The sequence below is a fragment of the Gottfriedia sp. NPDC056225 genome (assembly GCF_042267765.1).
Taxonomy (GTDB): domain Bacteria; phylum Bacillota; class Bacilli; order Bacillales; family Bacillaceae_G; genus Gottfriedia.
Map to the genome: position 1 here is coordinate 1 of NZ_JBHJTJ010000022.1, position 57,671 is coordinate 57,671.

The 57,671-nt window shown below is 34.5% G+C and carries 51 protein-coding genes, 3 tRNA genes, 1 pseudogene, 1 riboswitch and 1 other annotated feature (1 of these 57 running past the window's edge); of the genes and pseudogenes, 9 read left to right on the forward strand and 46 right to left on the reverse strand.

All coding sequences use genetic code 11. From position 1 onward, the window contains the following. The 3 genes from ACFCYN_RS14805 to ACFCYN_RS14815 all read right to left on the reverse strand — a co-directional run. A partial coding sequence (locus tag ACFCYN_RS14805; protein ID WP_375950095.1) for a hypothetical protein occupies nucleotides 1-654 on the reverse strand: 654 nt, incomplete at its 3' end. 24 nt (nucleotides 655-678) lie between these two features. Continuing rightward, entirely contained in the window at nucleotides 679-1,980 is a 1,302-nt protein-coding gene (locus tag ACFCYN_RS14810; protein WP_375950097.1) for a bifunctional folylpolyglutamate synthase/dihydrofolate synthase, read from the reverse strand. Between the two features lie 94 nt (nucleotides 1,981-2,074). After that, nucleotides 2,075-4,717, reverse strand: coding sequence for a valine--tRNA ligase (locus tag ACFCYN_RS14815; protein WP_375950098.1), 2,643 nt, complete (start codon nucleotides 4,715-4,717; stop codon nucleotides 2,075-2,077). 54 nt (nucleotides 4,718-4,771) lie between these two features. Beyond that, nucleotides 4,772-5,008, reverse strand: a binding site (T-box leader). Nucleotides 5,009-5,236: 228 nt separating this feature from the next. On the opposite strand from ACFCYN_RS14815, the gene ACFCYN_RS14820 reads away from it, so the two are divergent. After that, the gene (locus tag ACFCYN_RS14820) at nucleotides 5,237-6,001 is read left to right on the forward strand and encodes a sporulation protein (protein WP_375950100.1); all 765 of its coding nucleotides are present in this window, start codon (nucleotides 5,237-5,239) and stop codon (nucleotides 5,999-6,001) included. A gap of 94 nt (nucleotides 6,002-6,095) precedes the next feature. On the opposite strand, the gene ysxE is transcribed toward ACFCYN_RS14820, so the two are convergent. The 8 genes from ysxE to hemA all read right to left on the reverse strand — a co-directional run bounded on the left by ysxE (nucleotide 6,096) and on the right by hemA (nucleotide 15,527). Further along, nucleotides 6,096-7,127: a spore coat protein YsxE gene (ysxE, locus tag ACFCYN_RS14825; protein WP_375950102.1), complete on the reverse strand. Its 1,032-nt coding sequence runs from the start codon at nucleotides 7,125-7,127 to the stop codon at nucleotides 6,096-6,098. Between the two features lie 85 nt (nucleotides 7,128-7,212). Beyond that, nucleotides 7,213-9,039, reverse strand: a complete 1,827-nt coding sequence (locus ACFCYN_RS14830; protein ID WP_375950104.1) for a LysM peptidoglycan-binding domain-containing protein — start codon at nucleotides 9,037-9,039, stop codon at nucleotides 7,213-7,215. A 284-nt stretch (nucleotides 9,040-9,323) separates the two neighbouring features. Continuing rightward, a complete protein-coding gene (hemL, locus tag ACFCYN_RS14835) occupies nucleotides 9,324-10,610 on the reverse strand; it encodes a glutamate-1-semialdehyde 2,1-aminomutase (protein WP_375950105.1) in 1,287 nt (428 codons plus the stop codon). Between the two features lie 6 nt (nucleotides 10,611-10,616). Beyond that, complete coding sequence (hemB, locus tag ACFCYN_RS14840) at nucleotides 10,617-11,603, reverse strand: porphobilinogen synthase (RefSeq protein ID WP_098171362.1); 987 nt, start codon at nucleotides 11,601-11,603, stop codon at nucleotides 10,617-10,619. Between the two features lie 36 nt (nucleotides 11,604-11,639). Beyond that, a complete protein-coding gene (locus ACFCYN_RS14845; RefSeq protein WP_375950108.1) occupies nucleotides 11,640-12,401 on the reverse strand; it encodes a uroporphyrinogen-III synthase in 762 nt (253 codons plus the stop codon). After that, complete coding sequence (gene hemC / locus ACFCYN_RS14850; protein ID WP_375950109.1) at nucleotides 12,394-13,326, reverse strand: hydroxymethylbilane synthase; 933 nt, start codon at nucleotides 13,324-13,326, stop codon at nucleotides 12,394-12,396. Before hemC ends, ACFCYN_RS14845 begins: the two co-directional genes overlap by 8 nt. A gap of 13 nt (nucleotides 13,327-13,339) precedes the next feature. Continuing rightward, nucleotides 13,340-14,164, reverse strand: a complete 825-nt coding sequence (ccsA, locus tag ACFCYN_RS14855) for a cytochrome c biogenesis protein CcsA (protein ID WP_172447351.1) — start codon at nucleotides 14,162-14,164, stop codon at nucleotides 13,340-13,342. A gap of 10 nt (nucleotides 14,165-14,174) precedes the next feature. Beyond that, complete coding sequence (hemA, locus tag ACFCYN_RS14860; RefSeq protein ID WP_172447350.1) at nucleotides 14,175-15,527, reverse strand: glutamyl-tRNA reductase; 1,353 nt, start codon at nucleotides 15,525-15,527, stop codon at nucleotides 14,175-14,177. Between the two features lie 217 nt (nucleotides 15,528-15,744). Between hemA and ACFCYN_RS14865 the strand changes: the two genes are divergently transcribed. Next, nucleotides 15,745-16,227: a LiaF transmembrane domain-containing protein gene (locus ACFCYN_RS14865; protein ID WP_172447349.1), complete on the forward strand. Its 483-nt coding sequence runs from the start codon at nucleotides 15,745-15,747 to the stop codon at nucleotides 16,225-16,227. A 194-nt stretch (nucleotides 16,228-16,421) separates the two neighbouring features. On the opposite strand, the gene yihA is transcribed toward ACFCYN_RS14865, so the two are convergent. From yihA to ACFCYN_RS14905, 8 genes and pseudogenes are all read right to left on the reverse strand, one after another. Further along, complete coding sequence (yihA, locus tag ACFCYN_RS14870; protein ID WP_172447348.1) at nucleotides 16,422-17,006, reverse strand: ribosome biogenesis GTP-binding protein YihA/YsxC; 585 nt, start codon at nucleotides 17,004-17,006, stop codon at nucleotides 16,422-16,424. Beyond that, nucleotides 17,003-19,327 (reverse strand): endopeptidase La, encoded by a 2,325-nt coding sequence (lon, locus tag ACFCYN_RS14875; protein ID WP_375950112.1) that lies wholly within the window; start codon nucleotides 19,325-19,327, stop codon nucleotides 17,003-17,005. Before lon ends, yihA begins: the two co-directional genes overlap by 4 nt. A 382-nt stretch (nucleotides 19,328-19,709) precedes the next feature. Next, nucleotides 19,710-21,314: pseudogene (lonB, locus tag ACFCYN_RS14880) on the reverse strand (ATP-dependent protease LonB); the annotation flags it as partial. Nucleotides 21,315-21,526: 212 nt separating this feature from the next. Then, nucleotides 21,527-22,804: an ATP-dependent protease ATP-binding subunit ClpX gene (gene clpX / locus ACFCYN_RS14885; RefSeq protein WP_172447346.1), complete on the reverse strand. Its 1,278-nt coding sequence runs from the start codon at nucleotides 22,802-22,804 to the stop codon at nucleotides 21,527-21,529. A gap of 354 nt (nucleotides 22,805-23,158) precedes the next feature. Further along, nucleotides 23,159-24,439: a trigger factor gene (tig, locus tag ACFCYN_RS14890; RefSeq protein WP_172447345.1), complete on the reverse strand. Its 1,281-nt coding sequence runs from the start codon at nucleotides 24,437-24,439 to the stop codon at nucleotides 23,159-23,161. Nucleotides 24,440-24,722: 283 nt separating this feature from the next. Beyond that, nucleotides 24,723-25,709: a DUF3196 family protein gene (locus tag ACFCYN_RS14895; protein ID WP_375950115.1), complete on the reverse strand. Its 987-nt coding sequence runs from the start codon at nucleotides 25,707-25,709 to the stop codon at nucleotides 24,723-24,725. 160 nt (nucleotides 25,710-25,869) lie between these two features. Beyond that, nucleotides 25,870-26,427: a DUF4240 domain-containing protein gene (locus ACFCYN_RS14900; RefSeq protein ID WP_375950117.1), complete on the reverse strand. Its 558-nt coding sequence runs from the start codon at nucleotides 26,425-26,427 to the stop codon at nucleotides 25,870-25,872. 229 nt (nucleotides 26,428-26,656) lie between these two features. Continuing rightward, nucleotides 26,657-26,730: transfer RNA gene (locus ACFCYN_RS14905), tRNA-Arg, on the reverse strand. A 424-nt stretch (nucleotides 26,731-27,154) separates the two neighbouring features. Between ACFCYN_RS14905 and ACFCYN_RS14910 the strand changes: the two genes are divergently transcribed. After that, nucleotides 27,155-27,883 (forward strand): M48 family metallopeptidase, encoded by a 729-nt coding sequence (locus ACFCYN_RS14910; RefSeq protein WP_375950118.1) that lies wholly within the window; start codon nucleotides 27,155-27,157, stop codon nucleotides 27,881-27,883. Between the two features lie 9 nt (nucleotides 27,884-27,892). Here the strand turns inward: ACFCYN_RS14910 and ACFCYN_RS14915 are convergent, their stop codons facing one another. The 4 genes from ACFCYN_RS14915 to ACFCYN_RS14930 all read right to left on the reverse strand — a co-directional run bounded on the left by ACFCYN_RS14915 (nucleotide 27,893) and on the right by ACFCYN_RS14930 (nucleotide 34,482). Further along, nucleotides 27,893-30,841 (reverse strand): type I restriction endonuclease subunit R, encoded by a 2,949-nt coding sequence (locus tag ACFCYN_RS14915; protein ID WP_375950120.1) that lies wholly within the window; start codon nucleotides 30,839-30,841, stop codon nucleotides 27,893-27,895. Then, nucleotides 30,838-32,076: a restriction endonuclease subunit S gene (locus ACFCYN_RS14920; protein WP_375950122.1), complete on the reverse strand. Its 1,239-nt coding sequence runs from the start codon at nucleotides 32,074-32,076 to the stop codon at nucleotides 30,838-30,840. The genes ACFCYN_RS14915 and ACFCYN_RS14920 overlap by 4 nt, the downstream gene beginning before the upstream one ends. Then, nucleotides 32,066-33,547, reverse strand: coding sequence for a type I restriction-modification system subunit M (locus tag ACFCYN_RS14925; RefSeq protein WP_375950123.1), 1,482 nt, complete (start codon nucleotides 33,545-33,547; stop codon nucleotides 32,066-32,068). Before ACFCYN_RS14925 ends, ACFCYN_RS14920 begins: the two co-directional genes overlap by 11 nt. A 566-nt stretch (nucleotides 33,548-34,113) precedes the next feature. Then, the gene (locus ACFCYN_RS14930; RefSeq protein ID WP_375950125.1) at nucleotides 34,114-34,482 is read right to left on the reverse strand and encodes a MarR family transcriptional regulator; all 369 of its coding nucleotides are present in this window, start codon (nucleotides 34,480-34,482) and stop codon (nucleotides 34,114-34,116) included. A 273-nt stretch (nucleotides 34,483-34,755) separates the two neighbouring features. On the opposite strand from ACFCYN_RS14930, the gene ACFCYN_RS14935 reads away from it, so the two are divergent. Further along, nucleotides 34,756-34,971, forward strand: a complete 216-nt coding sequence (locus ACFCYN_RS14935; RefSeq protein ID WP_375950127.1) for a hypothetical protein — start codon at nucleotides 34,756-34,758, stop codon at nucleotides 34,969-34,971. A gap of 116 nt (nucleotides 34,972-35,087) precedes the next feature. Here the strand turns inward: ACFCYN_RS14935 and ACFCYN_RS14940 are convergent, their stop codons facing one another. The 5 genes from ACFCYN_RS14940 to ACFCYN_RS14960 form a co-directional block, all read right to left on the reverse strand. Beyond that, nucleotides 35,088-35,537, reverse strand: a complete 450-nt coding sequence (locus ACFCYN_RS14940; protein ID WP_375950129.1) for a hypothetical protein — start codon at nucleotides 35,535-35,537, stop codon at nucleotides 35,088-35,090. 534 nt (nucleotides 35,538-36,071) lie between these two features. Beyond that, entirely contained in the window at nucleotides 36,072-36,623 is a 552-nt protein-coding gene (locus ACFCYN_RS14945) for a DUF1643 domain-containing protein (RefSeq protein WP_375950130.1), read from the reverse strand. Nucleotides 36,624-37,294: 671 nt separating this feature from the next. Beyond that, the gene (locus ACFCYN_RS14950) at nucleotides 37,295-38,140 is read right to left on the reverse strand and encodes an Abi-alpha family protein (RefSeq protein ID WP_375950131.1); all 846 of its coding nucleotides are present in this window, start codon (nucleotides 38,138-38,140) and stop codon (nucleotides 37,295-37,297) included. Nucleotides 38,141-38,289: 149 nt separating this feature from the next. Beyond that, a complete protein-coding gene (locus ACFCYN_RS14955; protein ID WP_375950133.1) occupies nucleotides 38,290-38,961 on the reverse strand; it encodes a recombinase family protein in 672 nt (223 codons plus the stop codon). A 20-nt stretch (nucleotides 38,962-38,981) separates the two neighbouring features. After that, entirely contained in the window at nucleotides 38,982-39,695 is a 714-nt protein-coding gene (locus tag ACFCYN_RS14960) for a hypothetical protein (protein ID WP_375950135.1), read from the reverse strand. A 736-nt stretch (nucleotides 39,696-40,431) separates the two neighbouring features. Between ACFCYN_RS14960 and ACFCYN_RS14965 the strand changes: the two genes are divergently transcribed. Both ACFCYN_RS14965 and ACFCYN_RS14970 read left to right on the forward strand, forming a co-directional pair. Then, complete coding sequence (locus ACFCYN_RS14965) at nucleotides 40,432-40,623, forward strand: hypothetical protein (RefSeq protein WP_375950137.1); 192 nt, start codon at nucleotides 40,432-40,434, stop codon at nucleotides 40,621-40,623. 620 nt (nucleotides 40,624-41,243) lie between these two features. Further along, nucleotides 41,244-41,840 carry a recombinase family protein gene (locus ACFCYN_RS14970; RefSeq protein ID WP_375950139.1) on the forward strand — a complete coding sequence of 199 codons (597 nt, stop codon included), beginning with the start codon at nucleotides 41,244-41,246 and terminating at the stop codon, nucleotides 41,838-41,840. A 197-nt stretch (nucleotides 41,841-42,037) separates the two neighbouring features. On the opposite strand, the gene ACFCYN_RS14975 is transcribed toward ACFCYN_RS14970, so the two are convergent. From ACFCYN_RS14975 to ACFCYN_RS15030, 12 genes are all read right to left on the reverse strand, one after another. Next, nucleotides 42,038-42,745 carry a hypothetical protein gene (locus tag ACFCYN_RS14975; protein WP_375950141.1) on the reverse strand — a complete coding sequence of 236 codons (708 nt, stop codon included), beginning with the start codon at nucleotides 42,743-42,745 and terminating at the stop codon, nucleotides 42,038-42,040. Nucleotides 42,746-43,023: 278 nt separating this feature from the next. Further along, nucleotides 43,024-43,719 carry an HNH endonuclease signature motif containing protein gene (locus tag ACFCYN_RS14980; protein ID WP_375950143.1) on the reverse strand — a complete coding sequence of 232 codons (696 nt, stop codon included), beginning with the start codon at nucleotides 43,717-43,719 and terminating at the stop codon, nucleotides 43,024-43,026. A 663-nt stretch (nucleotides 43,720-44,382) separates the two neighbouring features. Then, nucleotides 44,383-44,568 carry a YolD-like family protein gene (locus tag ACFCYN_RS14985; RefSeq protein ID WP_375950145.1) on the reverse strand — a complete coding sequence of 62 codons (186 nt, stop codon included), beginning with the start codon at nucleotides 44,566-44,568 and terminating at the stop codon, nucleotides 44,383-44,385. Further along, complete coding sequence (locus tag ACFCYN_RS14990; RefSeq protein WP_375950146.1) at nucleotides 44,544-44,699, reverse strand: hypothetical protein; 156 nt, start codon at nucleotides 44,697-44,699, stop codon at nucleotides 44,544-44,546. Before ACFCYN_RS14990 ends, ACFCYN_RS14985 begins: the two co-directional genes overlap by 25 nt. A 104-nt stretch (nucleotides 44,700-44,803) precedes the next feature. After that, nucleotides 44,804-45,805: a hypothetical protein gene (locus ACFCYN_RS14995; RefSeq protein WP_375950148.1), complete on the reverse strand. Its 1,002-nt coding sequence runs from the start codon at nucleotides 45,803-45,805 to the stop codon at nucleotides 44,804-44,806. Between the two features lie 392 nt (nucleotides 45,806-46,197). After that, the gene (locus ACFCYN_RS15000) at nucleotides 46,198-47,175 is read right to left on the reverse strand and encodes a tyrosine-type recombinase/integrase (RefSeq protein ID WP_375950150.1); all 978 of its coding nucleotides are present in this window, start codon (nucleotides 47,173-47,175) and stop codon (nucleotides 46,198-46,200) included. A 156-nt stretch (nucleotides 47,176-47,331) separates the two neighbouring features. Then, nucleotides 47,332-47,405, reverse strand: a tRNA-Arg gene (locus tag ACFCYN_RS15005). A gap of 3 nt (nucleotides 47,406-47,408) precedes the next feature. Continuing rightward, nucleotides 47,409-47,482 (reverse strand) — tRNA-Gly (locus ACFCYN_RS15010). A 223-nt stretch (nucleotides 47,483-47,705) separates the two neighbouring features. Further along, on the reverse strand, nucleotides 47,706-48,209 hold the full coding sequence (locus ACFCYN_RS15015; RefSeq protein WP_375950152.1) for a YfcE family phosphodiesterase: 504 nt from the start codon (nucleotides 48,207-48,209) through the stop codon (nucleotides 47,706-47,708). Beyond that, the gene (locus tag ACFCYN_RS15020) at nucleotides 48,209-48,829 is read right to left on the reverse strand and encodes an XTP/dITP diphosphatase (RefSeq protein WP_172447341.1); all 621 of its coding nucleotides are present in this window, start codon (nucleotides 48,827-48,829) and stop codon (nucleotides 48,209-48,211) included. Before ACFCYN_RS15020 ends, ACFCYN_RS15015 begins: the two co-directional genes overlap by 1 nt. Before the next feature lie 21 nt (nucleotides 48,830-48,850). Continuing rightward, a complete protein-coding gene (gene rph, locus ACFCYN_RS15025; protein ID WP_172447340.1) occupies nucleotides 48,851-49,594 on the reverse strand; it encodes a ribonuclease PH in 744 nt (247 codons plus the stop codon). Nucleotides 49,595-49,842: 248 nt separating this feature from the next. Beyond that, complete coding sequence (locus ACFCYN_RS15030) at nucleotides 49,843-50,886, reverse strand: GerMN domain-containing protein (RefSeq protein WP_375950155.1); 1,044 nt, start codon at nucleotides 50,884-50,886, stop codon at nucleotides 49,843-49,845. Between the two features lie 200 nt (nucleotides 50,887-51,086). Between ACFCYN_RS15030 and ACFCYN_RS15035 the strand changes: the two genes are divergently transcribed. Beyond that, on the forward strand, nucleotides 51,087-51,311 hold the full coding sequence (locus ACFCYN_RS15035; protein ID WP_056472461.1) for a helix-turn-helix domain-containing protein: 225 nt from the start codon (nucleotides 51,087-51,089) through the stop codon (nucleotides 51,309-51,311). A 560-nt stretch (nucleotides 51,312-51,871) separates the two neighbouring features. Here the strand turns inward: ACFCYN_RS15035 and ACFCYN_RS15040 are convergent. The 5 genes from ACFCYN_RS15040 to ACFCYN_RS15060 are packed head-to-tail and all read right to left on the reverse strand — an operon-like array spanning nucleotide 51,872 to nucleotide 55,440. Further along, nucleotides 51,872-52,645 carry a TatD family hydrolase gene (locus tag ACFCYN_RS15040; protein ID WP_375950157.1) on the reverse strand — a complete coding sequence of 258 codons (774 nt, stop codon included), beginning with the start codon at nucleotides 52,643-52,645 and terminating at the stop codon, nucleotides 51,872-51,874. A 4-nt stretch (nucleotides 52,646-52,649) separates the two neighbouring features. Next, complete coding sequence (locus ACFCYN_RS15045; RefSeq protein ID WP_375950158.1) at nucleotides 52,650-53,384, reverse strand: ABC transporter ATP-binding protein; 735 nt, start codon at nucleotides 53,382-53,384, stop codon at nucleotides 52,650-52,652. Continuing rightward, on the reverse strand, nucleotides 53,381-54,148 hold the full coding sequence (locus tag ACFCYN_RS15050) for an ABC transporter permease (protein ID WP_375950160.1): 768 nt from the start codon (nucleotides 54,146-54,148) through the stop codon (nucleotides 53,381-53,383). The genes ACFCYN_RS15045 and ACFCYN_RS15050 overlap by 4 nt, the downstream gene beginning before the upstream one ends. Continuing rightward, nucleotides 54,148-54,423 carry a thiamine-binding protein gene (locus tag ACFCYN_RS15055; RefSeq protein ID WP_375950192.1) on the reverse strand — a complete coding sequence of 92 codons (276 nt, stop codon included), beginning with the start codon at nucleotides 54,421-54,423 and terminating at the stop codon, nucleotides 54,148-54,150. Before ACFCYN_RS15055 ends, ACFCYN_RS15050 begins: the two co-directional genes overlap by 1 nt. A gap of 27 nt (nucleotides 54,424-54,450) precedes the next feature. Then, nucleotides 54,451-55,440: an ABC transporter substrate-binding protein gene (locus tag ACFCYN_RS15060; protein WP_375950162.1), complete on the reverse strand. Its 990-nt coding sequence runs from the start codon at nucleotides 55,438-55,440 to the stop codon at nucleotides 54,451-54,453. 88 nt (nucleotides 55,441-55,528) lie between these two features. Next, nucleotides 55,529-55,638: riboswitch (TPP riboswitch) on the reverse strand. A 228-nt stretch (nucleotides 55,639-55,866) separates the two neighbouring features. Here ACFCYN_RS15060 and racE point away from each other — a divergent pair. Then, nucleotides 55,867-56,658 (forward strand): glutamate racemase, encoded by a 792-nt coding sequence (racE, locus tag ACFCYN_RS15065; protein ID WP_172447336.1) that lies wholly within the window; start codon nucleotides 55,867-55,869, stop codon nucleotides 56,656-56,658. Nucleotides 56,659-56,757: 99 nt separating this feature from the next. On the opposite strand, the gene ACFCYN_RS15070 is transcribed toward racE, so the two are convergent. After that, on the reverse strand, nucleotides 56,758-57,201 hold the full coding sequence (locus ACFCYN_RS15070; protein ID WP_172447335.1) for an RrF2 family transcriptional regulator: 444 nt from the start codon (nucleotides 57,199-57,201) through the stop codon (nucleotides 56,758-56,760). Nucleotides 57,202-57,386: 185 nt separating this feature from the next. Between ACFCYN_RS15070 and hmpA the strand changes: the two genes are divergently transcribed. Further along, nucleotides 57,387-57,671: the start of an NO-inducible flavohemoprotein gene (gene hmpA, locus ACFCYN_RS15075; protein ID WP_375950164.1), read on the forward strand. 960 nt of this gene lie beyond the right edge of the window; only the first 285 of its 1,245 coding nucleotides appear in the window; it begins with the start codon at nucleotides 57,387-57,389; its stop codon lies off the right edge, out of view.

Genomic DNA, 57,671 nt, shown 5'->3' on the forward strand with positions numbered 1-57,671 from the left:
TAAGATTATATAGTAAATAGAAATATAAAATAGAGTGATATATCCCCTAGTTTCAAGCATTAAGTATAGACTAATTCCAATTGGGAACATTAATAGATTTATAAATAAATCCCACTTAAATTCTCTATTAAATAATTTAGTGTCTATTTTATATAAATTAATTGTTACAAAATAAATAACGATTTGATTAATCCAAAATGATGCAATCGTGTATATGAAAACTGGAAAAATACAACTTACAATTTCATTCGTACCGGTAGGAGTAATTTTTCCTCCTGCTAAATTATAAAATAATGCACTTCCAATTGAACATAGTGCAAACATCATCGAATTTAGTGGCATACGATAAAGAGTTTTTTTAGTAATACTCAATCTAATATATAAAAAGGCATAAGCTAACTGACTTATTAATAGCTCTGCAAATAATCCATACGATAAAAAAACTAAAATCGAGATTCCGAAAATAAATGAGAAAGTAGCATCATTTATTTTTATCGGCATATTTGAAACAATTAAAAATAGAGCTATTATAATCAAAAAATTAGAACGATCGATGTGTTTAAGAGGGCTAACCATATAAGCATAAAAAAAAATGATAGGCATAATTACAATCCATGTAATCCATATAAACCTATTACTTTGCTTACTAAGCATGAATGATGGCCCTCCTTTACTAATCTAGACGTATTTTTTTATTAAATAACTTCTTACGACTGAGATAAAATATAACGATCCTGTTATTAGTAATATTTCGTTTCCTCGAGTTTTCTTTACATTCTCGTCTATTGCGGTCTGTAAATTGCATTCGTAATTTATATTTAAACTATTAGCATTAGCGATTAATTCGTCTCTATTCATCGCTCTAGGAAAATCAAAAGTTGTCATTACAATATTATTTGTCATTTCTCGTAATTCTTTTACCATTTCCTCAACATTTTTATCTTTTAAAGCTGAAAATAAAATTTTTATTTCCTTATCTTTAAAATGCTCATTCATCGTTTCCACTAAGCTTTTTATTCCTTCAACATTATGAGCACCATCAATATAAATAACAGGACTAGAAACTATTTTTTCAAATCTTCCGGCTTTTTGAGCTATTTTTAATCCATGTTTGATAGTACGTTCACTAATTTTCATTCCATAATGTTTTTGTAATAACTGAATCGCTGTAATAGCACATGAAGCATTCCTAATTTGGTGTTGACCAAGCATTGATAACTCGATATTTTCAATTGCATTGCTAAACCCTTCGTAACAAAATTGTTCATTTTGTTGATCCTTTATTGAGGAAGCAAAGAAATGTTTTCCATATTCGAAATAATCAGCTTCACTTGTTATCGCTTTATCACGGATAATTTTTAACGCTTCTTCTTTTAACTCTGCAGTAACAATCGGAATCCCTTTTTTAATAATTCCGGCTTTATGCTTGGTAATTTCTTCTATTGTTTCACCGAGAATTTGTTGATGATCGTGACCGATACTTGTAATGATACTAATTAAAGGGGTTACTACATTTGTACAATCCTCTAATCCACCTAAGCCTGCCTCAACAATAAAGATATCGTTTTCTTTTACCTTACCAAAAAAGTAAAATGCCATTGTAGTAATAATCTCAAATTCAGTTGGAGCACCACATGGCAATTGTTCAACTTCCTCAACTACAGGAATCATGCAATTTACTAAATGAATAAACTCATTTTCACTAATCATTTCTCCACAGAACATAATTTGTTCACGATAATCTAATATATATGGTGATGTAAAAGCTCCTACAGTATACCCTGCTTCTAATAATATACTTTGCAAAAATGTGATTGTGGAACCTTTCCCGTTTGTACCTGCTACATGAATTGCTTTTACGTTAAGATGCGGATTACCTAGTCGAACGAGCATTTCTTCCATTCGCTGTAACCCAGGTACAATTCCAAACTTTGTTCTGTTATTCATCCATTTCAGTGCTTCTTCATATGTACTAACCATCTTACCCCCACCTTTATAGTAAAAAACGACGAATCATTAAACTCAATTCGTCGTTTTATCTTTCTAATTTTTATAACAGCCCATTACACTGTTATTATTTGCTTAATTCTGCAATTCGAGCTCTTACAGATTCTTGTTTCTCAAGATAATCTTTTTCTTTACGACGCTCTTCTTCAATTACTGCTGCAGGAGCTTTCGCTACGAATCCTTGGTTACTTAATTTCTTTTGAACTCGTTCAACTTCACTAATCCATTTTTCTAATTCTTTTTCTAAACGTTTTTTCTCTTCATCTAGATTGATTAATCCTTCAAGAGGAAGATAGAGCTCAGCTCCACTAATAACCGCTGACATGCTTTTTTCTGGAGCTGTTAAATTAGTAGAAATTGTTAACTCTTCAGGATTACAGAAGCGTTCAATATAAGAACGATTTGCTTCTAATGCCGCTGCAATTGTTTCATCCTTAGCAGAAATCATTAGTTGAACTTTTTTGCTCATTGGCGTGTTTACTTCTGCACGGATGTTACGAACTGAACGAATTAGTTCAACTAATATTTTCATCGTTTCAGAAGCTTCTTTATTCGTTAATTCCTCTTTAACTGTCGGCCAAGCAGATACTGTAATAGATTCTCCTTGGTGAGGTAGAGATTGCCAAATTTCTTCTGTTACGAATGGCATAAATGGATGTAAAAGCTTCATCGTACTTTCTAACACATGTGCTAGAACTGAACGAGTCATATTTTTTGCATCTTCATTGTCACCGTATAAAGGAATTTTTGCCATTTCAATATACCAGTCACAAACATCATCCCAAATGAAGTTATAAAGTACACGGCCAACTTCACCAAATTCATAGCGATCGATTAAAGATGTCACACTTTCAATTGTTTCATTTAAGCGAGTTAAAATCCATTCATCAGCAACAGACTTTTCTTTCGTTAAATCAATATTTTCATATGTGAAGCCTTCCATATTCATCAATGCAAAACGAGAGGCATTCCAAATTTTGTTTACAAAGTTCCAAGTAGACTCAACTTTTTCAATACTGAAACGTAAATCTTGACCTGGAGAACTTCCTGTTGTTAAGAAATAACGTAATGAGTCTGCCCCGTATTTCTCGATAACATCCATTGGGTCAACACCATTACCAAGAGATTTACTCATCTTACGTCCTTGTTCGTCACGTACTAATCCATGAATTAATACATCGTTAAATGGGCGTTTACCAGTAAATTCAATCCCTTGGAAGATCATGCGTGAAACCCAGAAGAAAATAATATCATAACCTGTTACTAATACATTTGTTGGGAAGTAAGCTTGGAAATCCTTACTTTCTTCGTTTGGCCAACCTAATGTTGAGAATGGCCATAATGCTGAACTGAACCAAGTATCTAATACGTCATTATCTTGATTCCAATTTTCAAGATCAGCTGGTGGCTCTTGGTTTACATAAATTTCACCAGTTTCTTTATGGTACCAAGCTGGAATACGATGCCCCCACCATAATTGACGAGAGATACACCAGTCACGGATATTTTCCATCCAACGTAGGTAAGTTTTTTCAAAACGATCTGGTACAAATTTTACGCTGTCATCAGAGTTTTGTAATGCTACTGCAGCATCTGCTAGTGGTTGCATTTTAACGAACCATTGAGTTGATAAATAAGGCTCAACAACTGCGCCACTACGCTCACTATGACCTACAGAATGCATATGCTCTTCGATTTCAACAAGAACACCCATCTCTTGTAAATCTTTAACGATTTGTTTACGGCATTCAAAACGATCCATACCATTGTATTTTCCAGCTTTTTCATTCATCGTACCATCTTCATTCATTACAAGAATGCGGGGTAGGTCATGGCGGTTACCAACTTCAAAATCATTTGGATCATGTGCAGGCGTAATTTTTACTACCCCAGTACCAAATTCCATATCTACATAATCATCGGCGATAATTGGAATCTCTCTATTTACGATTGGTAGCATTACTGTTTTACCAATCATTGATTTGTAACGTTCATCTTCCGGATGTACAGCAATTGCAGTATCACCAAGCATTGTTTCAGGTCGAGTAGTTGCAATTTGAATTTTTCCTGAACCATCAGTTAATGGATATTGCATGTGATAGAATGCACCTTGAACATCCTTATAAATTACTTCGATATCTGATAACGCTGTTTTTGTCGCAGGATCCCAGTTGATGATGTATTCACCACGATAGATTAATCCTTTGTTATAAAGTTTAACGAATACTTCTTTTACCGCATCTGATAGACCCTCATCTAGTGTGAAGCGTTCGCGTGAGTAATCTAAGCCTAAACCAATTTTTTCCCATTGTGAACGAATGTGTGAAGCATATTCTTCTTTCCACTCCCAAGCTTTTTCTAGGAATTTTTCACGTCCTAAATCATATCTTGATAAGCCTTCTTCACGTAATTTGCCTTCAACTTTTGCTTGAGTAGCAATACCAGCATGGTCCATACCAGGTAAGTATAATACGTCATATCCTTGCATACGTTTTGTACGAGTTAAAATATCTTGTAAAGTTGTATCCCAAGCATGACCTAAGTGTAATTTTCCAGTTACGTTTGGTGGAGGAATTACGATTGTATATTTCGGCTTTTCCGATTCTACTTGTGCTTCAAAGAATTTCCCATCTAACCAAAATTGGTAACGATCTTTTTCAACTAAATTCGGATCATACTTTGTTGGTAATGATTTTTGTGTTGTTTCCATTCGGAATCATCTCCTCTAAAATTATTGAAAAATAAAAAAACTCCACTCATCCTTGAAAAGGACGAATGGAGTTGGATTCGCGGTACCACCTTTTTTTGTCAGTAAAAACTTGTGTTTCTCTGACACACTTAAAAAAGATAACGGATCATCCGGTAACTTCTAATCACAAAAAAGTTTTCGAAGCCACTGCTCAAGGGCGACATTCCAACTCTATTTTCTAGAAACCTCCCACCAAATGGTTTCCTCTCTGAAGAATTAGTTCGTTGTACTCTTCCCTATCATTGCATTTCATTATGAATATATGTAATAGTCTACAAAATTTCCTTAAGCTTAGTCAACAGTATTTCTAATTTCTTTCTAGAATATTCAGTAGTTGTCAATAAAGTACCTCATTTTTTAATACATAAAAAAAATACGAAAAATAATTGTAATGATTATTTAACATTCTGGTATACTAGTACTTATTTAATTATGCGATAATGATATAGTATGTAGATATAACTTTTTAGGGGGATATTCATGGGTTTATTTAAAAATACATTAGCTCGTGTACTCGGAATTGGAGGAACGAGAATAGATACAAAGCTTGAAAAAACAGAATATCAAGCTGGAGAAAGAGTAAAAGGTGAATTACACATAAAAGGTGGAAGAGTAAAGCAAGAACTAGATTCCGTCTTTTTACATGTAATGACTGAATATAAAGTTGAATCCAATGATAAAACAGTTAGTAAGAATGGTACTTTACAAAAATTTATCGTATCAGTTGATCGTATAATAAATGCAAATGAAGAAGTGACTATTCCTTTCTTTTTCACCTTATCTGAAAATACTCCAGTATCACTACACAAATCCCATATTTGGATTAAAACTCATTTAGAAATAGAAAAAGCTGTTGACCAATACGATGCAGATGGCGTTCAAGTTATCCCTTCAATTGGTTTAAAAACAGTAATCCAAGCACTTCAAGAAGAAGGATTTGTATTAAGAGATAGTGAAAACAAAAAGAAATACGGAAAGATCATTCAAGAGTTTGAATTTTATCCGATGAATGGCGAATTTCGTGGTAAATTAGAAGAGATTGAAGTTAATTATTTAAGTTTTGACAAAACAGTAGACTTAATTGTTCAACTTGATCAAAATCAAAAAGTAACTCAAGGCAAGTTTTCAAAGTTATTTGGATCTGATGAAAATAATGTTAGAATTTCTTTCTCAAAAGACCATATTACGGACAAGGATTTTGTACGCAAAAGTTTAGTAAACGCGATTAAACGTCATGTAAAATAAATAGCTTTAAAAAGAGGGTTTCCAAAAAAGTTGCATCACTTTTTTGGGAAACCCTCTTTTTTATCATAATTGGTAAGTTACTTCTTTCCTTGCCTCACAAATCTTCAATTGCCCTCGCTGCTTCTACATCTTCTTGTATTTTGGAAACAAAGTATTCAATATTTATCATATGCCAGTATGCACTTAATAAATCTCTTACATTATCTTTTTCAGTACTTCCATCAGAACGCTTCAAGTAACTATTAATTTTGGTAGAAAACTGAGTTGGATATGCCATATAACTTAAAAACAACAATCTTTCTTCTTCTCTTAAGGAAAAATTCTTTTCATACATTTTAAGCCAATTATTACGATCGGGCTGTTGAATAGGATACGTTTTAAATGAACCTTTATAGTAGTTTGTTAGATCCTGTATTGGTGTTGTTTCTTGTGCATTTTCTAGATTGATAAAAACCCCTTCTCCTCTTTTATTAACAAGATAATGTGAGATGGACAAGTTTCCATGGTTCATTACAACCCTAGTATTTTCAGTATCCTTCATTTTTTTAAACCACTCATCTAATTGACCTCTTGCGAATTGATGTGCACTTAATATTTTATGAAAGTACGTGCAGTAGCTTAGTTCGTAAGGTGACATATACCAATTTCCTTCAGCAGCTTCAATAAAATTTTCTAGCACATCTTTATCCTTGCTCCACCTTTTGGTTAATGTATCATAGTGTACTTGTAATTGATCTTTATCAACTTTTTTTTCCTTTTGTGTACTACCATGCATTTTGCCTAAAGAAGTAAACATTCTTTGAAAATGTAGATTTTCATCTGATCTTGCATCAACACTTTCGATCCAGGGCATGAGGTAGTAATGCTTTGTATTAAATTCAACAATATATTCTCCATTTTGGGTATGATAAATTGGTACAACACTTCGAAAGCCCTTATCTTGTAATGAACGAACATTTTCAATCAAATTATTCCGATAAACTCGATCTACATTTGCTTCTTTTAGCGCAAAGACACCTTGGTTTGTATAAACTTTTACTACTTTTCCAACCGTTTCAAAATAGTTTGGTACTATATGGTACTGTGCTAAAATGACGCTTATTTCATCTTTTGGTTTTGAATACAAGATGCGTCACTCTCACTTTCTAAATGCGTAAAAGCCTTGTATTAGTAGACAAGTATCTAACTAATACAAAGCTCTCACCATATTATTATTGTTTTATAGCAGCTACAGGGATATAAATAATTTGCCCTTCCGATAAGAATTCATCGTTCAAATTATTAACGCGATTTAACTGTTGGGTTTGTAAATTATATTTTTTAGCGACGGATTCGATTGTATCTCCATTTTGAGCTAAATATAATTTTAATTTAGAATAAGATTCTTCTCTTCCTTCACCAGTAAATAAGCTTGAAAGAAGATTATCACTTTTAACACTTCTTACTTCCTTCACTTCTTCTGCTTCAGCCTTTACCTCAACTTTAGGTAACTCTGGTGGTGGCGCAGCCTCTACTTGGGCTTGATAATATTCTGCGTAATAAGGAGGTGTTTGACGAACATCATTTGGATTTACGTAAGAATTTTCTTGATTTGCTTGAGGATATGGATTTTGATAGAATGGCTGCTGATTTTGATTATATGCAAATGGTGCTTGTTGGTATTGCTGGTTAACATATGGTTGATAACTTTGCTCCAACGTCCGTTTGTATTCTTCTTCATATTTTTCTATTTCTTTTTGCGCATTATTTTCATTATTGCTTTGGCTTTGCAAATTACTATAATCATTATTTAAGAAGTTAGGTTGACTATTTAAAGTATTATTTAAATAATTGTGCACATTAAAATCATTGTTTAAAAAGCTAGGTCGTTCATTATAGGCAGTATTTAATTGATTAGATTGCTGGATATTATTTTCACTTTGAACTGTTTGCTCATGATTTTGTTCGTTCATTAGGAAGTCAGGTTTAACATATTCAGTTTGCGGCTCGATTGCTTCTGCTGATATATTAAAGCCTCTAAATACTTCCTCATACTGTTCTTCCTCTTGAACTTCTTCTTGAGCTTGCATTTGAACTTCTTCTTCAAATTCTTCTTGATCTACTTGTTGTTCATTAGACTGAACTTGAATTTCAAAATCAGATTCTTCTTCTGCATAATAGTGTTCAGCATCATTTTCATTCTGTTCAATTCCACCTTCAGCTACTTCTTCGGGGCGGAAAACCTCTAAGTAAGTTGGCTGCCCTGGATATGTGCTGTCTTGTTCTTCTTGCTCCTCTTCCTCTTCAAGAGATTGAATCCAATCACTGCCATATAGATTATCTTGTTCATTCGTTTGTTGCTCAGCCACTGGTTCATTAAAGAACTGGAATTGTTCATTTTGTTCTCTTTCTTCTTGATGTTCATATGCTTCGTTACTTGCACGATAGCCATTGTCGTATGCTGCTTCGTTATTTGAGCGATATTCATTGTCATATGCTGCTTCATTATTTGAGCGATAGTCATTGCCGTATGCTTCGTTACCTGCACGATATTCATTGTCGTATGCATAGTTATTGTACTGTTCATAGGCTCTTTGTTCATGATAAGTATCTACTGCCCTATTATTATCATGTAGACCAGAAATACATAAATCAGCAGCAATTTGAATGCTACCTTTTTCTGCTAATTGATAATCAAAAGTCTCTACAGTAACACATAGATTCTCTAAATCAGTAATTCTTGTTAAAGGAATCGAAATATCTACAGGGAACTGATGATTTAATTCACAGCTTCCATCCTCAAGAACGATTACATTTTCAACTAATCTAGAAGGAGCTAATTCTCTTAATGAATAATAATCACCTTGATTCGCCAAATCAGGAGCGTAATTACCTTCTAAAGTTAAGACACCCTTCACTTGAACATATTCATCAAATTGCTGTATAGTAATGTCTGGATTTAACGAGAGTGATCTTACCTCTTTAACTTCCTGTCCTTTTTGGAACCAGACAGTTTCTTTCAATGAAAAGCGAATATTTGTTTGATTTTCTGAAGACACCTTAATGTCCTCCTCTCATCGTCCAATTTGGTCTATGACATTACATTTTTATGAAAGAAACGAAAAATTTATGAAGAAAAGATTGTTAATTTCTCTTAAGAATGGTTTTAAAATGTGTGGGACTAGAGAAATGAATGGGTTTAAGGAATAAGAAAACTTAAATGTAAAGTTTAAGAAATTTAGAAATAAAGAGTTAAAACAGTATATATTATTACGTTTTGTCACTTTACTTTCCAACTAAAAAAAGAATCGGTGCCCCTATAAAATAGGGACACCAATTCTTTTTATACTAATTGCGAAAATGCGTATTCTGCAGCCGCAATCGTTTTTTGAATATCTTCATCTGTATGTGATGTTGATAGGAATAATCCTTCAAATTGTGAAGGTGGTAAGAATACACCTTGTTCAGCCATTAGTTGATAGTACTTAGCAAACATTTCTAAGTTAGACGTTTTTGCTGCTTCGTAATTTTCAACTTTTTCGTTTGTGAAGAAGAATCCAACCATTGAACCTGCACGATTAATACAATGTGGAATATTGTACTTTTCAGCCGCAGCTTTATAACCAGCTTCTAACAAATCCGCTTTACGATTAAATTCTACATAGTCTTCTTCAGTTAACTGACTTAATGTTTCGTATCCTGCCGTCATTGCTAAAGGATTTCCTGAAAGTGTTCCCGCTTGGTAAATTGGGCCACTTGGGGCAATTTGATTCATGATTTCAGCCTTACCACCATATGCACCTACTGGTAGACCTCCACCAATAACTTTTCCTAGACAAGTTAGATCAGGTGTTACACCAAAATGACCTTGTGCACAATTGTATCCTACACGGAATCCAGTCATAACTTCATCAAAAATTAATAATGTACCATATTGAGTAGTAATTTCTCTTAAGCCTTCTAAGAAGCCTTCAACTGGTGGAACAACACCCATGTTTCCTGCAACAGGTTCAACAATAACTGCAGCTAGGTCATCTCCATATTGTTCAAAAGCATATCTTATACTTTCTAAATCGTTATAAGGTACCGTGATTGTATTAGCTGCAACGCCTTCTGGTACACCAGGGCTATCTGGTAATCCAAGTGTAGCAACACCAGATCCAGCTTTAATTAATAAAGAATCACCATGACCATGGTAGCATCCTTCAAATTTTAAAATTTTGTTTCGACCAGTAAAACCACGTGCAAGACGTAAAGCACTCATTGTAGCTTCTGTTCCTGAGTTTACCATTCGAACAACTTCAATCGAAGGTACTCTTTCAATCACAAGTTTAGCTAATTCTGTTTCTTTTAAAGTTGGTGCTCCAAAGCTAGTACCAGTTTCAGCAGTACGCTTTAAACCTTCTACAACTCGCTCATTTGAGTGACCTAAAATAAGTGGTCCCCATGATAACACATAATCAATATATTCATTACCGTCAATATCATAAATTTTTGAGCCTTTTCCATGGCTCATAAAAATAGGTGACATATTAACACTTTTAAATGCACGTACTGGACTGTTTACTCCACCAGGAAGTACTTGTTTCGCTTCTTCAAAAGCTTCAATAGACTTATTATATGATCTCATAAATTCTTACTTCCCTTCTGATAACCATCTGCAAGCATCTTTAGCATGGTAAGTCATAATCATATCCGCACCAGCGCGCTTCATACTGATTAATTTTTCCATTACAACTTTTTCTTCCTCGATCCAACCATTTATTGCAGCAGCTTTAACCATTGCATATTCTCCGCTAACATTATATGCAACGATTGGTTGGTGATAGTTATTTCGGATGTCACGAATGATGTCCAAATATGAAAGAGCTGGTTTAATAATTAAGAAATCTGCGCCTTCAACTGTATCTGATTCTGCTTCACGGAATGCTTCTAAACGATTTGCAGGATCCATTTGATAAGCTTTACGATCCCCTTGTCCCGGAGCACTTTGAGCTGCTTCACGGAAAGGGCCATAGAATCCAGAAGCGTATTTCACTGCATAAGACATAATAGGAATATTATCAAATCCAGCTTCATCTAATGCATGACGAATTGTAGCTACGAATCCATCCATCATGTTTGAAGGAGCGATAATATCTGCACCAGCTTGTGCTTGACTTACCGCTGTTTTTGCTAATAGTATTAACGATTCATCATTATTAACATACCCATCTTCTAATACTCCACAATGTCCATGGTCTGTATACTCACATAAACATGTATCTGCAATAACAATCATTTCAGGATATTGTTCTTTTGTTTGAGAAATTGCTCTTTGGACGATACCAGTTGCACAGTAAGCTTCTGAACCTACTGCGTCTTTTACATCAGGAATTCCAAAGAAAATAACAGATTTTATACCTAATGATACAATTTCATCCATTTCTTTTCTTAATTCATCTAAAGAAAATTGAAATACACCTGGCATTGAACTTATAGGATTTTTTACGCCTTGTCCTTCAACAACAAAAAGTGGGTAAATAAAATCTTCTTTATGCAAATGATTTTCTCTAACCATTGAGCGTAATGCTGGTGTACTTCTTAAGCGACGGTGACGATCAAACGGAATTGAATAAGTCATTTTTTTCTCCTTCTTTTCTATAGGACGATATTATTTTTAAATATCATCAGCTATTTTTTTTAATAAAGATTCAATTGTATATTTATCAGGAACAATCATATTATTAAACCCTTTTTCCTTAGCTTTTTGTGCAGTGACCTCACCAATACAAGCAATTTTAATATTCTTTAAATCTTCCATACAAATGATATTTTCAATTAAAAAACAAAACTGCTCTACACTAAAAGGATTCAAAAAAGTAATCACATCTAGCTTTTCATTCTTTAGTAACTTAATTAGATCATCTTTTATCGTTACATTGGCAATCGTTTCATAAACAGTTAGTAAGTTAACTAGATTGCCATTTTTTTCAAGTATGTTTGGTACATTATCACTCGCTAAAGAACCTCGTATAAATAAAAATTTTGTTCCTTTTTCTACTATGTAACTTAACTCAGAAGCAAATGTTTTGCCAGTAAATTGACTCGGAAGAAAATTCACTTCAAGTCCTTCTTCATTTAATCGACTTTTAGTTTTCTCTCCAACAGCACCAATTTTTTTTTGATTAATTTTTACTTTCAATTCATATGTAATATATTGCACAAAGTAATTTACAGAATTAACACTAGTAAATAAGATCCAATCTGTTTCATCAATTAACTTTTCTAATTCATTGATTGAAATATTACTTTTAACAATTTTTTGAAGTGGAAGATTAATAGGACATCCACCAAGCTGATGAATCAAATGATTAAATTCATCAGCTTGATGCTCTGCCCTTGTCACTAAAATGTTTATTCCATTTAAGGAATTATTCATCCGCTGCCTCTTTTACAGAATCAATAATATCCTTTGCTCCACGTTCAGTTAATAGTTTTGCAGCTTTTTCACCAATTTCTGTTGGATCAGTACCTTTAACTGTCTCTTTTAAAATGATTGACCCATCTGGTTTTGCTACTAAAGCTGTTAACGAGATTTCATTATGTTCGTTGATTGTTGCAAATCCTGCTATCGGAACTTGGCAACCACCTTCCATTTTATGAAGAAATACACGTTCAGCTTCTACTGTTGTATATGTTAAATCATCATTTAGTCTATTTAATAGTTCACGGATTTCGGCATCATTTTCACGACATTCGATCGAAAGAGAACCTTGACCTACTGCTGGCACACAAACTGTTTCATCGATATACTCTGTAATGCTTTCTTCAGCCCATCCCATTCTTTTTAAGCCAGCCGCTGCTAAAATAATCGCGTCGTATTCATTGTCTTTAAGCTTTTGAATACGCGTATCGATATTTCCACGAATCCATTTAATTTGTATATCCGGACGAACTGCCTTAATTTGAGCACTTCTTCTTAAACTACTTGTCCCAACGATTGCTCCTTCTTCTAGCTCCATTAATCCTTTTCCACTATTTGAAAGTAAAGCATCTCGAGGATCAACTCGCTTAGGAGTACAGCCTATCATTAAACCTTCTGGTAAAATTGCAGGCATATCCTTCATACTATGTACAGCTAAATCAATTTCATTCGTAAGCATTGCATGCTCGATTTCTTTTACGAACAAACCTTTCCCGCCAACTTTTGAAAGAGTTACATCAAGTATTACATCACCTTTTGTAACAATTTCTTTTAACTCAAATTCATAATCAGGTGCAACTTCCTTAAGCTTCTCAACAAACCATTTCGTTTGTGTTAATGCTAGTTTACTTCTTCTTGTACCTACTACTATTTTTCGCATAGTTTACAGCTCCTTACGTACTCCATAAATGAAACGTTGAATATAGATTTGAAACAACATAATTTCCGAACAATACTAAAAAGCAACAGATGTTAAATATGCAAAGAGATTTGCCATAGAAACGGTTGCTTACTTTTAAATACATAAATGTGCTATACATGATTAAAACGAAAACTGAGCCTATTACTTTCATATCATACCAAACAAATGTGTGCAATCGAATACTTGCCCCTAATATAAGGGAAGTTAGCATAAGAGGGACACCAAATAAGTTAAATGTAATAAACATTTTTTCCAACTTACCTAAACTCCCCAATTTCTTTAAATGCGTTGACCATTTCTTCTTTTTTAATAAAACGTATTGAAAAATGTACATTCCTGAAAAAATAAAGGACAGTGTAAAAGCACCGTACGCTAAAAAAGCTAGCCCAATATGGGTATATAATAATTCCGATTTTAAGTGTTCGACTGATGTAGCCGTTTTCCCAGCCTTTGGAATTAAAATTGATAATGAAAATACTAAAAATGAAACAACATTTGTAAAGAAAACTAAATACTCTAGTTTTACTAACCAATTAATAATCATTGATAATGAAATAATGATCCATACATAAATGTATAGCCCTTCTCTAGAAGTGATAAAGGAATATAAACTATAATGGCTAATCGTATAAATCATTAAAATTGTAGAAAACACCCAAACAATTGCAAGCAAATAAAATGCCACTTTACTTGCCATTCTGTTTGAATCTATAAAATCTATAAAAGAAAAAACGATACTCCATGCAAACAATAAGATTAATAAGTGGTAAATAAAACTACTTTCCAAAAGCGCCATTATCTAAACCTCATAAATACCCTAAGCTTTGTTTTAAAGAAATCGTCTCTTTTTCTTGTTTAGTTTGCATGTATTTTTCATCATTAGCTTCTTCTAATATTTCATCTAAATTAAATATTTCTTTAAAAAGTGAAATTTGTGCTTCTGAGTGTTTAGATGTACCCATTTCTTTTGCTTTCATAATTGGATCACGTAAAAGTTGATTCACAATACTCTTCGTGTGCTTTTGGATAATTTTTAAGTCTCGATCAGATAAATGAGGTAATTTTCGTTCAAGACTGCACATAGTATCTGCCTGAATATCCAATGCTTTTTCACGTAAAGCAGAGATAACTGGAACTACACCTAACATTGATAACCAACATTGGAAATTATCAATTTCTTCATTGATTGCCTTTTTAACTTCTACTGCCTCTCGCTCACGTTCGGCTAAATTCTCTGCAACAATCCCTTGAAGATCATCGATATCGTATAAAAACGCACTATCAATATTATGAATTGATGGCTCAATATCTCTTGGTACTGCGATATCTACTAAGAATAATGGTTTACCTTTTCTTGCTTTTTCAATACGGTGTATCATTTTCTCGGTAATCACATATTCTTTTGAGCCAGTTGAACTAATAACGATATCTGCTTCTTTTAAGGAGTTTTCTAGTGATTCTAATCCTTTTCCGATTCCATTAAATTGATCAGCAAGCTTAATCGCATTCTCAACAGTTCGATTAATTACAGTAACTTTCCCTACACCTTGAGAATATAAGTTTTGCAAAGCTAAGTTACTCATTTTCCCTGCGCCAACGATTAGCACGTTACAGCCTTTTAAATTACTAAAAATCTTTTTAGAAAGTTCAACAGCAGCATAACTTACAGAAACTGCATTTTCACCGATACCAGTTTCAGAATGAACTTTTTTTGCAAATGTAATTGCTTGTTTAAATAGCTGATTAAAAATAGTACCAATTACATTATTCTCTTGAGCAAGTAAATAACTATCTTTTACTTGTCCAAGAATTTGAGTTTCACCAATTACCATTGAATCTAAGCCACAAACTACGTTAAATAGATGGCTAATTGCATCATTTCCAGTTCTAATGATTAAATATGGTGATAATTCCTCATCTTTTAATCCAAATCGTTGTAATAGAAAACGTTTCATATAATATTGACCGGTATGAATTTGGTCAACAACTGCATAAATCTCTGTACGATTACAAGTAGAAACAATAATGTTTTCCAAAATGCTCTTTTCATTTTTTAATGAGTCCATTGCATCTTGAAGTTCATTTGGAGAAAACGCTACCCTTTCCCGCACTTCAACCGGGGCAGTCTTATAATTTATCCCTATTGTAATGATGTGCATCCCTAAAGCCCCCCTAAAAAAAACTTGTACAAACGATGTTTTATATCTATATTTACTTAGCAAAATATCATAACTATGTTCCACTTCAATATGCTATCATAAATGTAATAATTTGTAGAATTTTTAATCCGAATTATAATATGAACTATATCCAAAGTTTATTATACAATAATTTTTAAATAAAAGTGATTACAAATAATGTTAAACGGGAGTTGCTATGAAAAAAAATCGATTATTTATTGGAATCCTATTAATTGGCTTTGGCATTTATTATCTTATTTCAAAATGGAAAGTCCCTGCTCTACATTTTTTTACTTATTGGACTACACCGATCGTCATAACAGGTATTGCACTTCTAGTTCAAGCCTTTAAAGGACGTGAATTCCAATATGTATTCCCAGGGGTTGTAGTTCTTGGTTTTGGAATTCATTTTTATGCAATTGAACATTTTCAAAGTTGGCCTAACCATTGGTCCATTCTTACACTCATCATCTCGTTAGGTATGTTATTGCAATCCCAAAAAGGCAAAGGTGACCTATTACCTGGTTTACTATTATTTATTATGTCTTTATTTTTCCTTTTTAATGATAAGCTTTCATCAATGCTTAGTTCAATTCAGTCACAAGTTTCTTATTTTCAACAATACTGGCCAATTTTTATTGCAGTAGTCGGATTATATCTTTTATTCTCTAAAAAATAAGATGCTAAGAGTGTCCTTGTTATACTTCCTTACGTTTTGGAGAAAATTTTTATTTTTTAATTATATTTCCATATTAATTTTATCTATTCTAATTGTTTCATTCGGTTCAATAACTATACATATTACTAAAAAAATTTATCATCTTTTTTACATAATAAAAAAAATGCTGGTGGCAATTTAGCCACCAGCATTTTTTATTTACACGCACGCTCTATTGCAGACCATGCTTTTTCTTTACCAAGACCAATTTCAGATGAGAATAAAATTAATTCATCCCCTTCTTCAATCTGTAACGTTTCACGTACAACTTTCGCATGTTTCTCCCATTTACCCTTAGGGATTTTATCTGCTTTTGTTGCTACAACAATTACTGGAATACCGTAATGCTTTAAGAAATTATACATCATTACATCATCTTGGGTTGGTGAATGACGTAAATCTACTAATAAAATTACAGCTCTTAATTGTTCACGAGTTGTAATATATGTTTCAATCATTTTGCCCCATGCTTCTCGTTCCTTTTTAGAAACTTTAGCATAACCATAACCTGGAACGTCAACGTAAAAAAGCTGTTCATTAATTAAGAAGAAATTTAATGTTTGCGTTTTTCCTGGCTTTGATGATGTACGAGCTAATGCTTTACGATTTAACATTTTATTTATAAACGAAGATTTCCCAACATTTGAACGACCTGCTAAAGCGATTTCGGGAAATTGAGTATCTGGATATTGATTTGGTCGGACTGCACTAATGACAATATCCGCTGTTGTTACTTTCATTTTTTCACTCCTACTATTGCATGTGCCAGCACTTCATCTAAATGGGAAACAGGTATAACTGTTAAACCTTCTTTCACCATTGGCGGCACATCTTCTAAATCTTTTTCATTTTCTTTTGGTATGATTACTGTCGTTAACCCTGCACGATGCGCACTAAGCATTTTTTCTTTTAATCCACCGATTGGTAATACGCGACCACGTAATGTGATTTCTCCCGTCATCCCTACTTCTTTTCGGATTGGTTTATTTGTTAATGCTGAAATCAATGCAGTTGCCATCGTAATACCTGCTGAAGGACCGTCTTTTGGTACAGCACCTTCTGGAACATGGATATGGATATCATATTTCTCATGGAAATTTTGTTCAATATTTAGTTCTTCAGCTTTAGAGCGAATATAACTAAACGCAGCCTGTGCTGACTCTTTCATTACATCCCCTAGCTTACCAGTTAAGGTTAGCTTACCCTTTCCAGGATATAGTGATACTTCAATAGAAAGTGTGTCTCCACCAAATGCAGTATACGCTAAACCTGTAGCTACACCGATTTGATCTTCACTTTCCATTTGACCGTATGAGAATGTTTTCTTACCTAAGAATTCTTCAATATTCTTGTCAGTAAAAATTATTTTTTGTCTTTCATTTGAAACAATCAATTTAGCAGCTTTTCTACATAATGTTGCAAGAACTCGTTCTAAAGACCTTACTCCTGCTTCACGCGTATAATGGCGAATAATTGAGCTCAATGCACTTTCGCGAATTTGAACAGTTGATTTATTTAGGCCATGCTCAGCTAATTTTTTAGGGAATAAGTGCTTTTTAGCAATATTAACTTTTTCAAGCTCAGTATATCCAGATAAAGTAATAATTTCCATTCGATCTCTTAATGGCCCTGGAATAGTTGATAAATCATTTGCAGTTGCCACAAATAAAACTTGAGACAAATCAAATGGCTCTTCAATATAGTGATCACTAAAAGTATTATTTTGTTCTGGGTCAAGTACTTCTAGCATCGCTGAAGATGGATCACCTCTAAAGTCACTAGACATTTTATCAATTTCATCAAGTAGGAATACAGGATTTTTTGTCCCAGCTTTCTTCATCCCTTGAATAATTCGACCGGGCATTGCCCCGATATACGTTCTTCTATGTCCTCTTACTTCTGATTCATCTCTAACGCCACCAAGTGAAACGCGTACAAAATTTCTAGACAATGCGTTTGCAATTGATTTAGCTAAAGAAGTTTTACCAACCCCTGGAGGTCCAGCTAAACATAAAATTGGGCCACGTAATGAATTTGTAAGTTGTTGTACAGCTAAATACTCCAATATTCGCTCTTTAACTTTATCAAGACCTTCGTGCTCGTTATTTAGTATCTTTTCTGAACGATGGATATCTAGTGTGTCCTCTGTTTGTTTAGACCATGGTATAGCTACCATCCATTCTAAATATGTACGAACTACTCCTGCTTCTGCAGCATTTGGAGGTAATTTTTCATATCTAGCTAATTCTTTTAAGACAACTTCTTTTGTTTCTTCAGGCATATTTGCTTCTTCAATTTTCGTTAAAAACTTATCAACTTCTTCTGTTTTACCTTCACGATCACCTAGTTCACGTTGAATAACTTTTAATTGCTCTCTTAAAAAATATTCTTTTTGTGTTTTATCAATATTTTTCTTTACTTGAAGCCCAATTTTCTCTTCAAGCTTTAATAATTCCTTTTCATCCTGAAGGAAATTTAAGATAATATGTATTCTTTCGGTAACGTCAATTGTAGCTAATATTTTTTGTTTTTCTTCTTCTCTTAATGGAATTGAATCAATCATTGCATCCGCAAGATTACCCGGGCGTTCTTGTTTCACAATAGAAGCGATTGTCTCAGGCAAAATTCGCTTAGATAATTTGCTATATTGTTTAAAATGCTGCAATAAAGTTCTCATTAAAGCACGTAACTCTTTAGATTCATCTTCTACATCTGGGTATTCTTCTACCTTCGCAGTTAAGAAATCATTTTGATCAATAATTGTTTTAATCTTTCCTCTGTGTAATCCTTCGACTGTAATTCGAACCGTGCCATTTGGAAGCGTAATTTTTTGCGTTAATTTAGCTAGTGTTCCAAATTGGTACAATTCGTCGATCTTTGGATTTTCAGTATCTGCATCTATTTGAGTAACAACAAAAATTAAATGATCTAACTCATCAGCTTCTTGTATTGCTTTAATCGACTTCATTCTTCCTACATCTAGATGTGCAATAGTGGCAGGAAATACACTAATTCCTCTTAAAGGTAGGAGGGGTACAACTTTTTCTTTTGTAACATTCATTTACGTTACACCTCCAAGTTTTTCATTCTATCTAGTTATTTTACCTTAACACTCATATCATTTACAATGATATGCATTAAAAGAAATGTGGAAAAGAAATAAACAATCAATATCGGCCTAGGAACACAACCTATTAATATGATTTCATAACGATTATCTTCTCTTAACTAAAAAAACGAGTGAAAACCAAATAAAAAGTGCTCGCACCACTTCATTGATAAAAAGAATGCAAAAAGAGTTTGTATTCTTTATTTATTCAAAATGAAATGATTCGAACACTTATTTTTATCTACATAGATTGCGATTGATTCTCTTCAAACAATGTTAATTGCTGGAAGTCATTTTTAGTTTGAGTTGGTATATCAAATTTCCAGTTATCTTTAAAGACCTCATGAAGAACTTTTTCGATGCGATCAACAGCTAAAATTTCTACATCTTTAAATTGATGTAATGAAGCTTGATCGTTCTCTTTAGGAACAATAATTTTTGTAGCTCCTGCTTTAATAGCCGCCTTAACTTTTTCTGGAACGCCACCAACAGGTTTCACATCACCTTGTATACTCATTTCTCCAGTCAAAGCAATCGTATTTAATACTGGAACATTATTAACTGCTGAAAATATGCCGACTACCATCGCAATCCCTGCAGATGGTCCATCAATTAGAGCACCACTTGGAAAATTGATGTGAATTGTATAATCATCGATCGGTACACCAATTTTACGTAAGATTGTTGTAACATTTTCTAAAGAGCCTTTTGCCATACTTTTTCTACGAATTGATTTAGATTGATTACCTAAGCTTTCTTCTTCAACAATTCCAGTTATCGTAATTGAGCCTTTACCAATTTCTTTTGCCTTCATTGCACTTACTTCTATTGGTAATAAAGCACCAATATTTGCTCCATAAACCGCTAAACCGTTTACTAAACCAACTGTTGGAGCTTCCGGAATTTTGTTTACTAATCTAGGTGATAATCTACTTACAGAAACTACCCACTGAATATCATCCTCTATTAATTCTTTTCTTCCAGAAGTTAAAACCATTCCACCTGCTAATTGGATTAGATTAATAGCTTCTCGACCATTTTTAGCATATGTACCAACTAATTCTAGAGCTTTTTCTGAAATACTTATTTCAATTTTTTCTGCTGAGCGTTTAGCAACAGCTTGAATTTCATCCTGTTCTAACTCTCTGAAAAATATTTCTAAACAACGTGAACGTATTGCTGGAGGTATTTCATCAGGTGATCTTGTAGTAGCACCAACTAATCTGAAATCCGCCGGTAAACCATGTTTAAAAATTTCATGAATATGTGCTGGAATCGAAGGATTTTCTTCTTGATAGTAAGCACTTTCAAATTTAACTTTACGGTCTTCAAGAACTTTTAGCATTTTATTCATTTGAATTGGATGAAGCTCCCCAATCTCATCTATAAATAAAATACCTCCATGTGCATCCGTTACAGCACCTTTTTTAGGCTGCGGAACTCCTGCTTGACCCATTGCACCTGCACCTTGATAAATCGGATCATGTACTGAACCAATTAAAGGATCAGCAATCCCTCTTTCATCAAAACGAGCTGTTGTTGCGTCTAATTCTATAAAGACTGCATCTGGTTTAAATGGAGTATTCGGACTCTTTTTAGCTTCCTCTAATACAAGTCTAGCTGCTGCCGTTTTCCCTATACCAGGTGGTCCATAAATGATTACATGTTGAGGATTTGCACTGCATAATGAAGCTTTTAAAGCCTTAATTCCATCCTCTTGGCCAACAATATCATCAAAAGAACTCGGTCTAACTCTTTCTGCTAATGGTACAGTTAAAGATATTGATTTTAACTTACGTAATTGTTCCATTTCTTTTTTTGATTCTCTGTCGATTGAAACTTTTGTTGTCCGTTGACCTTTTAATAAATGAATAAAATACAATGCAACGATTGTACCTAATGCAAGTTGAGCTAATAATATAATTGTTGTAAAACTCATTTTTTACCCCTCCACTGAAGTAGAAATTACTTTTAGTATCGCCCGTGAAATGGAAGGATAAACCATAATTTAAAATTAACTTATCTTTAGTCTAATCTTTTTAAAGACACTACAACGCGAAAGGTTACTCAATACTCTTTAGGAGAGTCAATATTTTTTTACATAACTCCAAAATAAAAAACCAAATGCAAAAGTGCATTTGGCTTTTTCATTTACGCTAATTTATTTTTCTTTTCTTTATTTTTTAAATCTAACTCTGTTCCATCTTCTAATACAAGCTTTGGAGCTGCACCAGATTTAACAGTTTCTGCAGAGATAATACATTTTTGAATATCTTCACGAGAAGGTAATTCAAACATAATATCTAACATAATACCTTCAATAATAGAACGTAGTCCACGAGCCCCAGTTTTACGCTCAATTGCCTTTTTAGCAATTTCAGTAAGAGCGTTTTCCTCAAACTCAAGATCAACTTGGTCTAGTTCTAGTAATTTTTGGTATTGCTTAATTAAAGCATTTTTTGGTTTCGTTAAAATTTCAACCAATGATGCTTCATCAAGTTGCTCTAAATTAGCTAAAACTGGTAAACGACCAATAAATTCAGGGATTAACCCAAAACGTAATAAGTCTTCTGGTAATACGTGGTTTAAGATTTCTTTTGAGCTTAAATCGCTCTTTTCAGAATCGCCACTAAAACCAATTACCTTTTTACCTAAACGACGTTTGATGATCTGTTCAATTCCATCAAATGCTCCACCACAAATAAATAAGATATTTGTTGTGTCAATTTGAATGAATTCTTGATGTGGATGCTTACGACCACCTTGTGGAGGTACGCTTGCAACAGTTCCTTCAAGAATTTTTAAAAGTGCTTGCTGAACACCTTCACCTGACACGTCACGTGTAATTGAAGGATTTTCAGACTTACGTGCAACTTTATCAATTTCATCGATATAAATAATACCTTTTTCAGCTCGTTCAACATCATAATCAGCTGCTTGGATTAATTTAAGGAGAATGTTTTCAACATCTTCCCCAACATATCCCGCTTCTGTTAATGAAGTTGCATCAGCAATCGCAAATGGTACATTTAAAATACGCGCTAAAGTTTGAGCTAATAATGTTTTACCACTACCAGTTGGCCCAATCATCGCAATATTACTTTTTGATAGTTCAACCTCATCGATTTTGCTGTTTGAATTAATACGTTTGTAATGATTGTACACAGCTACAGATAACGCTTTTTTGGCATTGTCCTGGCCGATTACGTATTCATCAAGAATTTCACAAATTTCTTTCGGTTTTGGAACATCTTTAAACTCTACTTCTTCTTCTTTTGCTAATTCTTCTTGAACAATTTCAGTACAAAGCTCAATACACTCGTCACAAATATAAACACCAGGTCCAGCAACTAATTTTCTAACCTGAGACTGTGACTTTCCACAGAACGAACATTTTAGCTGTCCTTTTTCTTCATTAAACTTGAACATATGTTCACTCCCTCTAAAATTTCTAAAACCACTCAATATGTATGTAATCCAAAAAATATGTATCTTGTAGCTATATGATAGCACACAAAATAAACAATGCAATTATTTACTGCTCTAAAATTATTTAAATTTTTAGAATATATATATTCTAATGTAAAGTAGATAATCCTTCTTTTAAAGAATTATTTTTAGTATAGCCACAAAAAATTTTAAAAATCTGTATAACAGATTCTAACATATGTATATGTGTATTTTAAAGGAAACAGTTCATATTACCAAATATTTCATTTTATTTAAAAACAAGGCACGAAAAATTTCGCGCCTTGTTTGAATCATTATATATTTATATAACGCTTATTTTTTTCTGCTATCTACTAATAACTCAACAGCTTTACGGATTTGGATATCATCACGTACTGCGTCAGTTCCACCAAGCATAGTTACTAATTGCTCAGAAGGAATGTTGTACATTGCAGATAAACGAGCTAATTCTTCGTTCATTTCTTCTTCAGTTGCATCAATTTTTTCAGCTTCGATGATTGCATCGATTGTTAAGTCGATTCTTACACGAGCTTCAGCATCTTGACGCATTTGAGTGCGAAGATCTTCTTCTTTAGTACCAGTGAATTGGTAGTAAAGCTCTAAGTTTAATCCTTGTCCAGAAATGCGTTGTTCAAAATCTTTAACCATACGGTCAACTTGGCTTTCGAACATTACTTCTGGGATTTCAACTTCAGCATTTTCAGCCGCTTTTTGAACTAAAGCATCACGTAAGCTACCTTCAGCTTGAGCTTTTTTAGACTCTTCTAAGTCAGCTTTGATTTTAGCTTTAAGAGCTTCTAAAGTTTCAACTTCATCGTTTACGTCTTTAGCAAACTCATCATTTAACTCAGGAAGTTCTTTCGCTTTAATTTCATGAACAGTTACTTTGAAAGTAGCAGATTTTCCTGCTAACTCAGCACTGTGGTATTCTTCTGGGAATGTTACATTAACATCAGTTTCTACACCTGATTTTGCGCCGATTAAAGCTTCTTCAAATCCAGGAATGAAAGAACCAGAACCGATTTCTAGTGGATAGTTTTCACCTTTACCACCTTCGAAAGCTACGCCATCAACGAAACCTTCGAAATCAATTACAGCTGTATTGCCGTTTTCAACAGTACCATCTTCTTTAACTACTAGCTCAGCTTGTTTCTCTTGTAATGCAGTTAATTCAGCTTGAACGTCTTCTTCAGATACAGTTGCATCCATTTCTTCAACTTCTAAGCCTTTGTATTCGCCTAATTTTACTTCAGGTTTTACAGTAACTTTTGCTTTGAAGATTAAAGTTTTACCTTTTTCCATTTGCTCAACGTCAACTTCTGGACGGTCAACTGGCTCAATACCAACTTCTTCAATAGCTTTGCTGTAAGCTTCTGGTAAGATTACATCTAAAGCATCATTGTAAAGTGCTTCAACACCAAATTTTTGTTCGAACATTGGACGTGGTAATTTCCCTTTACGGAATCCAGGTACGTTCATTGTTTTTACAACTTTTTTGAAAGCTGCATCTAAACCTTTATCTACTTCAGAAGCTTCAACTTCTACAGTTAATAGACCAACGTTAGCTTCTAATTTTTCCCATTTAGCAGTCATTGTTAGTTCCCTCCAAAATTATCTAAAAATATATATGTGTTTACGTATTTTCGTACTATACATGCCTGTCCGATTTCCCAAGATCATGCAGGTATAATTAAGTAAATAGTCGCTACAACCATTCTATTATAACACATTACTTTTTTGTTTCAATATTTCCTATTTTGATATTTCAAATCTAAAGCAAAAATATTAGGATTTTTTAATCTCAGTCTTAAGATCAATGGTTACTGTATCATCGAAAATACTACAACTCATAGTCAAAGACCTATTTAAGCTTTAACTAATTCGTTATGTTAAAATATCCTTCGTCTTCGAATCGCTTTACTAAAGCAATTGCACTTTGTACCGGAAAGTATTCTACATTAAACAAGTCTTTGATTTCTTCGTCTTCTACATCGTAATCAAAAAATTGTTGAACAATGCAATAAAAACACGCTGCCCATGTGTTTACTTCTGCTGGCATTGGTACGAAAGGAAAGTAGATCGTCATAAAATGTCGAAAGTGTTGTTTTGCAAATTCAAATGCTGAAGGGTTTTCGCTTTCTAATATATCACTTAATTTTTTTAAAATTGCATCTACAAAAGAGTTGTGTTCATCTACTGAAATTGTTACATTCCAAGTCATTCGCTGATTTACTTTGTTGATTTCAAAGTCTTTTTCAATGGATTGTTCTTGTAATATAAATAAAATAAAACTTTGAATTAAAGGGTTAGCTTTAGAGCTTTTTAAAATATCACCAATTTGATTTAAAACAAGCGTACAATCCGTTGCTCGTAATTCATTAATTAGTTCCAGTTGTTTATTAATCGGCTCTGAATTTTCGACTAAATTATGTAAATCAAGCGTTTGGATCTTTCCGCCTTCACGATCTGAAATTACTTTTTTAGACAATGTTAGCATCGCTTGAAATTTATCCATTTGATTTTCATCAATACGATTTTGAGTAAGCAGTCTTTTTATACTTTTTTGTAATTCTTCGTATTCTTTTATTTGAAACAAAATACTTATGTATATTTCAATCGCTTCATCACTTTCAAATGGACCGAAAACTAATTCCTCGCATCTTTCTCTAGCTTCCTTAGCCCGATTACCTTCTAATAAACATGCAACTGCAGCTAGTTCTGTTTGTGAATTATGATCATTCATTTCCTTTAGTTGATCACATAACTTTAGCGCTTTAATAAAATCTTTTTCTTCTAACGCTTTCTTGCCTAGATTTATTATCCGATCCTTAAGTTTAGGAAAAAAGACAATATTGTCTTCCATGCTACTCTCCCCCTAACATTTGTTATTCTCTGCACAATCTAGTTATGAAAAAGTGTATCATGAATTAATTTTATTTAAAATATGAAAGATACTTATATTAACAGTATATTTAAATTCTTTAATCAATCCATTTTCTGACTGAATCTATTTTACCCACATATTAATGTCCTAATGGCTTTTGACCAAATCGTTTCCACAAATTTGGAAACTTACTTTTTAATTCGTCATTCGACTTCCAATCCATTGTTAATTGTTGTTCTGGGTAATGATAACCATTGCTTTCTATTAGTGAATTAAACTCATTCCACAATTGATCATCCCAATCCTCATCACCTTTACGCTTTATCGTAAATGCTTGTAATGCCAAATCTAGCATCTCCTCTAATTCTGGAGTAAGTCCCTCTTCTTCATAAATTGGGAAGATATATTCAGCTAAATAATCAGGTTCATTTAATGTTTTCTTATATACTTGTTCACCCTGACCAATTAACCAAGCTCTAAATTGAGCAAATGAATCTTCAGAACAACCTCCCATAATAATCCATGCAGCTCCTAGTAACTTTGAATTATACGCATTAGAAAACGCGGTTTCAAACTGAATTTCAAAACCAGCTATTTCCTCATCTGACTGTTTTGCTAAATGACTTATTACCCACTCATAAGGTTCTTCAACAATATGCATTTTTGAAATTAAACCCCAAAACTCTTTTTCGTTCATTTATATCACTCCACACTTTATTTATTTTAGAATATCATATCTAAATACTATTAGAGTCTATTTACAAATCATTACACTTCTGTTGTGGATCTCTAATACTTTTTGTTTTATGTAGTATTATTGTTACACTTTTTTTAAAATAATTCGTCATTCTTCAATAATTTAGAAATTGGTTAAAATACAAAAAAAGACACTTATTTTACGTTACGTAAAACAAGTGTCTTTTGGACGTCCTGGGAGGGATTCGAACCCCCGACCGACGGCTTAGAAGGCCGTTGCTCTATCCTGCTGAGCTACCAGGACAAACCGCTATATGAACGCATTTTGAAACGGACACTGATACGGTCATTTGCCGAACTTTCGACCGTTTTCATTATAACACGGTATATAATAGAAAGAAACAGTTGTATACCGATTTTATATCTAAAAAAAGAGTAGACGAATTTATGCCCACTCAACAAATCTCGGAAGACGTAATAATCCTGCCTTCGTTAAATTTCGTTATTTTACCCGACATTAATTGCTTCAATAAACGCCAAATCTTTTTCTTCTCGGATTACCGACTTTCCGTAACTCCCTTTAAAGCAAACGACTACACACCAAGTTCAATCCCTTAACAGCTCACATCCTCGAACGTTAGCATCGCCAAAATCACCTGCCTCAACAACACACGATAATTTCTTTTTGATATAATATGATAACACTATAGCAAGAAAGGCTGAAAAGAATGCCATCGTTCCAATACGGAAACACAACCATTGATTACGACATCAGATACAGTCCAAATAGAAAGGACATCACTATCGCAGTAGACTGGGGTGACGGGGTTAGTGTTGTTGTCCCTCAAGAAACTGATCAAATACACATAGACTCTGCATTACATAAAAAGGCACGTTGGATTCTAAATAAGTTAGCGGATTTTCGTGAGATCAAAATGTTATCCTCACACCATGAGTTTATTAGCGGGGAAAAATTTGCTTATTTGGGGAGGCAATACAGACTTAAAGTAGCCAAAGATGAATCCGTTTCAGAGGCTTCATTAATGTTTCGGAATGGTCGTTTCTTTGCTGTTGTTCCAACTTCATTTGACGATTCTACACGCCAAGAACACCTATTCGACCTTTTCCGAAAATGGTACATCACTCACGGACTAACAAAGATACAAAAACGTATAAAATTGTATTCTTCACGTATGGGATGTTATTCATCTAAAATAGTGGTGAAAGAACAACAATCACGTTGGGGAAGTTGCACAAAAAATAAAACCATCAATATCAATTGGAAGATACTGATGGCTCCTATGAGAATTGTAGATTATGTGGTTGTACATGAACTTGCACATATAGAATATCCAGATCACTCAAACGCCTTCTGGAGAAAAGTAGAATCGATTCTTCCCGACTACGAAGAACGTAAGGAATGGTTAAGAGTAAATGGACCGACTTTGGACCTGTGATTGTCCCCATTATGATTTAAAGTGGGCTTTCGCTAGGTCCATTACTTTTTGTGTTATAGCGTCTAGACTGTCTTTAGGACATTTCACTGCACGTAATTGACGTTTAATCCTCTTACGCATTTCTCGTTGAGTATCCTCTTTCGTAGTCCAATCTCGAACGCTTTGTAAAACAGAGACTTCTTCAAAAACTATTTGGGTTAAATCTTTTACCCACTCATCTTCGTCGCTATCTTCCTTTAATTCTGTCTTGAATAGATCATAAAATGGACGTTGTTCCCGAATAATGCCGTTTGAATTACTAGAGTCTGAATAATATCCCTCTATGTCGTTTTTAACCATTTCTTCCAACTTTAGAACAAGTTGAACTGTTTCCATTCGATGTTCTTTCCATTCAGTAATCAGTTTTTCCAACTTTTCTTTAAGAGACGTGAAATAAACGGGGTTTCCATCGATTTTAACACTAATTTCGTGACGAATCGCATGTTCCATTTCAGATGCTTTCGCTTCATCAGATTGCATTTTATCAACGTTTTGTTTGAACTTGCTAGATAGGATATCAATCGGCTTATGAAGTAATTTAATCTCAGTTGCACGTACATGTTCTTCAATAAGTTGTTTTACTTTTTCGCCGCAATCAGAAATATCTAACTCATCATCACGGAAACGTTGCTTAGCTGCTAAACGTACTTTTCCTAGAAACTTTAGGTCATCACGATATGGATTCGCTAATGGACTTGGCATAATTAAATCCATACTTTCAGAAAACCGTTTGAACGCCAAATCAAACTCTGTTCGTACATCCTCCGGTTCCAAGACTTTTATACATGTTTCTAAGTTGTCTTGATTAACTTTATCAAAGAAACGAAGGGCGGCACGATGACGGGTTTGTAGTCGTGGTAACTCATTCTCGACTGGTTTCATTACGCCTTTAATATCTTTCTCCTTAAAGACAGCAAGTGCTTCCTTCAAAAATCCAGAAACGCCATAATAGTCAATAATCATTCCATAAGTCTTTTTGTCATAAGTACGATTTACACGAGCAATCGATTGAAGCAAGTTGTGTTCCCGTAGTGATTTGTCTAAGTACATAACTTGTTCGATAGGGGCGTCAAATCCCGTTAATAACATGTCACAGACAATGATAAAAGCTAATTTATCCTCCGATAGAGGCTTCTTGTACCGCTCAATGTATAACTTTTGCTGTTGAGGTCTTAGATGATACTTTTTTAACTCTTCTTTGTCATTGTGGTTCCCAGAGATTATAACGACAGACTCTGGAGCGTTCAATTTATCTAGCATTTCTTTGTATAAAATCGCTGTTTCACGATTGACCGCAACGATTTGAGCCTTAAAACCGTTCGGTGCAATATGTTTTTCATAATGGTCAATTAAATCCAGACAAATGGCTTCAATACGTTTTGGTGCTCCAGTAATCGCTTCTGCTGTAGCATATTTCTTTTTGATTCGTTCTCTGTCGTCCTCAGAGTAGTTACTAAAAATTCGGTCGAACAATACATCTAACGAACGTCCTTCAACTTGTAAATCAGGCATTCTACTTTGATACAAAATTGGAACGGTTGCTCCGTCATCAACTGCTTGTTGAATAGTATAAGTGTCGATGTATGAACCAAATGTCTTAACAGTACTTTTATCTTTCTTGTCGATTGGCGTCCCCGTAAATCCTAGATAACAAGCGTTTGGCATGGCAGTATGCATGTTTGTAGCTAATCCCTTGTATTGGGTACGATGGCTTTCATCAACAAGAACGAAGATATTTGACGCTGTTGTAATATTCTTGTATTCCTCTGAGTTGTCGTCTTGGAACTTCTGAATTGTCGTCATTATCGTCAATCCAGGCCCTCGTTGTAACAACTTCTTAAGAGCGGCTACACTTGAAGCTTGGGTCGGATTTGGGAACCCACAACGTTTAAAGGTATTTGTAATTTGTGAATCCAAATCTTTACGGTCAGTGACGACTAGGATCGTTGGATTCTCCAATTCGGTTTGTCTACGAAGCTTTACTGCTAGATACAACATCGTAAGGGATTTCCCCGAACCTTGCGTATGCCAAACCACTCCACCACGATCATGTATCGTCTCTGCCGTCTTAATTCGATTAATTGCCTTATTGACCGCTCGGAATTGCTGATAACGGGCCAACTTTTTAATTATCCGTCCGCCTTCTGGTTCAAATACGATAAAGTTTTGTATCAAGTCTAGTAGATTATGTTTGGTTAATATTCCAGCAACAAGCACGTCTTGTGGATTTACTTCGTTTCCGATGTCCTCAAGATTTAACGGATAAGGGTCTTTCCATTCTCCGTAATGCCGCAGTTTTGCTCCAACGGTCCCGTATTTGGCTTGTTGTCCACAAGTCGCAATCAGAATCTGGTTATAGTAAAACAACCGTTCTGCATCGTTCTGATAACGCCTCATTTGTTTAACAGCTTGGGCAATCGGACCAGTAATGAACGGACTCTTACATTCGATAACAACTAACGGTAGACCGTTAACGAACACTAAGATGTCTGGAATGATGTTTTCAGTGATACCGCCAACCTTGAACTGATTGACGACTAAAAACTCATTGTTTTCGATGTTCTCAAAGTCTATTAGGCGTACAGTTTGATTTTTCTTACCCTTACCTAAATCCTGTTCGATAGAAATGTAATGAACAATATCATCGTACAAACGCTCATTGGCTTCCATCAAACTGGACGCTTCAATGTGTGAAACGTATCTAACCACTTTATGCAGGTTACTATCGTTTATCCACGGATTGATACGCTTGATTGCGTTTTCCAAGCGTTTTTCCAAAACAACTTCACGTAAGGTCTGTCGTTCGCCTTCAAGTTGGGAACCTTGAATGTACGTAAAACCATGTCGCTTTAGTTGGTCGATGATACGATTTTCAACGAGTTCTTTTTCGTTCCAATCGGAAGGTATGATTGTTGTCATACAGAAACCTCGGACGGTTCATCGACGTTGACACGGACTCTTCCTGTTAGAAGTACTTGCATTAAGGAAGATTTTAATTGTCTTAATGAGTCAACCTTCCTAGATTCACTTTGAACTTTTGAAGTAACGGAACCAATTATGTTAGAAATCTTTTTTTGTTCAACGAGTGGAGGTAAAGGTATCGCTAAATTAGATAATCTAGATTTATCTATGTTTGGGAATGTTGAGCCTGTGGCTTGAGCTAATATTTCACTAGAAAGCCTTTCAACATGAATCCCAAGAAACTCCTGAACTGAAACATTATTTTTAGCCCTTATTGCTGCCAGGCCTCGACCAATGCAGTAACTTCTATCACTTATATTCATTCTTCCAGTCGAACTTCCACGAACACAAACTAATATATCGTTTTTCTCACAAAACTTTGTAGGTCTTGTTGTCCACTGAATTGGTGTAGGATGAACCTCTCCAAATTCAGTTGGTCCATTTAACAACGGGCTACCAACAGCTTCATCATTGTAGGTATCCCCTTTCGGGGATTGCCCCATTATTATTTCACTTATATCCCCTAAACTACTGAGTTCCCACTCTATAGGAATCTCTCCAATATCGGTCTGCTTATACTTTGTATGACCAATTCCCTTTGTCAACAATCGTTGCATTAATCCTTGTTTGACAACTTCCGTTTGCTTTATGATTTCTTCCGTTTTTTCGATAGCATCGTCAATTGACGTTAATATGGCTCCTATTTTACGTTGTTCTTCAAGTGGAGGGAGAAAACACTGAAAATCAGATATTTCTTTCCATGATGTTCGAGGCATCTTCGTTCCAAATGAATGACGGATTGAATGTTCAATAAAGCCTTCTTGCTGCACTAAGTAAAAACAGAAACGATTATCTATGTCATCGTTAGGGACGATTGAAAGTATTTCCGTACTGCATACTCCATCAAAGGTAGCCAACCAGTATTTTTTTAAGTATGGGCGAAGTTTGCCAAACAAAATGTCATCCTTCTTAAATTCTGACTTTATGCTTGTTGTTTCTGATGATTGTCCTGAACCTAAAATACGTCCAGTTCCTTGTTCAAGATGTTCAAGAGCTATATATTTTTGGTCGGCGGAATTAATAGGATTAAATTTTTTATTACGTATCGAACAAATTTCTCCGAAATCCTTAACTGACCAATTGATTGGAACACTTACATTTTTGAAATCTACTTTTGATGATTTATTCACCATATCCCAACTCCTGTAAATACCCGTTCATCACAAATTCAATTTCTTTTCGTTCTTCTTCTATATTACGTAACTCAGAAATTGCCTCTTCAACGTCTATCTGTATCTCTTCTTCTGTTGAATCTACATAACGACCGATATTCAGGTTATAGTCGTTTTGATGGATCTCTTCCACGTCAACAACATGGCAATATTTTTCAACATCTTCCCATTTGCCAAAAGCTTCAACGATTTTCTTTATGTCCTCGTCACGTAAAAAATTTTGGTTCTTACCTTCTTGAAAATCTGCAGTCCCATTGAGGAAAAGTACTTTGCCTTTTTTATTTGCTTCCTTTTTACGATTAAAAATCAAAATACATGCCGGAATACCCGTGCCGTAAAAAAGATTCGATGGTAATCCAATAACTGCTTCAAGTAAATCCTCATCCAAGATTCCTTGACGAATAGTTCTTTCGGCTCCACCACGGAAAAGAACACCATGAGGCATTACAACACCAGCTTTTCCGTCATGGTTTAACGTAGAAATCATGTGCTGTACAAACGCCAAGTCGCCTTTATCTTTAGGCGGTAATCCGAAGCGGAAACGTCCATATCCGTCTTCCTCAACGTCCTCACGTCCCCAATTCTTTAAGCTGAACGGAGGATTCGCAATCACACGGTCGTACAACATCAATTCGCCCTGTTCGACCAACTTTGGTTCACGAATCGTATCGCCCTTTTCAATTCGATGGTCGCTAAGTCCATGTAACAACAGATTCAACTTGCAAATTGCCCACGTGTTCAAGTTCTTTTCTTGACCATGCAAGGTTAGATTACGTGGGTTTCCATTCTTGGACTTGATGTAATCCACGGACTGGATAAGCATACCGCCAGAGCCAACTGTCGGATCGCAGATTCGCATACCTTCTTCTGGCTTAATCAGCTTGACGATCAATTCAACGACTTTAGACGGTGTATAGAACTCTCCACCCTTTTTCCCAGCATCATCCGCAAACTGTTTAATTAAATATTCATAAGCACGTCCTAACATGTCTGGCTCGGACAAGTTTTGGTTGGATAAGTCAATTGCGGCAAAGTGTTGTATCAATTTAGAGATTGTGCTGTCCGGTAAACGCTCCTTGTCGTTAAAATCAATCGTGGCTAGAACGCCCTGTAATGTCGCATTTTCCTCTTCCAACAATTCAAAAGCATGGTTTATAGCCGCTCCGATGTCTTGCGAAACTGATTGCAATTGTGACCATCTTGCACGTTCTGGAACGAAGAATTGATGTTCATCATGGTCGTACCAACCGTAATCTTCCCCTTCTTCCTCCTCGATACGTTTGGCTGTTTCTACGAAAACGTCATTCAACCGTTTCAGAAACAACATACCGAAGATGTAGTTTTTATAATCGGATGAGTCGATACTTCCACGTAATATATTTGCTGATTCCCATAGATGGGATTCTAATTCTTGTAGTGTCAATTTTGGCATTGTGAAACCTCCACAGTAAGTAACTTCATCCTTTTATTTTACTACAAATATTTACAATATGGCGGGAACAATTGCTTAAAGATATTAGTACGGCTAAAATTTCTGTTTCCGGAATACCACGAGCTATTACATCAACCAACTAAAACTGTCGATGGAACGTACATAGGTTTCAAGAAATCTGTTAAATGATCGTTCATCTACAGGCATATGATGGAACTACACACCTTCATCTTTTTTAATATGTTAATTCCATCAATCTAATGTTCCATACATCATTTTCTCTGCCGATTACTAGACAATTTGACTACATAATCGAATGTTTTGGCTTTATACCATAAAAAAAGACCGCCATTAGACGATTATCTTTTATTAACCCAATCTCCAGTTACACTTCATATCGCCAAACCCCGAGAAAATAAGCTAGTTCTTCATGAACCAGCCAAATTATCGAAAAGTTTAAAGTCCATATGTGTATTACAACAGGCAAGTGTACAATGATTAACCCCTTCGTTTTATTATAAGGTAGCCCCTTCGTTTATCTCGAGTATACGATCATCCTCATTTAATTAGAAGCGGGGTTCCAAACCATTTTGCAGTAGTAAACGATCAAATTCGCCTCTATTTTTAAATCGGATATCCGAGTTTCCAACATAAAAAAGGTGTGGATTAATCATAAATCCGTTTTGACATTTAACAATAAATTGTTTTTCACATAATCTTTTAATCGATTTTGAGACACCTCCTTTGTCAATGCTTAAACTTTCAGCAATTTGCTTCTGTTTTATATAAGCAATGTTATCATCGTACTTTAATTGTCCACATAGAAAGAACAGGATTTTATAATCTGAACCACGGAAATCCGGATCCTGTAAGTGTTGAAACCATTCCAGAATAAAAGCTCCCCAATAAACCACCTTTTCACTTCTTCTCGCCAATTTCACCCCACCAATCAGTTGTCATATATACAATTTATATTGTCTTATTTACAACATTTTAATATTTTGTTGAATATTAAACAACTTTAATATGCTTATTTTACAACTTTTACAAAAATGAAAAATTGAAGAAACGCCTTTAAATCAGTCTTCAACGCCCATTTTTGTTCTTATTGTATGCCTCGTAATATATATAGAGTTGAAATACAATGAGTACAAGCAAAAATAACCTACGTTCTCTAGGTTATTAATCATAACTTGAGGTGGTTGTAAATGAAAATCCCGAACTGGTCGGAGCGGCATTTTGGTTGGCTTGGACTCACTTTAACTTTTTTAGTTGCAATATTCCCAAATACTTTTGCCAAAATTGGAGTGTTTATCAGATTTACATTTACCAATTATTGGTTACAACTTGGTGTTTTTACGATTATTATCCTACTTTTATTTGTTTATCGACTATTACTGAAACAACAAAAAAAGGAGCCATGATATGAGTTTCAAGGTTGGGCGTCCATATGTGCACTACGCTTGGCATATTTCAATATGGTATGGGGGGCTATGTTCGTGTTAGCTAGCCCCCGGCTAAATACATTCATTATTCCATCCTAATCTCCAACACTCTCAATGTAGTCATTTCCCTTCAATTCGTATCGAACCTCGCTAATCATGTAGTCATAGTAAGCCTGGTATTTTGATTTAACTAATGAACGGTTTGAGTAGTACAAAAGATAGTTAACCAATCGTGTATCCATATTAAGGCTTTTGCTAATCTGTTCTACACTATTATATTCGCCAATCAACCTCCCTGTATGTTTATCGAAAACTCGGTAGCCAAAAACGTGTAGAGGTTTATCAAAAAATTCAATTTTTTTACGAGTGAATTTGGTTTCACCTGCTGAAGTCACCGACCAAAAAGTGTGCAATACCAAACGTTCCATCGGAGACATTTTTCCGTATTTTTCAGCTGTAAGATCCTCTTCTAAGATAGCACCTAGTTTGGCAAGATCATCTATAGAACCTAATACGTTATCAAGCCTCGTTTTTGTTTTATCCATTCTTTCACCCCCTATGATTTAATCGATAGAGGGATGTTTCTTCCCTTTAGACTTTCGTCTATAAACATGTAAAACAATTTTATAAACGTCCATTAATTTTTATTAACATTTATAGTCCGTCATAATATGCTTATCCCAAAGACATTCAGATAGGAGAGAGTGTATTACCGTATATATAAAATCAGGTCAAAAGGCCCTTTTTAAAGCAATCGAAAAAATAGTTTAGAGCGATTCTATCCCCTATATATAAATGTCAGGTCCAAATCGTCCAATATAACGAAAATATTTAAAATTTGTGTTGACTTCCCTACATCGATTACCGTTGAAAACAGCTGACGTCCTTCCCTCCTAGAGGATCAAGACCTTTTTCCAGGGGTTCCGATGGTTTCCATATGCTAAATAAATATGGTCAAAGGTAAGGACGTCCGGAATCTTTCGAAAAAGAAAAACGCAGTAAAGACATAACCAAATGGCTACGCATGTGAAAGATATCTTTAAACTAACATTAGTGAGAAACAGTAAGTAACCATTTTCTTAGTCTAAGAAATGAAGACTGCCTCTAAAATCAATATAGCAATCCTTTAATTTTTCGTCGGCTGACAATCCACTCGGGTATTTCGGCTGTTTATTATCACAAATCCTAAAACATTTTAATTTCCCGTCGAAATTTGACAAGAGTTTTATGAATTTTTTGCTTCGACTAACAGGAGAGCCTCCATCCTTCCCCCACGCAAGTACCACTAGGGATGAGCTTTCAACGGCTTCCTTGATATATTTAAAGTTAACTTCATCAAATACCCTGTATTTCTCATCTAATTCTTTTGCTTTGTTACTTGTTTTGGAAAACAGGTTTACGACTTCCATTGCACCATAGTCTCCGTCCTCAACTACCCCTCTTGCGCAACGATTTAATGACTGACCAAGTATGAATGGATTTGGATTGAGTGTACGAGGATTGTACATGATTATTGTTGCCTTTGATTTCTTTGGATTCCAGACCCGTAACATTGAATACCTACATTCACTATTACCATCAAACACAGTATGTCCATGCATTCTATCAAATTCGACAATTTCAATCCCCATTATGCTTATCCCCCGAAATATGTTATTGAACTATTATAGTGGAACACTTTGATATGAAACAGCTCGTTCTCACGTTCTTTCTGAGCCACAGTAACAGCATCCTCAAGCGTTGTTCCTGTCTCATTTAATAAATCTCTCTTTCTCGCTAGAACCTCTATGTCGATCTAAAGAAAGGCTTTACTACCTATTTGTTCTTTCGTGAAATGGTAACAATGCGCCTCTAGGCACAACAATATTTTCTTAGCGTGTGTGACCAATATGCAATCTATCAACAACTTCCCTTTGTCCAATATGCTCGTTCGTTCTGATCCATCGGTCTTACCTCCTTCTTTTGTTCTATGATGTTCAAGTATTTCTATATACGAAGCACAAATCCATTGTAGATTAAGAGGGTCGAGAATTCCGAATCAGAAAAATTTTTTGAAAATGGATTTACCTTTTCAGATAATCATCTTCTTAGCAATTAGGGGGGCGTAGGTTAAGATTTCGAGATACTCCGTCAATGTTCGTCTATCACCAGGCATAGTTCGACATGGTAATGGGGCTTCGTTTGTGATAGGGTAGCCCCCTGCGATGAACTCTTTTAAACAAACGAAAAGCGAACCGTCTATAGGCCCGCCTGTTGCATATCGTATCCATGAAATTTATTTGAACATTTTTCGTAAATTTTGCTAGATGTATTTTTGCATTTCCTCATTAACAGCAATTGCTATAAATTTTTTCCCGTATTCAGTTAACTGGTAATATCCCTGGTGACATATTAACTTATTCTCATTCCCTTCTGTTTGCCTTACGTCGTGTAAAATCATTTCTAATTCATTCCTGTATTTTGCTTCCAAAATTTTATAGGGGACATCATCCATCAATCTTTTTTCTGAATTAAAAAGCAATAGTCCCTGTATTTCAAGATTTTGAATACAAAATGTCATACTTTCCGTAAACAGTAAGTCTAGTTCTTTCTCTATTCCAACCATAGGAGTTGTAATTTGCTTAGTACCTTTTGTTTTATTATCTTCTATTTCATGCCATATACATGCAATTCTATTATCTCCACTTTGAATAACATACTTTGATATATATTCTAATATTCTTGCTTCATCCACAGATAAATTATTTATTATGTTTATAAAACTAGGATGGGCAAAGCCTTGGGTTTGTTGTTTTGAAGCACTGGTAAGCAAATTGATATACAATTCACTTAATTCCTCGCTTTTTGTATATGTAAGCTTATCAAGAATAGGCAACCCTAATTCTGGCGTTACTTGAACTAAATCTTTATCGTCTACGTTTTTAAGCTTTTCGTCATATCTCCTAATACTCTCAACAAAAATAGACTCTATTGATTGCGCCTTAAGATTTAGTAGTTTGATTGGTAATAAAATTGTATTACTTAAATCAACAACGGTTTCTAGAGTTATGCCAGCTTTTGTTGTTGCCTTTTTAAACAAGTCGTTATAAATTTCGGCAGGTAAACCTCCTAGTGATTGCAATGCTTCTTTTATACCTTTTAGATCCACTTACAATACCTCCCCAAAAAAACTTTGTATTTCATACACTTCTTCATAATTTTCTGTAAATCCTCTTTTAATTTACAATATTTATTAAGGCTTAGAGATTTCACGTCATTTTGGTTTATTATAAGTCGATTGATCATGTAGCATATTCCCTATCTCTTACGAAAGGGCAGCCACCGGTATAGTTGGGCAAACAAAAAGCGAACCATCATCAGTTTCGCCTGTATCGTCTCATATTCTCTTATTAACTTATAGAACGTTGTCCGCTTCATATCTGCTCTTCTCATTGCTTCTGTCGCCGTGATCCGCTCTGCTTTCCATTCTTTATATACCTCTATAAACGCATCCGTTATTTCCGCTTTCGGCCTACCAAACTGTACTCCATTTTTCAAGGCAACATCTATTCCTTCTCGTTGACGCTTCTTGATACGCTCTCTTTCCTCTTCCGCTAACCACAATAATATCTGTAACACTAAATCAGAGATAAACGTTCCAAGACTGTCCTGGTAATTCGTAGTATCCAGTAATGGCATATCCAAAACAACGATATCGGATTTAATGTTCTTCGTAATGTCCATCCATTCTTTTAAGATTTCTTCCTTGTTACGGCCAAAACAATCTAACGAGTGAATATACAGAACGTCTCCTGCTCGTAAATGGTGCTTGAGCGATTGATACTGTTCACGCTTGAAATCCTTTCCGCTTTGTTTATCAACAAATATGTCTCTGTTGCTAATTCCAACCTCTTTCATAGACTGCAGCTGACGTGGCTCATTTTGATCCCGGTTGCTAACACGTATGTATCCGAATTTACGATTGTCCATATTTTCCTTCTCCGTTTTTTTTACACCCCAATCTCCAAATAAATATTTTCAACCATATGTTGTATTTCGTTTTTACATTGCGTAAGAAATTCTAACACGTCCCTGTTTGTTCCAGCGATTGTGAACGTGAGCCAGTCTATTTTTTCAATAGATAGTTTTTTAATTATTGACTGTTCACCTGTAATATTTCCTTTATGATCAATAGAAAATTCAAGAGGGATTACTTCTCCATTATTATTAACCATTACAGAGTTCTTAAAAGTAACCGAGCTATTTATAAAAGTCCCAAAACCAGGGATATTCACTTGGAAGTTATCTTTTCGGCTTTGTTTTAATAGGTTATCGTGCTTTACCTTATTCGTTCTTCTACATAATATGCTTAACCAAGGTTTATCTACGTTGTTAAAATCCTGCACTGATTCAAGAATGTCGTAAATTTTTGGTTTTTTATTTCGTATACCTTTAAAATTCTTATTTATACAAGTCTTGAAATCATTTTTAGTACCCTTGTATGGAAAATAAAGGACTTCTCTATGTTTGTTAAGGACGAGCTCATCAATATCATGAATACAGTAATCTAAGCAACTCCTCAAATTCTCCATCGTAGATTTTACTTTTACCTTCAAAACCTCTGTTATTTCTTTATTTTCACGTGCTTTAACGTATTGTTCGCCAATCAATAATAAAGTTTCATCAACATCCATAAAAATTTCAAAAATATCATCCTTACGCAAAAAAATCTCCTCCTTTTCACATAGTTTAATAGTATTACGAATTGATCTAAAATAGATAGTTTTAGTTAACAGTAAACACTTTTAAGATATTACTGTTTTTTTACGTTTCACTTTACAATAGTCATACAATACCTTCCAAACGCTTGATACATCTAGATTGTTGAACAATTGATCTGTAGCCTTCCGAGATTTCCGAATTTGAAAAAATTTTTTAAATCAGATTTGTCTAAGGGGACCTACCGATATTACAGAGATTAGTGGCTAGTGTTATACCGTAGTAGTCACCCAGGAAAGGATTATGGGTCAATAATTCTCGAAGTCATGTATTCAAGGATTCGGGATTTCTCGTCCATGTTCGTATATCACTAGGCAAGCTGCGATATGCCATGCCCACTATATTCGTGATTCGGTAGCCCCAGGTATTGATCCGTTATAAATAAACAAAAAGCGAACCAACTATCGGCCTTTTTCCGTAATACAACTTTTTACAAATTGACAATCTCTTGGGCTTACCATTTTGCTTAACAGTGAATTCTTTTCCACTAATTAGAAATATCTTAGATACATAGTAACGTGAATCAAACAAATTCTATTAAAAATCATTTACAATTCTACCAATATTACCCATAATTATATTTAGCATAGCGAGGCAATTGCCGTTACCCAACGGCAATTTTTTGCCGTATATATATATGGGTTTTTGGCAATTCCTCCAAACTAGAGGAGGAAAATATATATGAAACTTAATTCAAAATTTGTTGTGGTGTTTGGAATTTTAATTAGCTTATCTGGTTTTTATCTATCAGGGGCAATGCACTTTTCAGGTGGTACCCTTATGATAGACTTAAAAACCTCCTTCGCTTTAAGTGCTTTAGCGGTTGGTCCCGCCTTAGCTTTAACACCATTTATTAACAACCTTTTTAAGTAGTAGAGGAGGCGAAAGACTCCTTCTACTACCTCATAAGGTAATATAAAAAAAGGAGGTGATGACTATATGATAAAAACAAAAATGTTTATTGATCAGTTCTTAGAAAGACAGCGATTTAGAAAGATACCGGATCAAATTGTAAGTGTTCTTAGGTAACCACGTTGATTAACCTTTATAGGTTTCATATATCCTCTCTAGTGCTATGCGACTTTCGGCTATCCCTTTACGGTAGAGGGATAGCTGTTTTTTTAATATAATCTAGATAATATGTTTTCCTATATAGCCCATTTTCTTCTTGAATCTATGATTTCCTTCGACAACGCTATACTAAAGTAACCTCTGCCCCTTTCAACGTTTTTATCTCGCAGCTAACTCAATTCTAAAAATATAATTAGACTCAGCTGAATTATTTGATCCATGTACAATTCATTACGTTATGTATTCATGTAACTTAATAGATAAAACGTTACCGTTTAAGTAGAGTTATACGGTAACATTTTTAGTTTTTTTGGAAATGCAGTAATACCAACAGATTGAACTATCGATTTTGTTATCGTTTGACTGTTACCGAAATAAAACATACAATAATTGTAACATTTTAAACGAAATGGGGAATCAAGATGATCGCTACTAGTAAAAAGATTGCTTATATCCGAGTTTCTTCAGAAGGACAGAATACCGCTAGACAACGTAAAGCATTGAAACTAGCTGGTTGTACGGAATTTTACGAGGAAAAGATATCCGGCGCTTCAATGGAACGTCCTCAGCTTCAAGCGTTACTAGAGCAACTAGAGAAAGGTGATACGATTTATGTGCATGAAATCAGTCGTCTTTCACGTTCTACGAAGGATTTATTGGAGATTATTGAGCGGATCAAAGAAAAAGGTGCAGGTTTAAAGTCAATTACCGAAACCTGGTTAGACACATCCAACGAAAATCCAATGAACGAATTTCTTTTAACGATCTTCTCGGGCCTGGTACAATTTGAACGCTCCATGATTAAACAACGCCAAAAGGAAGGCATTGAAATCGCTAAAAAAAATGGTAGGTTTAAAGGTCGCAAAATCGAAGTAACTGAAGGTGGTAAAAAAGAACAAAAGGCAAAACAAGCGATTGAATGGTATAAATCAGGTAAATCCGTTAGAGATATCTGTAAGACATTGTCAATCGGCACTGGAACCTTATATCGGCTATTAGAGCGTGAAGGGATCCGTTAACCTAATGTCCTTGTTAAAACAGCAGGGGCTTTTTTCTCTCCATTCAGATGTCATAATGTCAAGTAAACTCACTTTACATTATACAAATAGCACCTTCTAAACACTGGAATATCAACGTTTTTAAACTGCTGATTGAACCCCTGAGGATTTTTAAAACGGTCATTTTCGGTCGTGCAACATCAAACGTTTTAACGGTTTTATAGCTCCCGATATTTTGTCAACTTCTTCTGAACCTTTTCTAACAAACGACTCGCCTTTTGTGGATGCCCTAATCCAAGCTCTTTTGAAATGTCTCTAAGAGTTGCTTCTGGCTTATCGTATAGAAAGCGTAATAACACTCGTTCATTTTCGCTTAATGACGGGTCATTCATTATTTGTTGAACTAATAGTGTGTCTGTTACGTTATTCTCTATGCTGCTAGTTTGTTGATCAGCGATTTGCATTTCCTCTATACTAGCTGCAGTGTAATCATTAACACGTTTGTCTCTTTTTGCCCACTTAATCAAGTCCAACGCATTGGAACGCATTTTCTTCATGATGTGTTCATACAGCCAAAAGTCGCTGCGGCTATCGTAGTCGTACCAGATCATATCTAGAACGGCTTTCCAAAAGACCTCTTCGAAATCATCGACATAAAGTCTAATACCGCTAGATTGAGCATTGTGTGACCAACGTCTTGCACTCGCTATAACGGTACTATTAAATATTTTACAGATTCTATTGCATGCATCATCTGGAAGTTCATTATCATATATTCGTTCAACGGCTTTAATTAGGTCCACTTTACCTTTACGGAAAATCTTTTCTATTCTACGTTCCTTCCGATCCCAAAATTCGTAAACCGTTTCCTGCGGTTCATCATCTGGTAGTAAAATGTATTTTTCAAGTTCTTTTATAGCTAACATGATTTCGTTCTCCTTTAAAAAATATTTAAGTTTCATAGAAAAAAGTGTGACAAACCACCCAAATTTGTCGTATATAATATGTACTCACATGGGAGGCACGACCATGGGAGTGAGACGTATATAAGACGTAATAATATAAACGTATAAATAACGTAGTAAAGATGTATATATAACGAGATATAAGGACGTAATGTAAGTGAATGTGTTGTTGAAGTAAAAACAGACGGTTTTTCCGTTCCATCGCTAATAACGATAACGGAGAAACCGCCCTATAGAGCTTAAACTATTCGATCACCATTCGATCTGCACAGATTATACGGCTCCTGCTTGGACTGTTTTTCTTCAAACATTGCTCGATTCCTGTAGAAAAATATCTTATCTTCTGTTGGGTCTTCAGTGATCATTTCCATGTCCAAAAGTCTATTTCTCAACGTTTCCTTTTTAATACCAAATCGTTCTACAATTACATCCTCAGTAACACCAATTTGATACAAAAACCGCATCTCTAGGTATTCGATGGATTCGAATTGCCAAGGCTGACGGAAACGCTCTATCTTGTCCTGATTGTTTTGTATTTGCGTACCTAAAATTAGATGATCAGGATTAACACAAACCTCATTATCGCAAGTATGACGTACAGTCTGTCCTTTCGGTATTTCTCCCTTGTGTAACCGATATGATACTCTATTCGCTCTCATCGACTTACCTTCCATTTTGAACAATCCATATCCGTCTTTGTCCGTGCATGCATTCCATACATGGCATCCGTTATCGTCTTCAGTCCACTTTTTGTTAAAACGTTGTAAAGTCGCTAGTTTCGGCTTGATGACTCCTTCGACAGCCTTACTGATTTGGAACTCGTTTACACCAAACCTTTCTGCTAATCCTTTTTGTATCCACTCACCAGTTGAATAAAGTTCCTGTACCTGTTGGATTTCCTTTTCTGCTAATTTCTTCTTACATTTACTATTCATTTTCATTTCCTCCTAGATTCTTTAATATTTGTGATAAATAGAATAACTTCGCTAACTTGCATCTTTGAATCTCCTAGTAATCAAGCAGAAATGCTGTGACGATTTTGATCGTCGGATCTCTAACCACTTAACTTGCCTCCTTTTTTGGTCCTCATATTAATAGTCCGGTCTAAATTCGGTTTTCTAGCAAATTTTTTTTTAAAATTTTTGTTCTCATATTAACAGTCCGGTCTATGCCGACATTTTTAACGAAAAAAAGTAAACTTTCTTATACCCTTTATATCCGACCCCAAAGTACCTATCGAATAAGTAAAAAATTCATCTAAAAAGCAGGCTAAATGGTTGAGAAACAAATAGAGCTGAAGTGTTGAATCTTAATTCAGGAAGTGGTTAAGTGAACGAGTTAATTGAGGCAAAGGTAATAATCGGAGATATATAAATAGCTATTAGATTTTACTGTAGAATTAATTACGATGATTCTGCTGAGAAGATAACACCATTAAATGGATTATTCTTACTTGGTGAAGTACTTCAATGAAAATGACGTCAAGGTAAAAGATATTCAACTGTAAAAAAACAGAGAGTGATTTACTCTCTGTCAGCTAGTCCGATTTCATTGATAGTAGTATGACCTATGACGTTACTCAACAACTGTTACTTCGACTACATCCTCCAATGAATCTGATGGAATTCGCCGGGATCCACTTCAATACGAAGCTGGTGTGTTAAAGAATCCACGTAATGCTCACAACCAGTAATATCCGAAGTAAAGCCATCGTCCCATATCGTCAATCTTACGGCTAAACCATATTCCATTGCATAAGCTATCCGCTGATTGTACTCCTCCATTTCTCATATTCATCAACGATTGACTTTACGATACGTACAGTGTCACGCCATAGATCACGCTGCGACTTAATTAGCTCCGGCATACCGAAAGCGAACTGCGATTTCTTTTTACCACGGTCACGAATCGCCAAATTAATCACCTCAAACACATTATATACGAACAAACGTTCTGTATGTATACAAAATAAAAGGCCCCCTAGGCCCGATACTGATTTTCTTTAACTAGAGCACTCGCTTATATAAAATCAATTCCTACAAACATTTGGTCATTTCCAACATCAGATGGAAAAACACCAAACGCATTGAAACAATCCAAAACAATATCGTTTAATATTGCTAACCTACTTAAATCTCTCCAGGTAGGGTATTCATGAAATAACATATCTAACTCTTGAAGTAGCCTATTAAAAACATTTTTTAGTTTTTTATTGGGCAAAATTTGTAACGCAACTTTAAAAAGCTCGTCTTGTCCATTTACATCAGACGTATATCCTTGTACATTCCCTATTACACTCACCATTACCCTTAACAAATAGCGCATTTTCGATGTGAAATCCAGCATAAATTCGTCCATATTATCATCTTGAACATATTTTTCATGTAACGTCACAACCTCCTTATATGCCCATAAACTAGTTTCATCTAAATGCGAAAACAATAAATCTCCATAAGGGAATCTTTCAGCTGCTTTCCTGTAGGCATAATACTCTTTCCACATACCTATTGAAAACGGGTACAAATTTCTTGGTATTATAGTACATTTTTCTATTTCATCTTTGTCAAATAATTTTTTTGTGTGATAATCATCATTAATATGACATAGTTCATGAAAGAAAGTATTAAATAACATGGTGACTTCATCTTGGAATTCCTCTTTAAGTGCTTGGTATGAATATAGTCCAAAAATAAATTCAGCTCTAAAAAAAATAGAAGTTTCCTCTTCACCTAGTTCTTTCTTATACGAAAGAACCATCGCTTGACCTTCACTTATTTCATTTTTTGTGTGACCTTGATTCAATCCTTTTTTAGTTTGAAACTCATAAAGTTCTTTAGCATAATCCTTAGCGACATAAATATGTTTTAAATCATCTAACACAAAGTTATCTTCACTTTCTACAAATGCTTTTATCAGTTCCTTAAACCAAAGAGAAATTTCTTTTTTCTGTTCTTCACTATTTTTTATTAAATTCTCCCCTGCAAGCATGTACTCATCATGAATATGTATTTTAATGTCCACTATTAACCTCTCCCTTATAATCATTGTCAATAAGCAACCACTTTTAAATAAACAGCCCTTTATTACTGAAGGGCCTTTGAACATAAAAATAGCCTGGATAATTTCCAAGCTTTTAACAGTAACAATCATCTAGTTCATCATAATAATGAAATCCATCTTCAGTTTTCTTATTGCATTCCGAGCAATATTCCTTACTCATATAAATATTCCCTTCTTGCGTTTAATTGTTTTACATCTAAACCACCTGTTAGGAAGTCCCTTTTATAGCGAATTTTATCCATTTTCCTTCATTCCAATTTATGTATTATTCTCCGTAAATCGCTATTTTTCCTTCTTCAAAACCTGCAACAAGCTAAAAAAACGCCACCCATTAAGGTGACGTCATGTGATTACTATAAATATTTCCGTAAGTTCTCTGCAACTTCTTCCTTATCGAGGTGTAAGTATTGCGTTGTAACTGCAAGGTTACTATGACCTAGCGCTTTCGATATCTCTGCAATATTAGCACCTTTATTCAGAAGAGATTTTGCAAATCCACGTCTTAAGGCATGCGGATTAATATTACGTAATCCAAATTCTTTAGCATACTTGTGTAAACGCTTTTGAATGTTGTTATGCGTAGGACTATTCGAAATAACTCCGCCTTGCTTCGTAATAAACACGTACTTATTTTGAACTCCATACGCATGTCTAATAGCATCATTCTGACGCACTAGCACGCTTAGCAAACGGTGCAGTGTATCATCAAATGGTAATAGTAACTGATCGTGATTTTTCATGATCGCACCGTCAAGTCGAAGTAATTTCTCTGTGAAGTCTATATGCTTATTCTCCAAGTGAACGATTGTATTTATTCGTATCCCCGTTTTAAACATCAGTAGAGCGGCTGTAGCGTCCCTTAATTGTACAAAGTCACCTAAGTCTAAAAGGGACAACAACGTTCGAATTTCACGCTCTGTAGCCCCCTCCTTCACTTTACTATCGACTCGAATTGTGATCGGTTTCCAAAACTGCTTTTCTAACCAACCATTACTAAAACAGCGTGACAAAAACGCCTTTAAACACTTTAAACGGGTTAGCTTCGTTTGGTTGCTTACATCCATGCGTGACAACCATTCATAAATTGATTCGACCGTCAGTTCGTCTAAATAAGTTAAACCGGTGGTTTCAACATAATGATTAGCATGAATAGTATAGTCACTTATTGTCCTTGGGCGATTACCACTGATCTCCATTTGGCGAGTAATCGTTGTGAGTGCCTGTTTAATAGTCATTCGGTCTAAATCGACCGTTGCACTCGGCTTAGAATTTTCCGAGAATAAACCGCTTAAATCATCTGAAATCGATAAAATACTTTTCTTTTTAGTCATAACAAAAAACCTCCTAGCATACGCCTAATTTCGAGTCATTTTCGGTTTTGACCGATGCACTGACCGTTTCATTTGGCGTTCTAGAAGGTTGATATATAGCGATATGTAGACATAAAGACACTTATTTTACATTACGTAAAACAAGTGTCTTTTGGACGTCCTGGGAGGGATTCGAACCCCCGACCGACGGCTTAGAAGGCCGTTGCTCTATCCTGCTGAGCTACCAGGACATATGGAGCGGGTGATGGGAATCGAACCCACGACCGAAGCTTGGAAGGCTTCTATTTTACCATTAAACTACACCCGCATATTTTTTATTTCTTTGCGACATCCCCTGTCGACATAACTTAGTATAGTCGCTAGGTAAAATAAAGTCAACACTATTTTTAAACTTTTTTCCAAAATAAAGGAAATTTTTTAAATCACCTAGAATTACCTTATTTTATTAAGGCTTAATGGCTTTTAGTACTTCCAAATTTTTCGCTTTTAAATAAGGTTAGCAGCTAATTGCTACTAACCTCCATTTTTTATTAAATTTCAAACGAAGTAGCGATAAGTTCCGTGCCATCAGTATTATAAAATGTAACATTAGCTCCCTTATCTATTGTTTCAAGAATTGCATATGTCTTTTCTTTCCTCATTCTAGGTAAAAGAATACTACCAGGATTGATAAAAAGTACCCCTTCAATTACCTCGGCTCCTAATACATGTGAGTGACCGAAACATGCGATTGTCGCTCCAACTTCTTTACAACGATAATATAGCTTTTGTAATGACTGCTTTATTCCATGTAAATGGCCATGGGTAGCAAAGATTGTATGTTCATTTCCATGATGAATAAATTCTTCAGGGAATTCTCCTCGAAAATCACAATTACCTCGAACTACATTGTAATCTTTTAATTCTTTAGCATTTAACTCTAATTCCGAATCTCCACAGTGGATCATTAAATCTACACTGTCTCGATATCGGTCAGCGATTTCTTGCAACGGTTTCGTCAATCCATGACTGTCACTTACAATTAATACTTTCATTAATTTGTTCCTCTAAATAAAAATTCTTTACCTTCTTTATTTATCACATTCATTAATGATTTAATTGCATTTGCTCGATGGCTTAAGCCACCTTTTTCTTCTGTTGTTAATTCTGCCATTGTTTTATCTAATTCGGGCAAAAAGAATATCGGATCGTAGCCAAAACCGTTTGTTCCTCTTTTTTCATTGGCAATATACCCCTCAACTGTTCCATTTACAGTGATTGTTTCTTTACCAGGAACCGCTAAAGCTAAGGCACAATAAAATCGCGCAGTTCTTTTACCAGGGAAAACTCCATTTAGCTCGCTTACTACTTTTTGTAAGTTATCTTCATCACTCTTATGTAATCCAGCATATCGAGCAGAATAAACACCTGGTCTACCTTCAAGTGCATCAACTATTAAACCAGAGTCATCCGCAATAACAGGTGTTTTTAGCTCATTAGCTAAATACTCAGCTTTTAAAATCGCATTCTCTTCAAATGTAGTTCCTGTCTCCTCAACTTCTTGAATTCCAGGAAAGTCTTTTAAAGATTTAATTTGAAATCCCATTGGGTTAAAAAGAGCCTCAAAGTCCTTCACTTTACCCTTGTTATTAGTCGCAATAATGATCGTATCCATCCTTAAAGTCTCTCCTCGAAATTATGATTGGAACTTAATGCCTTCTTGTAATAATACTTCTTTTTGTTTTTCAATTAGAGAATTAACACCTAACTCCCCTAATGATAGTAATTCATTTAATTCTTCTCTAGAAAAAGTCGCTTCTTCACCAGTACCTTGTAGTTCAACAAACTGACCTTTCCCAGTCATTATAATATTCATATCGACACTTGCAGCTGAATCTTCTACATAATACAAATCTAGTACTGGTCCAATTTCTTCTAATATACCAACAGAAGTTGCAGCCAAATAATCTTTTACTGGATAAGATTTTAATTTATCCATTTTAACTAATTTATCAAAGGCAAGCATCATTGCAACAAACGCTCCAGTAATAGAAGCAGTCCTAGTTCCCCCATCTGCTTGTATTACATCACAATCAATCCAAATTGTCTTTTCACCAAGTGCTTCTAAATCGACTACTGCTCTTAAAGCTCTACCGATTAAACGTTGAATTTCCATCGTACGACCAGTAACTTTCCCTTTAGATGACTCGCGAATTGTACGGTCTTGCGTAGCCCTAGGTAACATAGAATATTCCGCTGAAATCCAACCTTTTCCACTATTTCTTAAAAATGGAGGTACACGGTCCTCAACAGTAGCATTACAAATTACTTTCGTATCACCAACGCTAATAAGCACAGAGCCTTCAGCATGCTTCGTATAATGAGTAATAATCTCAATTGGTCTTAGTTCATTATTTAATCTTCCATCTGTTCTTGTCATGTTCGTTCCTCCTACAAAATCTTCCAATTACTAGTATAGACAAAAATACGATTTCATTTCTACTAATTAAATGTAATTAATAAGATAAATGTAAAGAAACCTCGCTTAATGTGAAAAAACCTTGAACAAAATGTTCAAGGCTTTAAATGCATGTAAATAGATCTTAAAGGAATAAGGAATACGCACAGATGCAGTAAAAAACTGTCTTTTACTTATTCTCTAAATCCTATTAATCGATTTATTTTACTTTATAGTTTTTTCGTATTTACGTCTTTAGGTCTAGATACTGGTTGGCTTAATGGTTTGCCTTGTTGGTCTAGTGCAGTTAACTTGCCATTAATTTGAATCTCAATGGATTTAACTCCTTTTTGCTCTGTTAAAGAAAGAACGAGTGGCTGTAATACGTCATTATTGATCATACTTTTTGCAATATTGCCATAGATTCCTTCGTTAAAGTTAAGCACTAGCTTGCCACCTTTAAAGACAGGTTGACTGACTAATTTCGTATCTGCACCAAAATCTGAAATTAAATTTGAATATTCTGATGGCCCTTGTATTAGTTCACTTACTATTGCTGAATAAGAATCTGATTCAGCATTTGATATTCTTGTTGTAACAGGAACATAATAAGTGTCTCCCATTTCACCTTGAGAAACATAGTATAAAGTAACTGGGCGAGAGTTCATAATATCCACGATGTTGCCTTTATCAAAATTAATCCCATCATCTCTTGTCATCCCATCGCTAATTTGTGCTTTATTTACTGGCATAGAAGTGAGTTCTTTCCCATTTACTCGAATCTTTACTTTTGTAACATTATCAAACTGAGTTAACGTCCAAGTGACTGCTTGGAACACTTTTAATTCATCTTCAGCACGATATTGCTTAAACTCCGGAGAAAAATCAGCAATAATAGTTCCATCTTTTTGCGTAACCCCCAACACTTCCGTATTAGGAGGTAAAACTGCTTGGAAGCCATTCGGTAATTCATCAGTAACAGGACCATCTTTTACTAAATACTCTAACGCTTGCTTCGCCAGGCTTGTAGATTTTGGTAATTGGAAGGTTTGCGGTACGACATATCCATTACGGTCAATTAAATACAATTCCCTTTTTACCATTTCCTCTTTCTTTGCTTGTACTTGTTTTGAAGGCTCATCACTTTTATAAACTACAGTTTTTGGCGGATCAATATCTGTAGAAGATTTAGTCGGAAGTAAACTACATCCACTCATTGTCGCAATTCCACAAACTGCAGCAGCTGTTACTAACAATCTTTTTTTCATCACCATACTCCCCCCACGCTTTTTTATTATTTATACGAGCATGTACATTTTTTAGAACAAGCTAAAAAGAAAAAAATAAATAATTTAAATCTAGTTCTAAATTTACTGGAAATATTCACCTAATACGCACATCGTTCATATGATAAAAAGACTAAATGAATACCCATCCGAAGAACAGCTCGGTCAAGCAAGGAGGGTTAGCACAGTTGAAGGATAGAGACTATCAAACAAAGCACACACTCACAAAGCGTGAAAAAGAAGTATTTGAGCTTCTTGTTCAAGATAAGACTACAAGAGAAATTGCTGAAGAACTTTTTATAAGTGAAAAAACTGTGAGAAATCATATTTCAAATGCAATGCAGAAGCTTGGGGTTAAGGGGCGATCACAAGCAGTTATTGAGCTTCTTCGTATGGGAGAGCTTGAACTGTAGTTACTTGTAGAATTCTTCTACAAACCAACATACTGCCGGCATTCTAACCGACATGCCGGTTTTGGTATTTACATTGAAATTAATGTTTACGTTTCACTATTTTCTTGCTCGTAAAATATCTGATTATCTTAAAATAAAAAGCTTACATTTATATCCCTGCTTATAGTAGTTTAAAAAGCCTATCTTAAAAACAGGATAGATTTACTACTAGAGGGGGATTTTATTTTGACTTTTTTCATCCCTCGTTCATTAAACTCCCAAGTTTTGAGTGAATTTTAGTGATTATGGCTCGGTTTGACGATCGAATCACAATATATCAATCTGTTTTCGTAATATATCAACGAGAAATTACTACATATCAACGAGAAACTGCAATATATCAACGGAGTTCACAGCTTTATCAATATAGTTCACATAGTGTTCGTGTTTTTCTATTATTATGTTAAACCACATACTCTTATAAAAATGGACAAACAATGTTCGTCGCTCACCTAAATAAAAAAAAGGTTACCCCATAAGAACACTTACGAGACAACCTCTTTCATGCGATCAATACTTGCCTAAATTTCTATTCCATAAAACCTTGTAGTATTTTCATACAAAATTTTATAAACACTTATTAAATCTAAATTTTTCAACTCTGCAATCTTTATAATCGATTGATGCATAAATTTAGGATGGGTCCACTCATTTTCAAAAGGTCCTTCAAATGGCCACGGTCCATCTGTTTCAACCATCATCAACTCAATCGGATACTTATTTACTAGATCCTGTATTTCTTTCTCATATAATACATCCGGTGTAATTGAGATAAAGTACCCATTTTTTATCATCCGGCTAATTGTAAGATCATCACCCTTAAACCAGTGAAAATGAGCTTTTTGAATAAAATATTTTTCTAATAAATTACATACGATTTCGGCGTCTTCGTATACTGCATGTAATACAATCGGCTTATTTAACTCTTTTGCAAGTGAGATAAATTTTTCTAGTAATTGAATATAAGGTTCATAGTCAATTTGTTCTTCTAAATTCTTATAATAAGGTAATCCAACTTCCCCGATCGCGACCATTTCATGTTGATGTTCTTTCATCCATTCGATCAATTCTTCAACCTCATCATCAGAAGGGAGCTGTTGTTCAGGATGAAATCCGAATGCTGGATAGACATTATTATTTTGTTTTTTAAAATCTAAATTTTTCTTACTAGATTTTAAGTCCATTGAAACAGAAATGATTGCTTCGATTTCGTGACTTTCTGTACTATTTACTATTTCTTCTCTTTGACTAGCATCATAAGAATCTAAATGAATATGAGCATCTATCATTTTCATCGTACTACTCCTTTTCTAAAGCCAAATAGATTTTTCTTTTCCACGCCGTAAATTCGTCGCTTAATAATAATTCTTTTTTTCGTGGTCTTGGAAATGGCACAATGATTTCTTCTTTGATTTTGGCGGGCTTGTCAGAAAATATATAAATTCGATCAGACAATAGCAGCGCTTCATCAATATTATGTGTGACTAATAAAATAGATCGTCGTTGCTTTTCCCAAATGGATAAAAGCCATTGTTGCATTTCAAGTCTAGTAAATTCATCTAAGGCTGAAAAAGGCTCGTCCATACACATAAAAGATTGCGGTGCTAGTAGCAATCTTAAAAATGCAACTCTTTGTTTCATCCCACCAGATAGTTCATGAGGGTAAGCATTTTCATAGTTTTCTAACCCTGTCTTTTTAAGCCAATCTCTCGCTAACGTTTCGTCAGGTTTATGCTTTAATTCCTGCGATAAAACAATATTTTTCAATACCGTTCTCCAAGGTAGAAGCGCATGATCCTGTGGCATAAAACTAATGTGACCAAGTTCACCATTTATGATTGATCCATTTAACTTTATTTCTCCAGAGTCCGGTTTTAATAAACCACCTATTAGATGGAACAATGTACTTTTCCCACTACCAGATGGACCTAAAATGGAAACAAATTCTCCTTCATTTACATAAAGAGAAATATTGTCTAGTACTTGTTGATTACTACCATAACCCTTTGATAGTTGTTCCACTTGTAATGTCATTTCTGTTTCTCTCCTTTAATTTTCCATTTAACAGTAAATCGCTCAATCATTACAATAAGGAAGAAGAACAGCATACTTAAAAGCATAATGACAAAAATGGAAACAAATACTCGATCTGTTCTAAATGACGATGAAGCTAGCGTCATATATACTCCAATTCCTGATTTTGCTCCAAGCCATTCTGATATTACTGCTCCCATTACACTATATGTAGCTGAAATCTTTAAGCCTGAAAAGATTGAAGGTAGAGAAAACGGAAATTCAACTTTCCAAAAAATTTGTGCTTTGGATGCTCCTGCCATTTTCATATAATTTATTAACTCACTTGGTGTTTGTCGAAATCCATCCAATGCTGAAACAGTTATGGGGAAAAAACACACGAGCGATATAATGATTAATTTTGGCAGTACACCAAACCCGAACCAAATAATTAAAAGTGGTGCTAATACAATAATTGGTACATTTTGCGAAAGAATTAATAATGGATAAAAAGCTTTCTTTACACCTGGTATTAAATGCAATAGAAATGCTATTAAAAGTCCAAGCAAGCTACCTATTAACAATCCGATAATCGTTAATTGAATTGAAGATGTTATATGTGGAAGTATAGAATCCAAAGAATGAATTCCTTCTTTAAAGATTGCAATTGGTCCTGGCAATAGCCAAGGCTCTATTTTCCAAATTTTAATACTGAGCTGCCAACAGATTAAAAAAAGCAGGATGACAACAAATGGCTGCCATCCTTTCATATTTTTTCGTTTCATTAACGGTACTTCTCCGTTAACACATCCATTGTAATCCCTTGTGGTTGATAAAGGATTTTCATTTGAGTTATAACATTATGGCAACCTATTTCGATCATTCTTTCATTCATTTTTTGAACAACTTGTAATAATTCATTCAAATCACCTTCCATTGTTGTTTCCAATGGCTGTACTTGATATTTCACACCTGATTCATCAATAATTTTAATCGCTTCATCGACTGCGGGAATGACATCCTCAATATTATTTGTTTTTGGTATTATTTGAACACTCATTAATGTAGTTTTCAATTTTACTCCTCCTTATTTTGGTAAGAATTCATTTGTAAAAGCTTCTTCTGGCTTAAATTTACCTTCTAATAATTTATTTTCAGCTAAAAAATCTGCATAGTTTTTCCAAACCGTTAACTTTTGCTCACCCCAACGATTTGCATCGTCTTTATATTTAGATGCTAACCACTCTTGGCTTTTTTCTACTAAATTTTTATCTAGATCTGGATTATCTTTAAGTAAAATCGCTGCAGCTTCCTTCGGGTTATCAATCGCAAAATTATATCCTTTTGATGCAGCGGCAACAAACGCTTTTACTACTTTCGGGTTTTTACTAATCATTTTTTCGTTTGTAGCTAATACTGGCGTATAGTAATCTAGTTTTTTACTATAATCTGTTAAATAAATCATATTTAACTTCTCTCCACGAAGCTCAGCTTCAATACCTGTCCATCCTTGATAAATCCAAGCAAAGTCGATATCTCTTTTTACAGCTGTAAAGAAATCAGCATCGCCCATATTAACGATATTTAACTTATTAACATTCGCATGTTCTTCTGACATAAGTGATTTTAAAACGGCTTTTTCAACCGGTGAACCCCATCCACCATATGTTTTTCCAACGAAATCTTTTGGAGACGTAATTTCTTTTTTCGCAGGCGATGCAAAACCAGAAGTATTATGTTGAATAACTGCTGCAATTGAAACAATTGGTACATTTTGAACTCTAGCCTGTGTAATTGACTCTTGATAAGAAACGCCAAAATCCGCTTTACCTGAAGCAACTAATTGATCTGCTCCTGTTTCTCCTGGACTAATAATATCTACATCAAGGCCTTGTTCCTTAAAATATCCTTTTTCTTTCGCAACAAATAGCCCCGTATGATTTGTATTTGGTGTCCAATCTAGTACGACTGTCACCTTTTTTAATTGCTTGCTCTTTCCACTAGTCGCGGTTTTACTTTGACCACACCCAGTTAACATTAAACAAATAGCTACTAAAAAAACTACTAATCTTTTCATTTACTAATACTCCCTTTTGTTTTTGGTTTATACAAAAATAAAACGCCCGGATAGTAACCCGGACGTTAATGCGCTGTAAAAAACATATCTAAAAAGAGATACTGTTCCCTACGCTGGCATCACCCAGATCAGGTTCTAAGAGTCAACATCTTAAGGATGTTATCTCAGCCAGCAACACTGGCACCTCCACATTTTTCTCATATAAACTTTTCATCATAAATATAACAGATAATGATTGAATTTACGAACTATTTTTAACCTACGTTTAATTGTTTTAATAGTCTGTTAATACAAGCTATTTAACGATAAGATTTTGTCATATTTTAAATGAGATTATTAAACAAAAATATCATTTCTTATAGTAAAATCTTACTTGAATATCGAATATACTACATCATCAAATTATGATTAAAATGAGGGGATTTTTTGAATAAACCAATCGGAGTCATAGACTCAGGAGTTGGGGGCTTAACAGTTGCCAAACAAATTATAAGACAATTACCTAAGGAAGATATAGTATACCTAGGCGATACTGCTAGATGTCCATATGGATCACGACCATATGAGGAGATCAGGGAATTCACTTGGGAAATGACTAATTTTCTTTTAGAAAAAGACATAAAAATGTTAGTCATCGCCTGCAATACTGCCACTTCAGTAGTATTAAGTGAAATGAGAGAAAAACTTCAAATCCCAGTAATAGGTGTTGTGCACCCTGGTGCCAGAGCTGCAATAAAATTAACACAAAACGATCAAATCGGTGTAATTGGTACGAATGCTACTATAAATAGTAAAGCCTATCATGGCGCACTAAAACGAATTAATGACAAAGTGATAATTAAAGGTTTGGCTTGTCCAGAGTTTGCTGGAATCGTCGAAAATGGGGACTACAATAAACCTGAAATATTTGAGATTGTTAAACAAACTCTTACCCCACTTTTAGATTCAACTATTGATACACTAATACTTGGATGTACGCACTACCCTTTATTAAGCCCAATCATTCAAAAGGTGATGGGTCCTTCTATTCAGCTCATCAGCTCCGGCGATGAAACAGCATTAGAAGTCAGTGCAATACTCGATCAACAAAATATTTTATCTAATTCCGAAAACACTATACATGAATTTTATACAACTGGAGATCCAATCGTTTTTAGTAAAATAGCTTCCTCTTTGTTCCAAGAGCCTTTGGAAAATGTAAAACATATAAAACTATAAGAGTTCTAAAGTGAACTCAATAAAAAAGAAAACCAACAAAGTAAACATTTGTTGGTTTTTGTATTTTTAAATTGCAAACGCTCATCAATTTAATCAAATTTAATCTTTTGTATTACTTGAAAAATAATCTTTCAGCATCGCATTATTCTTTACAATATCATCTAATGTATATTGATCTAAAACTTGTAAAAATTGATCCAATGCGTTATTAAATATATGTTTTAAAGAACAAACAGGCGTAATAACACAAGTACCGCCATGCTCAAAACATTCTACAATATTAAAGTCTTCTTCGGTTTTACGGATTATTTCTCCGATGTTTATTTCCGCTGGCAATTTAGCTAAACGAATTCCACCATTTCTGCCACGTATAGTCTCGATATAGCCCATCTTACCTAAATTATAGATTATTTTCATTAAATGGTTTTTAGATATACCATAGGCTTCAGCGATGTCTTTTATATTAACTAATTTTTCACGCGGTTCAGAGGATAGAAATATTAGTACACGAAGAGAGTAATCCGAATAAGTTGTTAAACGCATAACTTGTCCTCACTAATTTATTTTGATTAATCATAGCATAATTGTGAACATTTTTTAAACTTTTATGTATTTTTTCGAAAAAAGTTCAAAAAGATGTATTTAACATATTGCTTTAACCGATATCAAGGACTAAGATAAAGATGTATTTATTATACTACTTTAAAATGTATATAGGGGGATTTTCCATGCTTTCTCAAAAAACAATCGATATTATTAAATCAACTGTTCCTGTTTTAGAGGTAACAGGTACAGAGATCACTTCCGTATTCTATAAAAATTTATTTACAAATCATCCTGAATTATTAAATGTATTCAATCATACGAATCAACAAAAAGGTAGACAACAAACCGCTCTTGCTAATACTGTTTTAGCTGCAGCTCAAAATATTGATAAACTAGAAACAATTATACCTGTTGTAAAACAAATAGCACAAAAACACCGTAGTCTTTTAGTTAAAGCTGAGCATTAT

What these genes read in the sequence shown, in the direction of transcription:
- ACFCYN_RS14965 (WP_375950137.1), top strand. Translation starts at nt 40,432, where the DNA reads ATGAAACTTAATTCAAAATTTGTTGTGGTGTTTGGAATTTTAATTAGC.
- hemL (WP_375950105.1), bottom strand. Translation starts at nt 10,610, where the DNA reads ATGAGATCATATAATAAGTCTATTGAAGCTTTTGAAGAAGCGAAACAA.
- ACFCYN_RS15060 (WP_375950162.1), bottom strand. Translation starts at nt 55,440, where the DNA reads ATGAAAAGATTAGTAGTTTTTTTAGTAGCTATTTGTTTAATGTTAACT.
- ACFCYN_RS14895 (WP_375950115.1), bottom strand. Translation starts at nt 25,709, where the DNA reads ATGGAAGACAATATTGTCTTTTTTCCTAAACTTAAGGATCGGATAATA.
- rph (WP_172447340.1), bottom strand. Translation starts at nt 49,594, where the DNA reads ATGACAAGAACAGATGGAAGATTAAATAATGAACTAAGACCAATTGAG.
- ACFCYN_RS15020 (WP_172447341.1), bottom strand. Translation starts at nt 48,829, where the DNA reads ATGGATACGATCATTATTGCGACTAATAACAAGGGTAAAGTGAAGGAC.
- ACFCYN_RS15030 (WP_375950155.1), bottom strand. Translation starts at nt 50,886, where the DNA reads ATGGTGATGAAAAAAAGATTGTTAGTAACAGCTGCTGCAGTTTGTGGA.
- tig (WP_172447345.1), bottom strand. Translation starts at nt 24,439, where the DNA reads ATGACTGCTAAATGGGAAAAATTAGAAGCTAACGTTGGTCTATTAACT.
- ACFCYN_RS15070 (WP_172447335.1), bottom strand. Translation starts at nt 57,201, where the DNA reads ATGCGTTTAACAACTTATTCGGATTACTCTCTTCGTGTACTAATATTT.
- clpX (WP_172447346.1), bottom strand. Translation starts at nt 22,804, where the DNA reads ATGTTCAAGTTTAATGAAGAAAAAGGACAGCTAAAATGTTCGTTCTGT.
- lon (WP_375950112.1), bottom strand. Translation starts at nt 19,327, where the DNA reads ATGAATGTTACAAAAGAAAAAGTTGTACCCCTCCTACCTTTAAGAGGA.
- ACFCYN_RS14945 (WP_375950130.1), bottom strand. Translation starts at nt 36,623, where the DNA reads ATGGGGATTGAAATTGTCGAATTTGATAGAATGCATGGACATACTGTG.
- ACFCYN_RS14910 (WP_375950118.1), top strand. Translation starts at nt 27,155, where the DNA reads ATGCCATCGTTCCAATACGGAAACACAACCATTGATTACGACATCAGA.
- ccsA (WP_172447351.1), bottom strand. Translation starts at nt 14,164, where the DNA reads ATGGCGCTTTTGGAAAGTAGTTTTATTTACCACTTATTAATCTTATTG.
- ACFCYN_RS14925 (WP_375950123.1), bottom strand. Translation starts at nt 33,547, where the DNA reads ATGCCAAAATTGACACTACAAGAATTAGAATCCCATCTATGGGAATCA.
- ACFCYN_RS14955 (WP_375950133.1), bottom strand. Translation starts at nt 38,961, where the DNA reads ATGGACAATCGTAAATTCGGATACATACGTGTTAGCAACCGGGATCAA.
- ACFCYN_RS14810 (WP_375950097.1), bottom strand. Translation starts at nt 1,980, where the DNA reads ATGGTTAGTACATATGAAGAAGCACTGAAATGGATGAATAACAGAACA.
- ACFCYN_RS14900 (WP_375950117.1), bottom strand. Translation starts at nt 26,427, where the DNA reads ATGAACGAAAAAGAGTTTTGGGGTTTAATTTCAAAAATGCATATTGTT.
- ACFCYN_RS14865 (WP_172447349.1), top strand. Translation starts at nt 15,745, where the DNA reads ATGAAAAAAAATCGATTATTTATTGGAATCCTATTAATTGGCTTTGGC.
- hemC (WP_375950109.1), bottom strand. Translation starts at nt 13,326, where the DNA reads ATGCGAAAAATAGTAGTAGGTACAAGAAGAAGTAAACTAGCATTAACA.
- ACFCYN_RS14845 (WP_375950108.1), bottom strand. Translation starts at nt 12,401, where the DNA reads ATGAATAATTCCTTAAATGGAATAAACATTTTAGTGACAAGGGCAGAG.
- ACFCYN_RS14815 (WP_375950098.1), bottom strand. Translation starts at nt 4,717, where the DNA reads ATGGAAACAACACAAAAATCATTACCAACAAAGTATGATCCGAATTTA.
- hemA (WP_172447350.1), bottom strand. Translation starts at nt 15,527, where the DNA reads ATGCACATCATTACAATAGGGATAAATTATAAGACTGCCCCGGTTGAA.
- yihA (WP_172447348.1), bottom strand. Translation starts at nt 17,006, where the DNA reads ATGAAAGTAACAACAGCGGATATTGTCATTAGTGCAGTCCGACCAAAT.
- ACFCYN_RS14820 (WP_375950100.1), top strand. Translation starts at nt 5,237, where the DNA reads ATGGGTTTATTTAAAAATACATTAGCTCGTGTACTCGGAATTGGAGGA.
- ACFCYN_RS14985 (WP_375950145.1), bottom strand. Translation starts at nt 44,568, where the DNA reads ATGGAGGAGTACAATCAGCGGATAGCTTATGCAATGGAATATGGTTTA.
- ACFCYN_RS15015 (WP_375950152.1), bottom strand. Translation starts at nt 48,209, where the DNA reads ATGAAAGTATTAATTGTAAGTGACAGTCATGGATTGACGAAACCGTTG.
- ACFCYN_RS15055 (WP_375950192.1), bottom strand. Translation starts at nt 54,423, where the DNA reads ATGAGTGTTCAAATAATACCAAAAACAAATAATATTGAGGATGTCATT.
- ACFCYN_RS15050 (WP_375950160.1), bottom strand. Translation starts at nt 54,148, where the DNA reads ATGAAACGAAAAAATATGAAAGGATGGCAGCCATTTGTTGTCATCCTG.
- ACFCYN_RS14975 (WP_375950141.1), bottom strand. Translation starts at nt 42,745, where the DNA reads ATGTTAGCTATAAAAGAACTTGAAAAATACATTTTACTACCAGATGAT.
- ACFCYN_RS14920 (WP_375950122.1), bottom strand. Translation starts at nt 32,076, where the DNA reads ATGGTGAATAAATCATCAAAAGTAGATTTCAAAAATGTAAGTGTTCCA.
- ACFCYN_RS15045 (WP_375950158.1), bottom strand. Translation starts at nt 53,384, where the DNA reads ATGACATTACAAGTGGAACAACTATCAAAGGGTTATGGTAGTAATCAA.
- ACFCYN_RS14915 (WP_375950120.1), bottom strand. Translation starts at nt 30,841, where the DNA reads ATGACAACAATCATACCTTCCGATTGGAACGAAAAAGAACTCGTTGAA.
- hemB (WP_098171362.1), bottom strand. Translation starts at nt 11,603, where the DNA reads ATGACTTATTCAATTCCGTTTGATCGTCACCGTCGCTTAAGAAGTACA.
- ACFCYN_RS14970 (WP_375950139.1), top strand. Translation starts at nt 41,244, where the DNA reads ATGATCGCTACTAGTAAAAAGATTGCTTATATCCGAGTTTCTTCAGAA.
- ACFCYN_RS15000 (WP_375950150.1), bottom strand. Translation starts at nt 47,175, where the DNA reads ATGACTAAAAAGAAAAGTATTTTATCGATTTCAGATGATTTAAGCGGT.
- ACFCYN_RS14980 (WP_375950143.1), bottom strand. Translation starts at nt 43,719, where the DNA reads ATGAATAGTAAATGTAAGAAGAAATTAGCAGAAAAGGAAATCCAACAG.
- ACFCYN_RS15040 (WP_375950157.1), bottom strand. Translation starts at nt 52,645, where the DNA reads ATGAAAATGATAGATGCTCATATTCATTTAGATTCTTATGATGCTAGT.
- ACFCYN_RS14940 (WP_375950129.1), bottom strand. Translation starts at nt 35,537, where the DNA reads ATGGATAAAACAAAAACGAGGCTTGATAACGTATTAGGTTCTATAGAT.
- ACFCYN_RS14935 (WP_375950127.1), top strand. Translation starts at nt 34,756, where the DNA reads ATGAAAATCCCGAACTGGTCGGAGCGGCATTTTGGTTGGCTTGGACTC.